The organism is Pseudomonas sp. xss_4, assembly GCF_043104125.1.
In the GTDB taxonomy this organism is placed as follows: domain Bacteria; phylum Pseudomonadota; class Gammaproteobacteria; order Pseudomonadales; family Pseudomonadaceae; genus Aquipseudomonas; species Aquipseudomonas parafulva_B.
Genome location: NZ_JBICKJ010000078.1, coordinates 1 through 57,671 on the forward strand (window position 1 = coordinate 1; position 57,671 = coordinate 57,671).

The 57,671-nt window shown below is 63.4% G+C and carries 44 protein-coding genes and 1 riboswitch (1 of these 45 running past the window's edge); of the genes, 27 read left to right on the forward strand and 17 right to left on the reverse strand.

Annotated features, from left to right (window positions below; translation table 11 throughout):
• Positions 1–159: 159 nt before the first annotated feature.
• From yccS to ACF8GB_RS16895, 7 genes are all read right to left on the reverse strand, one after another.
• Complete coding sequence (gene yccS, locus ACF8GB_RS16865; protein WP_100850665.1) at positions 160–2,358, reverse strand: YccS family putative transporter; 2,199 nt, start codon at positions 2,356–2,358, stop codon at positions 160–162.
• 124 nt (positions 2,359–2,482) lie between these two features.
• Positions 2,483–3,664 (reverse strand): NAD(P)/FAD-dependent oxidoreductase, encoded by a 1,182-nt coding sequence (locus ACF8GB_RS16870; protein WP_058638892.1) that lies wholly within the window; start codon positions 3,662–3,664, stop codon positions 2,483–2,485.
• A 147-nt stretch (positions 3,665–3,811) separates the two neighbouring features.
• On the reverse strand, positions 3,812–5,149 hold the full coding sequence (gene dbpA / locus ACF8GB_RS16875; protein WP_232105913.1) for an ATP-dependent RNA helicase DbpA: 1,338 nt from the start codon (positions 5,147–5,149) through the stop codon (positions 3,812–3,814).
• 112 nt (positions 5,150–5,261) lie between these two features.
• Positions 5,262–6,689, reverse strand: coding sequence for a multidrug transporter subunit MdtD (gene mdtD, locus ACF8GB_RS16880; RefSeq protein WP_058638894.1), 1,428 nt, complete (start codon positions 6,687–6,689; stop codon positions 5,262–5,264).
• Between the two features lie 100 nt (positions 6,690–6,789).
• Positions 6,790–8,109 carry a TldD/PmbA family protein gene (locus tag ACF8GB_RS16885; protein WP_392527342.1) on the reverse strand — a complete coding sequence of 440 codons (1,320 nt, stop codon included), beginning with the start codon at positions 8,107–8,109 and terminating at the stop codon, positions 6,790–6,792.
• Entirely contained in the window at positions 8,109–9,551 is a 1,443-nt protein-coding gene (locus tag ACF8GB_RS16890) for a TldD/PmbA family protein (protein WP_058638896.1), read from the reverse strand. Before ACF8GB_RS16890 ends, ACF8GB_RS16885 begins: the two co-directional genes overlap by 1 nt.
• A gap of 118 nt (positions 9,552–9,669) precedes the next feature.
• Positions 9,670–10,560: a LysR family transcriptional regulator gene (locus ACF8GB_RS16895; protein WP_392527343.1), complete on the reverse strand. Its 891-nt coding sequence runs from the start codon at positions 10,558–10,560 to the stop codon at positions 9,670–9,672.
• Between the two features lie 259 nt (positions 10,561–10,819).
• Between ACF8GB_RS16895 and ACF8GB_RS16900 the strand changes: the two genes are divergently transcribed.
• Complete coding sequence (locus tag ACF8GB_RS16900) at positions 10,820–11,743, forward strand: DMT family transporter (RefSeq protein WP_058638898.1); 924 nt, start codon at positions 10,820–10,822, stop codon at positions 11,741–11,743.
• A gap of 18 nt (positions 11,744–11,761) precedes the next feature.
• On the opposite strand, the gene ACF8GB_RS16905 is transcribed toward ACF8GB_RS16900, so the two are convergent.
• Positions 11,762–13,564: an acyl-CoA dehydrogenase gene (locus ACF8GB_RS16905; RefSeq protein ID WP_058638899.1), complete on the reverse strand. Its 1,803-nt coding sequence runs from the start codon at positions 13,562–13,564 to the stop codon at positions 11,762–11,764.
• 350 nt (positions 13,565–13,914) lie between these two features.
• Between ACF8GB_RS16905 and ACF8GB_RS16910 the strand changes: the two genes are divergently transcribed.
• Both ACF8GB_RS16910 and ACF8GB_RS16915 read left to right on the forward strand, forming a co-directional pair.
• Positions 13,915–14,646 (forward strand): hypothetical protein, encoded by a 732-nt coding sequence (locus tag ACF8GB_RS16910; protein WP_145253693.1) that lies wholly within the window; start codon positions 13,915–13,917, stop codon positions 14,644–14,646.
• Positions 14,647–14,657: 11 nt separating this feature from the next.
• Positions 14,658–15,095 (forward strand): hypothetical protein, encoded by a 438-nt coding sequence (locus tag ACF8GB_RS16915; protein ID WP_392527344.1) that lies wholly within the window; start codon positions 14,658–14,660, stop codon positions 15,093–15,095.
• 140 nt (positions 15,096–15,235) lie between these two features.
• Here ACF8GB_RS16915 and putA read toward each other — a convergent pair whose 3' ends face one another.
• Positions 15,236–19,189: a trifunctional transcriptional regulator/proline dehydrogenase/L-glutamate gamma-semialdehyde dehydrogenase gene (putA, locus tag ACF8GB_RS16920; protein WP_197844729.1), complete on the reverse strand. Its 3,954-nt coding sequence runs from the start codon at positions 19,187–19,189 to the stop codon at positions 15,236–15,238.
• A gap of 359 nt (positions 19,190–19,548) precedes the next feature.
• Here putA and putP point away from each other — a divergent pair, with 359 nt between their 5' ends.
• The 9 genes from putP (at position 19,549) to ACF8GB_RS16965 (ending at position 30,126) form a co-directional block, all read left to right on the forward strand.
• Positions 19,549–21,027, forward strand: a complete 1,479-nt coding sequence (putP, locus tag ACF8GB_RS16925; protein WP_058638903.1) for a sodium/proline symporter PutP — start codon at positions 19,549–19,551, stop codon at positions 21,025–21,027.
• Between the two features lie 171 nt (positions 21,028–21,198).
• A complete protein-coding gene (locus tag ACF8GB_RS16930; protein WP_326384006.1) occupies positions 21,199–22,035 on the forward strand; it encodes a 23S rRNA (adenine(2030)-N(6))-methyltransferase RlmJ in 837 nt (278 codons plus the stop codon).
• Between the two features lie 232 nt (positions 22,036–22,267).
• Complete coding sequence (locus ACF8GB_RS16935; RefSeq protein ID WP_058604017.1) at positions 22,268–24,025, forward strand: carbamoyltransferase; 1,758 nt, start codon at positions 22,268–22,270, stop codon at positions 24,023–24,025.
• Positions 24,009–25,136, forward strand: a complete 1,128-nt coding sequence (locus ACF8GB_RS16940; RefSeq protein WP_392516048.1) for a glycosyltransferase — start codon at positions 24,009–24,011, stop codon at positions 25,134–25,136. The genes ACF8GB_RS16935 and ACF8GB_RS16940 overlap by 17 nt, the downstream gene beginning before the upstream one ends.
• Positions 25,136–26,032: an antimicrobial resistance protein Mig-14 gene (locus ACF8GB_RS16945; protein WP_196142496.1), complete on the forward strand. Its 897-nt coding sequence runs from the start codon at positions 25,136–25,138 to the stop codon at positions 26,030–26,032. Before ACF8GB_RS16940 ends, ACF8GB_RS16945 begins: the two co-directional genes overlap by 1 nt.
• Positions 26,029–27,459, forward strand: a complete 1,431-nt coding sequence (locus ACF8GB_RS16950; RefSeq protein ID WP_392527345.1) for a PIG-L deacetylase family protein — start codon at positions 26,029–26,031, stop codon at positions 27,457–27,459. The genes ACF8GB_RS16945 and ACF8GB_RS16950 overlap by 4 nt, the downstream gene beginning before the upstream one ends.
• Positions 27,456–28,601, forward strand: a complete 1,146-nt coding sequence (locus tag ACF8GB_RS16955) for a glycosyltransferase (RefSeq protein WP_058604014.1) — start codon at positions 27,456–27,458, stop codon at positions 28,599–28,601. Before ACF8GB_RS16950 ends, ACF8GB_RS16955 begins: the two co-directional genes overlap by 4 nt.
• Positions 28,598–29,482, forward strand: coding sequence for a glycosyltransferase (locus ACF8GB_RS16960; RefSeq protein WP_058604013.1), 885 nt, complete (start codon positions 28,598–28,600; stop codon positions 29,480–29,482). The genes ACF8GB_RS16955 and ACF8GB_RS16960 overlap by 4 nt, the downstream gene beginning before the upstream one ends.
• Positions 29,483–29,487: 5 nt before the next feature.
• The gene (locus ACF8GB_RS16965) at positions 29,488–30,126 is read left to right on the forward strand and encodes a CatB-related O-acetyltransferase (protein ID WP_058638908.1); all 639 of its coding nucleotides are present in this window, start codon (positions 29,488–29,490) and stop codon (positions 30,124–30,126) included.
• Here the strand turns inward: ACF8GB_RS16965 and ACF8GB_RS16970 are convergent.
• Both ACF8GB_RS16970 and ACF8GB_RS16975 read right to left on the reverse strand, forming a co-directional pair.
• On the reverse strand, positions 30,103–31,311 hold the full coding sequence (locus ACF8GB_RS16970) for an acyltransferase family protein (RefSeq protein ID WP_392516046.1): 1,209 nt from the start codon (positions 31,309–31,311) through the stop codon (positions 30,103–30,105). The genes ACF8GB_RS16965 and ACF8GB_RS16970 overlap by 24 nt on opposite strands.
• Position 31,312: 1 nt before the next feature.
• On the reverse strand, positions 31,313–33,169 hold the full coding sequence (locus ACF8GB_RS16975; protein ID WP_392527346.1) for an O-antigen ligase family protein: 1,857 nt from the start codon (positions 33,167–33,169) through the stop codon (positions 31,313–31,315).
• 146 nt (positions 33,170–33,315) lie between these two features.
• Here ACF8GB_RS16975 and msbA point away from each other — a divergent pair, with 146 nt between their 5' ends.
• Entirely contained in the window at positions 33,316–35,121 is a 1,806-nt protein-coding gene (gene msbA, locus ACF8GB_RS16980; RefSeq protein ID WP_392516045.1) for a lipid A export permease/ATP-binding protein MsbA, read from the forward strand.
• 129 nt (positions 35,122–35,250) lie between these two features.
• A complete protein-coding gene (gene hldE / locus ACF8GB_RS16985; protein ID WP_023532960.1) occupies positions 35,251–36,672 on the forward strand; it encodes a bifunctional D-glycero-beta-D-manno-heptose-7-phosphate kinase/D-glycero-beta-D-manno-heptose 1-phosphate adenylyltransferase HldE in 1,422 nt (473 codons plus the stop codon).
• A 138-nt stretch (positions 36,673–36,810) separates the two neighbouring features.
• On the opposite strand, the gene ACF8GB_RS16990 is transcribed toward hldE, so the two are convergent.
• The 4 genes from ACF8GB_RS16990 to ACF8GB_RS17005 all read right to left on the reverse strand — a co-directional run bounded on the left by ACF8GB_RS16990 (position 36,811) and on the right by ACF8GB_RS17005 (position 40,250).
• A complete protein-coding gene (locus ACF8GB_RS16990; protein ID WP_058604008.1) occupies positions 36,811–37,782 on the reverse strand; it encodes a hypothetical protein in 972 nt (323 codons plus the stop codon).
• A 46-nt stretch (positions 37,783–37,828) separates the two neighbouring features.
• Positions 37,829–38,641: an aldo/keto reductase gene (locus ACF8GB_RS16995; RefSeq protein ID WP_058638911.1), complete on the reverse strand. Its 813-nt coding sequence runs from the start codon at positions 38,639–38,641 to the stop codon at positions 37,829–37,831.
• On the reverse strand, positions 38,638–39,813 hold the full coding sequence (locus tag ACF8GB_RS17000) for an FAD-binding oxidoreductase (protein WP_078477894.1): 1,176 nt from the start codon (positions 39,811–39,813) through the stop codon (positions 38,638–38,640). Before ACF8GB_RS17000 ends, ACF8GB_RS16995 begins: the two co-directional genes overlap by 4 nt.
• Before the next feature lie 104 nt (positions 39,814–39,917).
• Positions 39,918–40,250, reverse strand: coding sequence for a multidrug efflux SMR transporter (locus ACF8GB_RS17005; RefSeq protein WP_196186383.1), 333 nt, complete (start codon positions 40,248–40,250; stop codon positions 39,918–39,920).
• An 83-nt stretch (positions 40,251–40,333) separates the two neighbouring features.
• Here ACF8GB_RS17005 and ACF8GB_RS17010 point away from each other — a divergent pair, with 83 nt between their 5' ends.
• Together ACF8GB_RS17010 and waaA are read left to right on the forward strand one after the other, a co-directional pair.
• On the forward strand, positions 40,334–41,224 hold the full coding sequence (locus tag ACF8GB_RS17010) for a LysR family transcriptional regulator (protein WP_196186384.1): 891 nt from the start codon (positions 40,334–40,336) through the stop codon (positions 41,222–41,224).
• Positions 41,225–41,235: 11 nt separating this feature from the next.
• Positions 41,236–42,507 carry a lipid IV(A) 3-deoxy-D-manno-octulosonic acid transferase gene (gene waaA, locus ACF8GB_RS17015; protein WP_392527347.1) on the forward strand — a complete coding sequence of 424 codons (1,272 nt, stop codon included), beginning with the start codon at positions 41,236–41,238 and terminating at the stop codon, positions 42,505–42,507.
• An 84-nt stretch (positions 42,508–42,591) separates the two neighbouring features.
• On the opposite strand, the gene ACF8GB_RS17020 is transcribed toward waaA, so the two are convergent.
• Positions 42,592–44,025: a TolC family outer membrane protein gene (locus tag ACF8GB_RS17020; RefSeq protein WP_058638916.1), complete on the reverse strand. Its 1,434-nt coding sequence runs from the start codon at positions 44,023–44,025 to the stop codon at positions 42,592–42,594.
• A gap of 160 nt (positions 44,026–44,185) precedes the next feature.
• Positions 44,186–44,292: riboswitch (TPP riboswitch) on the forward strand.
• A 154-nt stretch (positions 44,293–44,446) separates the two neighbouring features.
• Between ACF8GB_RS17020 and thiC the strand changes: the two genes are divergently transcribed.
• Positions 44,447–46,327: a phosphomethylpyrimidine synthase ThiC gene (thiC, locus tag ACF8GB_RS17025; RefSeq protein ID WP_058638917.1), complete on the forward strand. Its 1,881-nt coding sequence runs from the start codon at positions 44,447–44,449 to the stop codon at positions 46,325–46,327.
• A 109-nt stretch (positions 46,328–46,436) separates the two neighbouring features.
• Positions 46,437–47,720: a putative hydroxymethylpyrimidine transporter CytX gene (gene cytX / locus ACF8GB_RS17030; protein ID WP_058638918.1), complete on the forward strand. Its 1,284-nt coding sequence runs from the start codon at positions 46,437–46,439 to the stop codon at positions 47,718–47,720.
• Here the strand turns inward: cytX and ACF8GB_RS17035 are convergent.
• Entirely contained in the window at positions 47,689–48,435 is a 747-nt protein-coding gene (locus tag ACF8GB_RS17035) for an RsiV family protein (RefSeq protein WP_058638919.1), read from the reverse strand. The two genes, cytX and ACF8GB_RS17035, sit on opposite strands and share 32 nt — an antisense overlap.
• A 185-nt stretch (positions 48,436–48,620) precedes the next feature.
• On the opposite strand from ACF8GB_RS17035, the gene ACF8GB_RS17040 reads away from it, so the two are divergent.
• The 9 genes from ACF8GB_RS17040 to ACF8GB_RS17080 form a co-directional block, all read left to right on the forward strand.
• Entirely contained in the window at positions 48,621–49,238 is a 618-nt protein-coding gene (locus tag ACF8GB_RS17040) for an NUDIX domain-containing protein (RefSeq protein ID WP_392527348.1), read from the forward strand.
• A complete protein-coding gene (locus tag ACF8GB_RS17045) occupies positions 49,193–49,681 on the forward strand; it encodes a DUF1249 domain-containing protein (protein WP_392527349.1) in 489 nt (162 codons plus the stop codon). The genes ACF8GB_RS17040 and ACF8GB_RS17045 overlap by 46 nt, the downstream gene beginning before the upstream one ends.
• Before the next feature lie 12 nt (positions 49,682–49,693).
• Positions 49,694–50,494 carry a 3',5'-cyclic-AMP phosphodiesterase gene (gene cpdA, locus ACF8GB_RS17050; protein WP_392516042.1) on the forward strand — a complete coding sequence of 267 codons (801 nt, stop codon included), beginning with the start codon at positions 49,694–49,696 and terminating at the stop codon, positions 50,492–50,494.
• Between the two features lie 254 nt (positions 50,495–50,748).
• A complete protein-coding gene (locus ACF8GB_RS17055; protein ID WP_196121423.1) occupies positions 50,749–51,357 on the forward strand; it encodes a YqiA/YcfP family alpha/beta fold hydrolase in 609 nt (202 codons plus the stop codon).
• Between the two features lie 35 nt (positions 51,358–51,392).
• Positions 51,393–53,297: a DNA topoisomerase IV subunit B gene (gene parE, locus ACF8GB_RS17060; RefSeq protein ID WP_058603996.1), complete on the forward strand. Its 1,905-nt coding sequence runs from the start codon at positions 51,393–51,395 to the stop codon at positions 53,295–53,297.
• Positions 53,294–54,280, forward strand: a complete 987-nt coding sequence (locus ACF8GB_RS17065) for an esterase-like activity of phytase family protein (protein WP_392527352.1) — start codon at positions 53,294–53,296, stop codon at positions 54,278–54,280. Before parE ends, ACF8GB_RS17065 begins: the two co-directional genes overlap by 4 nt.
• Positions 54,277–54,795, forward strand: coding sequence for a TIGR02281 family clan AA aspartic protease (locus ACF8GB_RS17070; RefSeq protein WP_058638923.1), 519 nt, complete (start codon positions 54,277–54,279; stop codon positions 54,793–54,795). Before ACF8GB_RS17065 ends, ACF8GB_RS17070 begins: the two co-directional genes overlap by 4 nt.
• 10 nt (positions 54,796–54,805) lie before the next feature.
• Complete coding sequence (parC, locus tag ACF8GB_RS17075; RefSeq protein WP_196121424.1) at positions 54,806–57,061, forward strand: DNA topoisomerase IV subunit A; 2,256 nt, start codon at positions 54,806–54,808, stop codon at positions 57,059–57,061.
• Positions 57,062–57,233: 172 nt separating this feature from the next.
• On the forward strand, positions 57,234–57,671 hold the 5' portion of the coding sequence (locus tag ACF8GB_RS17080) for a membrane integrity-associated transporter subunit PqiC (RefSeq protein ID WP_023532908.1). The gene runs 273 nt beyond the window's last position; only the first 438 of its 711 coding nucleotides appear in the window; its start codon is at positions 57,234–57,236; its stop codon lies beyond the right edge, outside the window.

Consider the following 57,671-nt stretch of genomic DNA (forward strand, 5'->3'; position numbering starts at 1 on the left):
GGGGCGCCGGACCGGCCGCGATGGGCCGCAAAGCGGCCCCGGCAGTATGCGCTGCGAAGCTGAAATATCAGGCTATTGCATAGCCCCTACCAATCCGCTGTCCCTGGAGATTCGCAAGCCTGCGAAGACTAATCAAAGCTATTCATCCTTGCTCCAGACCTAACGCGAAGCGCCACCTGCCGGAGCATCCTTCTTGATCAAATGCGCCGCCAACGTACGCAGCGGAGCCAATTGGCGGCAGATCAGTGCCAGTTGCGTCTGTACCAGGCGCTGATGTTCATCCACCTCTTCGGGCATCTGCTCCAAGGCGTTGGCAAGCGCTTCTTCGGCATCGCTGTGAATCGCTACCGGTGAGCGCGCCGCCAGGCCATTGGCTATTTCCTCAAGGCTGTTTGCCAGGCGGCTGCCTGCGTCTTCGATCAAGTGCTCCCGTGCCTCGGCCGGCAGAGCCGTGTCACGGTGGGCGCCCAGTCCCGACAGGTAGCTGAGCAGGGTGTGCGACAGCACCAGGAAGCGGAAGCCCACATCGGCCTCCTTGCGAAAGTGGCCAGGCTCCATGAGCATGTTAGCCAAGGTCGTCGACAGGGCCGCATCGGCATTGTGGGCATTGCGCCGCGCCAGGCGATAGGCCAGGTCGTCGCGCTTGCCGTAGGCATATTGCTGCATGATCTGGCGCAGGTACTCGCTGGCACAGATCAGCGTGTTGGCCAAGGCCTTGTTCAAGCGGCGGCCTTGCCAGTCGGGCAGGAACAGGAACACGGCAAGAATGGCGATCAGGCTCCCGACCAGGGTGTCGAACAGCCGCGGCAGGAACAGCCCGTAGCCGTCGCCGATCTGGTTGAAACAGAACAGCACCATCAGTGTGATCGCAGCTGTGGCCAGGGTGTAGCGCGTGGTTCGGTTGACGAAGAACACCACCCCCGCCACGACCGCGAACAGCGACTGGATGACCGGGTTGGGGAACAGGTCGAACAGCGCCCAGCCGACGGTCAGGCCCACGGCAGTGCCGATGATGCGCTGCACCAGTTTGCGCCGGGTTGCTCCGTAGTTGGGTTGGCACACGAACAGCGTGGTCAGGATGATCCAGTAGCCCTGGGTCGGGTGGATCAGGTGCACCATGCCGTAACCGATGGACAGGGCCAGCGGCAGGCGCAGGGCGTGGCGGAACAACAGCGAGGTGGGCGTCAATTGCGTACGCAGGCGCTTGCCCATGTCCTTGAGCGAGCGCGGCGAGCGGTCCAGCAAGCTGCTGTCGCTGGCATCGGCCAGGCTGTCAGGGTTGCTTGCGGCACCGAGCAGGCGATCGAGCGTGGCCAGGTTGGCCGCCAGTGCACGTAATGAACGCAGCAGCCCGCGCCAGGCCGGGTTGTTCTGGCCGCGCAGGTGTTCGAGCGAAGCGTTGAGGTCTTCGAGTGCCTCGGTAAAGCCGCTGGCCAACACGAAGGGTTGGCGCAACCGAATCGAGCGTGCAAGTTCCTGGCACGAGGCACCTTGCTTACGCAGCAGGCGCTGGCACCGGAACATCACATCGCTGTGGAAGAAAGCTTCGGCCAGTGCATTGTAGGGGTAGTGGGAGGCGCTGACCCGCTCATGGATGTCCTGGGCCAGGAAGTAGAGTTTCAGGTAACGGCTGACCTTGGAGTTGGGCTGGCTGTTGCCCACCCGGTGCAGGATGATTTCCTTCGCCGCGTTGAGGGCCGCCACCACCTTGCCATTTTGCTGGGCGAGTTCGAGCCGACGTGCTTCGACGTCCAGGGTGCGGACAGGCTCGAACAGGCTGGCCTTGAGCTTGAGATAGCTGCCCAGTTCGAAGAACAGCTTCGCCAGGCTCTGCTGCACCGGCTGGTTGGAGAACAACGCCTGCCACAGCACCGAGAGCAGCCCATACCAGGCCGCGCCTGCCACCAGCAGCATGGGTTCGTGCCAGAAGTCCGTCACCTGCCCGCCGCGCTGGTCCACGCCGATCATCGTGTAGACCGCCGTGATGAGTGTTGCCGATGCGATGGCGCCGTAGCGCTCGCCCAGGGCGCCCAGCATGGTCAAGGCAAACGCTGCCAGGGCCAGGGCGCAGACGAAGATCAGGGGGTAGGGGAACAGCAGTTCGACCGCGAGCGCCGCGATGGCAAAACAGACCAGGGTGACCGCCAGGGCGCTGAGGCGGCCTTGCCAGCTGTCGTCGGTTTCAGCCAGGGCACTGGCGATGATGCCCAGAAACAACGGGATCAGCAGGGCCATTTCGTTCTGGTGCCAGCACAGGGCAAGGCTGCCGGTAAGGGCAATGGTCACCCTGATGCTATAGCTGAACTTGTCCTGGCCCCACAGGCGACGCAGTGAATGACGTAACGAGCTCGATGACATGATGGCCTGCCGGGCAGTGATCGTAGAAATACCGTAGCGATGAGCGGGGCCGCCAGGCGCCCCGCCACCCGCTATTGAGCACGTGCCAGCAAGAAGCGTTCCGTGCTGCGCGGTGGATTCTACCCTAGACGAACTGCGCTGCGGCGTTGGCCGATGCCCAAGCCCACTGGAAGTTGAAGCCGCCCAGGTGCCCCGTGACGTCCAGCACTTCACCGATGAAGTAAAGCCCCGGGCTCTTGAGCGACTCCATGGTCTTGGACGAGACCTCACGGGTGTCCACACCGCCCAGGGTCACCTCGGCAGTGCGGTAACCCTCGGTGCCGGCAGGCACCAGTTGCCAGCGTGCCAGCTTGTCGGCGATCAGGGCCAGTTCAGCCGGTGTGTACTGCTTCATCGGCTTGGATTCGAACCACTGCTCGGCCAGCAAAGTGGCCAGCTTGCGCGTGAACACCTCACCCAGCACGGTCTTGAGTTCAGCATTGCCGCGCTCGGTTTGCTGGGTCTGCAACCAGTCCAGCGCATCGCGGTCAGGCAGCAGGTTGATCTCAAGCGTATCGCCGGCTTCCCAGAACGATGAGACCTGCAGGATCGCCGGGCCGCTCAGGCCCCGGTGGGTGAACAGCAGGTTTTCACGGAAGCTGGTGCCGTTGCAGCTGGCGGTGCAGTCCAGCGAGGTGCCGGACAGCTCGGTGCACATGGCCTTGAGCTGGGGCTCGGTGATGGTGAATGGCACCAGGCCCGCGCGGGTCGGCAGCAAGGTATGGCCGAACTGTCGGGCCACCTGGTAGCCGAAACCGGTCGCACCCAACGTCGGGATGGACAGACCACCCGTCGCGATCACCAGCGACTGGCAGGCGAATGGGCCGGCGCTGGTCTGCAGCAGGTAGCCGTTGTCGGTCTTGTCGATCTGCTCGATGCTGGTGTGCATGCGAATCTGGGCGCCGGCCTCGTCGCACTCGGCCAGGAGCATGTCGAGGATGTCGCTGGCCTTGTTGTCGCAGAACAGCTGGCCGAGCTTTTTTTCGTGGTAGGGCACGCCGTGCTTGCACACCAGCTCGATGAAGTCCCACTGGGTGTAGCGAGCCAGGGCCGACTTGCAGAAGTGCGCGTTGTGCGAAAGAAAGTTGCTCGGCTCGGTGTACAGGTTGGTGAAATTGCAGCGCCCGCCGCCGGACATCAGGATCTTCTTGCCTGGCTTGTTGGCGTGGTCGAGCAGCAGGACCCGGCGGCCTCGGCGGGCGCTGAGCTGGGCACACATCAGGCCGGCAGCGCCTGCGCCCAGGATGATCACGTCGGTGGAGTGCACGGTGTTACCTCATCAATAGCCGAGGCCGCGTTGCGGCCCACCGCAGGCACGCCAGCGCCTACAGGGACGGCAACTGGCTGGAGGCCTGTGATGATCCTGTAGGGGCTGGCTTGTCTGCGATAGGCTGCAACGCGGCCCGAAAAAATGTCAGACGATGCGGACTTTCAGGGAGCGGCCCTTGATCTTGCCGCTATTCAAGCGTTGCATGGCCTGCTTGGCCAGCGCCCGCTCCACCGCCACAAACGCCTGGAAATCAAAGATCGCAATCTTGCCCACCTGCTTGCCGGGGATACCGGCATCACCGGTCAGCGCACCGAGAATATCGCCCGGGCGCAGCTTGTCCTTGCGCCCGGCTGCGATGCACAGCGTACTCATGATCGGCAGCAGCGGCTCACCGCCCTTGTTCTTGAGACTGTCCAACAGGTCCCAGCGCAGCGGGCTCTTCTGCAAGGCTTCGATGGCCTGGGCGCGATGGCCTTCGGCAGGTGCGACCAGGCTGACCGCGATACCCTTCTCGCCAGCGCGGCCGGTGCGGCCCACGCGGTGCACGTGGATTTCGGCATCACGCGCCAGCTCTACGTTGATAACCATGTCCAGGCCGTCGATATCCAGGCCACGGGCGGCCACATCGGTGGCCACCAGCACCGAGCTGCTGCGGTTGGCGAACATGGTCAGCACCTGGTCGCGATCACGCTGCTCCAGGTCACCGTGCAGCGCCTGGGCCACGATGCCCTTGGCCGTAAGGTGGGCCACCACGTCTTCGCACTGCTGCTTGGTGAAGCAGAATGCCACGCAGGACTGCGGGCGATAATGGCCCAGCACCCGGGTAACCGCTTCAAGGCGCTGTTCGGGAGCGATTTCGATGAAGCGCTGCTCGATCTGGTTGTCGGTATGCAGGCTTTCGACTCTGACCTGCTGCGGGTCGCGCATGAAATCGGCCGCCAGCTGCTTGATGCCAGAGGGATAGGTGGCGGAGAACAGCAAGGTCTGACGGCGCGCTGGGGTCTTGGCGATGATGCTGGCGATGGCATCGAAGAAGCCCATGTCGAGCATGCGGTCGGCTTCGTCGAGGATCAGCGTGTTCAGGCCGCCCAAAACCAGCGTGCCCTTGTCCAGGTGCTGCTGGATGCGGCCCGGGGTGCCGACGATGATGTGCGCGCCGTGCTCCAGAGAGGCGATCTGCGGGCCCAGCGACACGCCGCCACACAGCGTCAGGATCTTGATGTTGTCTTCGGCACGGGCCAGGCGACGCAGTTCCTTGGCCACCTGGTCGGCGAGCTCGCGGGTAGGGCACAGCACCAGCGCCTGGCAGCCGAAGTACCGAGGGTTGATCGGGTTGAGCAAGCCGATACCGAAGGCGGCGGTCTTGCCGCTGCCGGTCTTGGCCTGGGCGATCAGGTCCTGGCCCTTGAGAATGACCGGCAGGCTCTGGGCCTGGATCGGCGTCATCGAGGTGTAGCCGAGAGCGTCCAGGTTGGCCAGCATGGCGGCGGACAACGGCAAGGTGGCAAAGGCGGTGGAATCGGTGGTCACGAGGCGGGCCTGCGGTGCGAAGCGAAAAATGCTGCACAGTCTACCAGCCCCGACGCCATTCGCCCTAAGACTCCACGTGCTCTTCCGGACGACGGGCACGCCTTCCGTCCGTCGGCGCCAGTTGCAGGAAGATGGCCGCCGCCAGCATGGCCATGATGCCGATGGTGAAGAACGTCAGCTGGAACGCACCCAGGGTGGTTTCCACGCCTTCGGCGCTGCCTGCTGCCGTGAAGCCGCCCAGCAGCGCGCCAGCACAAGCCACCCCCAGGCTCAGCGACAGCTGGGCGACCACCGACAACAAGCTGTTGCCGCTACTGGCGCTGGCATCGTCCAGGTCGATCAGCGTCACCGTGTTCATGGCGGTGAACTGCAGGGAGTTCACGGCGCCCAGCAGGCCCAGTTGCACCAGCAGCAACCAGTACGGGGTCTGCTCGTCCACCAGGCCCAGGCCAGCGAGCAGCACGCCCAGCAGCACCGTGTTGCCAGTCAGGATGATGCGGTAACCGAGCCGTTCGATCAGCGGCCTGGCGACGGACTTGGCGACCATGGCCGCCGCCGCCAAGGGGATCATGCTCATGCCCGCCTGGGCCGGTGAATACCCAAGCGCTACCTGAAGCAGCAGCGGTACCAGGAACGGCAGTGCACCGCTGCCCAGGCGGGCGAACAGGTTGCCCAGGATACCGATGGCGAAGGTACGTACGCGGAACAGGCTGGGAGAGAACAACGGCTCCGGGTCGCGCCCGGCTCGCAGCCAGTAGGCCGCCAGGCAGGCCATGCCGGCGAACAGCAGCAACATGACGCGCAAGTGCGGCAGGTGCAGCTCGCCCAGGCCTTCCATGGCGATGGTGATCAGCACCATCGCGGCGCCGAACAGCAAAAAGCCCGGCCCGTCGAACGTAGTGCGCTCGGCGCCGCGCAGGTCGGGTATGAACTTCCAGACGGCGTAACAGCCCAGCAGGCCGACCGGCAAGTTGAGCAGGAAGATCCAGTGCCAGCTCAGGATCTCCACCAGCCAGCCACCTACCGTCGGGCCCAGCAATGGCCCGAGCAGACCAGGGATGGTGATGAAGCTCATGATGCGCACCAGTTCGGTGCGAGGGTAGGCGCGCAGCACCACCAGCCGGCCGACCGGCAGCATCAGCGCCCCGCCGAGCCCCTGCACGATCCGCGCGAAGATCAGAAAGCCCAGGCTGTTGGCCACTGCGCACAGCAACGAGCCGAAACTGAACAGCAGGATGGCGCTGAAGAAGATGCGCTTGGTGCCGAAACGGTCGGCGATCCAGCCCGAGGCGGGGATCAGCAAGGCCACGGTGAGCATGTACGAAATGATCACACCCTGCATGCGCAAGGGGTCTTCGGCCAGGGAGCGGGCCATGGCGGGCAGCGCGGTGTTGAGAATGGTACCGTCCAGCGACTGCATGAAGAAGGCGATCGCCACCACCCATGGCAGCCAGCGGGCGGTGATGGGGTCGAGCGGGTTGCGTTCGGGCATGACGTCCTCGTCTGTCTGTACTGGCCTCTCGACGGCAAGCGCCGCGCCTACGGGGCGGGGCAGGCGTGGCTACCGCCGTGAGGTGGCCGGCAAAATCCAATCACAATGTCAGCGTCAGCGCTTTGACCAGCGCGCCGGGCAAATGACTCGATCCGGTACTGCGTTGCCCGTAAGTGCTGGTCGACAGAATCAGCTCCCGCTCGCACGTCAACGCCTCCAGTTGCTCGCCCAGCAGGTTGTACAGGCTGTCATCGAAGCGCATCGTGTTGACCGGCCCCTGGATCTGCCCGTCCTGCACCCAGAACGTGGCGAAGCGGGTCAGGCCGGTCATGCGCGCTGCGGGCAGGTCGGAGTAGTTCAAGTACCACAGGTTGCTGATGTACAGGCCGGTGCCTAGCCGCTCCAGAACCTGTTCACGGGGTAATTGGCCGGGTGCGAGGCTGAGCGCGCAGGGCGACTCGTGGCTGTCGGCCCCGTTGGCCAACACCCCGAACTCGGCCGCGCTGCGCGCGCAAACCAGGCGTCGTGCTGGCTTGCCCTGCTCGATCAGCGCCACGTCCAGGCGCGGTGAGCCCTCGTCGGAGAACGCTGGACTCAGTGAGCCGCTGACCTGCTCGGTGAAGCTGATCAGTGGGCTCAGGGTGGCGTCACCGCTGTACAACCGCTGCAGGGCACTGCTGCCGGTCGCCAGGGCCTGCGCCGAGAAGCCACCCCAGCACAGCATGCCGGCGATTTCGTCCATGGCCGCTGGCGCCAGGTAGGCGCGGTAGCTGCCCGGTTGCAGTACCACCGGCGCACGCCCCAGGTAGCCCAACTGCGCCCGAGCCTGACGCAGGCGGGCGGTGAAGTCGTCGGCACGCCATACCTGCCCGGCATAGTTGGCCTTGACCGCCTGGCCGCTCTCGTGGAACAGGCTCCAGTCGATGTTGAAGCTATTGGCCTGGTGCCAGCCAAAGGCGCCGAACGAGCTGGCGAAACCCCGCCAGATCGGGCCTGCGGCATAAATGCCGACCAGGTCCAGGTCACCGGTTTCCTGTTCCAGCAGGGCCAGCACCTCATTCAGGTCGGGCAGAGCATGCGTCTGTTGGCTATCACTGCGCCAGGCACTTTCATCCAGCCTCAGGTACGGGTCTGCCGCCAGTAGCGGCAGCATCTGGCGCAGTTGCGACAGGGCATCGAGCAGGCGCTGGCGGTCCAGGTGCGCATCACCGCTAAGGGTCACTTGTTGCTCAGCCTGACGACCAGCGTGGATCAAGCGCAGGTGAGCACTGGCCTGGCTCACCTCGCCCGCCTGACGGACCTTGGCATGGTTCAAGCGCACGAACTGCGAATGCTCGGCACTCAACCCCAGGGTGTAGTGTTCGCCTGCTTGCAGGGCAGCGCCCAGGGTGTCGATGAGGGATTGGAAGGCCTGTTTCATCATGCATCTCCTCCAAACACGTCGATGGCGCTGAACACGCAAGCTGGCGAGGCGTGCCCAACCCGGATCACCTGGTTGGGCTCGCCCTTGCCACAATTGGGCGTCCCCAGGACCTGGAAGGTGCTGCGGTCGCCGACGGCGGCCAGGTTGCGCCAGAACCGTGCGGAAATGCCGCGGTAGTTGGGGTTCTTCACGATGCCCTTGAGTTCGCCATTCTCGATCAGTTGGCCCCATTCGCAGCCGAACTGGAACTTGTTGCGCGCATCGTCGATGGACCAGGACCGGTTGGTGCGCATCAGGATGCCATGCTCGATACCTGCGATCAGCTGATCCAGGGACTGGTCGCCCGGCTCTATGTTCAGGTTCGCCATGCGGTCGATCGGCGCCCGGTTCCAGCCGCAGGCGCGGCTGTTGGCCACGCCGCCAAGACCAGAGCGGAACTGGGAAAGGGCACCGCCCAGCGGGCGCAGCAGCACGCCGTCCTGAATGAGAAATTGCTTGCTGGCCGGCGTGCCATCGTCGTCGTGGCTGTAGCTGGCCAGCTCTTCGTTCAAGGTCGGGTCGAAGGTTACGTTCAGCAGGGAAGAGCCGTACTGCAACTGGCCAAAGTCACTGGCTTTGACGAAGCTGGTACCGGCGTAGTTGCGCTCATCGCCCAGGATGCGGTCCATCTCCAAGGGGTGGCCGATGGATTCGTGGATCTGCAGCATCATCTGGTCAGGCATCAACAGCAGGTCGCGTACACCGCTGGGCGTGTTGGGCGCCTGCAGCAATTGCAGGGCCTGGTCGGCAACCTGCCGGGCCGAGCCCCTCAGGCCGCAGCGCTCGATGATTTCGAAGCCGCCCTGCTGACCGAAGTTCTCCCTGCCCAGGCTGCGGCTCTGGCTGTCCTGGCCATCGCTGGCCGTCACGGCCAGGCCAGGGAACAGAAAGCGCTGGGCCTGGCGCAGTTCGGCACCGGCCGAGTTCAGGTAAGTCTGCTCGACCAGGCTCATGCCAAGGCTTGCCTGCCAGTCCACCAGGCGCGAGTCCGACGGCACGCTGGCCGACTCTTCGGCGAGCAAGCCGAGGCAGTCGGCAAGGCCCGGCATCGGTTGGTCGAAATGAGGCGAAAGGTAATCGTGGCGCCCGGTCGGCACAGGCTGTTCGCGCAGGTCCAGCAGGCTGTAGCGGGCAATCTGTCGAGCGAGGGTTTCAGCCTGCTCCAATGCGCGCTGCAGGCCACTCTGGGACAGATCGGCCGTGGCGGCGTAGGCCTCCACACCGTTGATGCGCACGGTCAGCATGGCGCCCTCGTCCTGGCTCAAGGCAGGCGGTTCGGCGACGTTGCGGCGCACGGACAATGCCTGGTGCGACTGCCTGACATGGCGCAAGGAAAACAGATCGGCCGTGCTGCGCAGGGCGGCGAAGCGCTGGCGCAGCAGGGTGCTGGAATCGAACATGGACAAGCCTCCGGATACACGGTGGCTCCCTGGAACCACGCGCTGGGCAATGCCGAGACGGGCCGCGCTGCGGGCTCGGGCAATGCCGGGTCATTATGGCAGCCTACTGATGTGCTGGTCAGGCATTAACGGGCGTTTGCGTTGCGGCGAACTCTGAGTCGGCTTCTTTTTGAATCGCAGCCTTGAGCACTGCGTGCAAATGCACGGCCACAGGGTGCGCGGTGTCTGTCAACAGGTAGATGCCGTGCGCGGGAAGCGTCGGCAGGTCCTGGTCATGCAAAAAGACGAGCGAGTCGTCGGCTTCGAGTTCCTCGACGATGCCAACTGCCAGGCCACTTTTGACACAGGCCAGTACCGCATGCCAGTTGGCACTTTCCAGCAGGATACGGTACGCAATGCCTTCGGCTTTCAATGCCTGTACCGCTGCCTCCCGGTAGGGACAGCCCTTTAGCTGCAATGCCAGAGGTAGCGGGCGGCTGTGATCGCGGATGAAGCCCTTCGCGGCGGCCCAACGGGGTTTTGTGGGGCGCAGCCAGTCACCCTGTTGGATGTGCTCGCTGCTGACCGCCACGGCCAGGTCTAGTTGCTGCCTGGCAAACAGGTCCAGCAACTGCGCGCTGGAGCACGCCACAGCTTCCAGCTCCATCTTCGGATTACTGGCAACGAATACCGGCAGGCATTCACTCATGAGCGTGGCGGCATAGCCATCCGGTACCCCCAGACGGACTTTACCTGTCAGTTGCCGGGGGGACAGCGTCGCCAGCAGCTTGTCGTGGGCGATCAGAAAGCGTGTCGCCTCGCCCAGTAGATGCCGGCCTGCGGGGGTGAGCTCCACTGCCTGGTTGCTGCGCGCAAACAGCTGTTGGCCAACCTGCTCTTCGAGCTTCTGTATCTGCGTGGTCACCGCTGAAGGACTGCGATGGACATAGTCTGCCGCTGCGTTGAAACGACCGAGTCGAGCCACGGCCTTAAAAGTTCGCAACACATTGATATCTAGACCTTTGCCCATGAAAGCACCTGGTTTGGCTGGATCGAATCAGCACTTCGATTTAATCAACTGTACAGGCTTTATACCCCTTCCTAAGGTGAGGTCAACGAATGTCCAACTGCCGAAATGCCTAGGCAGCGGGCACCGGATAACAGCGTGCCTGCGCTCTGCGCCTAGCCAAGAGGCTGAGTTTGTTTAATGAGCGCTTGGCTGATCGGGTAGAGGTGGGTGGCCGTAAATCCACTCTTTACCATCGCCCGCGTCATTTGGAGGTGTAGAGATGCAACATAACTGGCCCTCCCACATTTTCCTGCAAACAACCTTTGTCCTGTCCTGGAGTTCCGGTTTCATTGGCGCCCGGCTCGGCACGCAGGATGCAGGCGCAGTGAACTTGCTGTTCTGGCGCTTCCTGTTGGTCAGTCTTTGTTTATTGCCGTTTGTTTTGCATCGATTACGTAACCTGTCCTGGGCGCAAGTTCGCTACAACGCGGTCATCGGCTTCCTGGCTCAGTTCGCTTACCTGATCAGTGTCTACATTGCCATACGCGGTGGCTTGCCTGCGGGGATAGCCGCCATCATCTGCGCGCTGCAGCCCCTGATCACGGCGGCGATGGGTAGTGCGGATCAGCAGGAGCGAAGCGGCAGGCAGGAGTGGCTTGGGCTGGTACTCGGGTTTGCCGGGGTCAGTGTGGTGATTCTTGGTGAGTACAGCCTGTCTTCCACTCGGCTCGAGCTATGGCTGTATGCGCTGCCGCTGATTGCCGCGATCACGTTATCGATCGCCACCCTTTACCAACGGCGACAGTCGGTCATGGGCACGGATCACAGTAAAGAGGGCTTGTTGATGCCGCTCTTCCTGCAATCGAGCGCGACGCTGGTACTGCTCAGTGTCACAGGAGTGCCGTTGCGCCTGATCGAGCTGCCCAGCAGTGCTCAGGTATGGGTGGCGGTGGCGTGGTTGACCTTGTTTTCGACCTTCATCGCCTACCTGAGCCTGTGGATACTCTTGACCAAACTGTCGGCAACACGGGTGTCCGCGTTGGTTTACCTGGAACCCCCTGTAACGCTCATTTGGGCGGCGTTGATGTTCGGCGATGCCATTCATTGGACGACCTACCTGGGTATCGCGATAGTCGCCACTGGCATTGCCATCACCCGCACCGCTCGACGTGTGCCGTCAGCAGGGGAGTGCCCGCAACGATGAGCGGGCCAAGGCCACTTTCTAGAACCACTCTTGTTGCATGTTCAAGCTGGTGTCATCGCGCGCTTCAAGCAAGGCCAGGTCTGCATGGCAGCCCGGTATTTCGCAGGTCAGGAAATACCGGGCTGCCTGCAGCTTGCCGAGGTAGAAGTCGCGGTCAGCCGCGGCGCGCTGAAGCAGACCGAGTTCGGCATGAATCGCCTGTTCCAGCCAGCGCCAGCCAATCACGCAATGGCCGAAGACCTTGAGGTAAAGGGCCGAGTTGGCCAGGGCGCCGGCGACCTTGCCCTGGGCCAGGTCGCCGAGCAGGGCAAGGGTGACACCTTGCAAGCGATTGACCAGCTGTTCCAGTGGCTGGCGCAGCGGGTCGAGGTTGGGGTGATGGCTGGCGCGCTCACCAGTGACAGCGATCAGGCGCATCAAGTGCTTGAGCCCGGCACCCCCGTTCTGGGCCAGCTTGCGGCCCAGCAAATCGAGCGACTGGATGCCCTCGGTCCCTTCGTGGATGGGGTTCAGGCGATTGTCACGGTAATACTGCTCGACCGGGTACTCCCGGGTGTAGCCGTGGCCGCCGAGAATCTGGATGGCCAGTTCGTTCGCTTTCAGGCAATACGCCGAGGGCCAGGATTTGACGATGGGCGTCAACAGGTCGAGCAGCGCCTGGGCCTGCTGGCGAGTGTCTTCATCGGGCGCCGTGTGGGTGTCGTCGAACAGGCGCGCCGCATACAAGCCCAGGTCGAAAGCGCCTTCCACATAGGCCTTTTGCGCAAGCAGCATCCTTTTGACATCGGTGTGCTCGATGATCGGGATGGCCGGGGTTTGCGGGTCCTTGTTTTCGGCTGATCGGCCCTGTGGGCGCTGCCGCGCATAGTCCAGCGAGTACAGGTAACCGGCGTAACCGAGCATGACCGCGCCCATGCCGACGCCGATGCGTGCTTCGTTCATCATCTGGAACATGCAGGCCAGGCCTTGATGTGGCTGGCCGACCAGATAGCCCACGCACTGGCCGTTGTCGCCGAAGTTCAGCGCCGTGGACGTGGTGCCGCGCCAGCCCATCTTGTGAAACAGCCCCGCCAGCACTACGTCATTGCGCGAGCCCCGGCTGCCGTCGGGCCCGACCAGGTACTTGGGCACGATGAACAGCGAGATGCCTTTGACCCCCGGTGGGGCATCCGGCAGTTTGGCCAGGACCATGTGCACGATGTTTTCCGACAGCTCATGGTCACCGCCGGAGATGAAAATCTTGTTGCCCCGGAGCCGGTAGCTGCCGTCACCGGCCGGTTCTGCGCGGGTGCGGATGTCAGCCAGCGATGAGCCGGCGTGGGGTTCGGTCAGGGCCATGGTGCCGAAGTAGCGGCCCTCGATCATCGGCTGCAGGTACAGGCGCTTTTGTTCTTCGCTGCCGAAGCTCTCGATCAGGTTGGCCGCGCCCATGGTCAGAAACGGGTAGGCGGTGGTGCCGGCGTTCGCCGCCTGAAAATGGGCAAAGCAGGCTTGTGACACCAGGCTGGGCAACTGCATGCCCCCGACCTCGAAGTCGCGATTGGCGTTGAGAAACCCGGCTTCAAGAAATGCATCCACTGCAGGCTTGACCTCAGGGATCAGCTCGGCGCGGCCGTCTACGTAGCGCGGTTCGTTTTCGTCAGCTTTGCGGTTGTGGGGGGCGAAATATTTCTCGGCGATGGTGCGCGCGGTGGTCAGCGCAGCGTCGAAGGTTTCACGGCTGTGCTCGGCAAAGCGCGGGCGTTGGGTCAGGGCTTCGGCGTCGAGGACTTCGTAGAGCTCGAAGGCCAGGTTGCGAGGGCTGAGCAGGGTCTCGGGCATGGGGCGGTCCTAGAGCGGGCTTGGTGCGAGTCTAGGATTGGCCGAACAGGGCTGGCTACCATGATTGATTCAGATGATGTTCAGTCACAGATTCTCGTATTTGGAACGTCTGATGTTGGTTGACGGGGCGAAGGGGCTGGGTTGAGTGAGCGTCAAGAGAAGCAGGTGTTCATAGTAATATTGCAGCACCTTTGAGATCAAAAGGCATGCATCTGTCAGCCTTGGCACCTTTCAAGCTCTGATGTTCCACTGACGGCATGAAGAATTTGAGGCATCAGAGACTTGTTCGTAGAAGACAGCATGAAGCTAGCTTCCTGCGTGCGTTGCAGAAACTTCCTACGACCGCGGTGATGGAAAATGAGATAGATATTGAATCTTCACTGTGGTGGAGGAATTTCATGGACAGGATTTGTGAGTGGCGAGACGTCTGGAAAGAAGAGTTAGAGAAGGTTGAAGATCCTTTTTTTGCTTGTTCGGTAGTTCAGAAAGCTTTGCTGGAAAATACCACCCTGAGTGGGCTGCGTGATTTCCAGAAGGCTTGTGATCTGCCGCCTGGGCGTCCTCTGCTGCAGGCTGATATCGAGCGAGCTTTGAAGCTGGTAGAGGACGGCAGGTGGTTTGTTATTCGGGAGAAACCAATTTCTCCGATTGATATAGCGCGTTACCCTCGCTTGAGATGGGCGGAATCAAAGCTGGACCTACTGCTATCTGAGAGCAAATACCCAGAGGTTAAAGGCCCTGGAAAGTGGAAAATATTCAGTATTGATACAAATTTACTGTGGTCGGGTGTGGCATTGGCCGCAAACTTTTTAACATCTCGAGGGGATGAGGGGCGTCTTTTTCCGAGCGAGGGGAAAGACTATGCCAATACCCGTAGGCTTGTAAGTCAGAGGTGGGTACCGTTGGGTGAAAATGAGCGGAGTTTCGTCAGGTTATCGGCTATACATCGATATGGCGATGTACGACGGATAACGCAGAACTATGTACAGGCTGACGATGCATGGGCGATCACGGGGCAGTCTTGGCACTGGCGTCCTGTGGTGCCTGACGAGGAGTATGAGTACAGAAGGGGCGCCTATTGATGGTCTCAAATATGAATAAGCCACGATCAATATACTTGTTTTGGGCAAGTATGGATGCTTTTTATATTGTTTTGTACATCTTGCGTAGTGCCGCCCGAGGCGCAATACCTTTTTGGTCAGATTTCAACAGTGGTCTTGAAGTGGTGCGGAGTTGGGGTGGTCCAGGGTTCGTGATTTGGGTCGGGCTGTTTTTACAGCTTTCAGTTATTGTTACGTGTGTGAGTTTTTTTAAGTATCAAAAATTCGCGGTGTTTTTGGCGGTAGTGCAGATGCCACTCAGATTGTTCTTCATTGTTCCGTCAATTTCGGTGGTTTTGCTCTTACCTATGGTAGTTGCTGGCATCAATAACTGGATGTGGGTTGGGTTGTTGATTGCCTCAGAGGCGATTAAGGGATGGAGTATCTGGCGGCTTTGGCGTACCTCTGGATCGCCCATCTTGGAAAGATAGTATGGCCGATGCCGCGGGCGGCGTTCGGTCTCCGGCGCTGCAAAGGGTGGAGACTGTCTGCCCATCCCCAGCCTCAAGTCATGCACTCCATAAAAAAGGGAGAGCCGAAGCTCTCCCTTTTTCTTCAACAACCCTCAGCCTCAGCCAATGGTCATCAAGCTGGCGTTACCCCCAGCCGCCGCAGTGTTCACACTCACCGCCCGCTCGATCACCAGGCGCTCCAGTGCAATCTGATGATCGCCGCTGGACAAGCCGTGTACCCCGACAATCGCCCCGGCACGCTTGGCCACCTGCTGGCAGACACTGCGCAGCTGGTCCGAATCGCCGTGATGGATCACGGCATCGAACGCCACTTCGTCCTTGCTCCAGTCCGGTACCAGCTTCACCTTGGCCTGCAGTTCGCGTGGCAGGCGGGCGCGCAGGGCCTTGCCGGGTTCGCCGTCGGCCCACACCGCTGAGCTTCCCACCGCCAGCACGGCGGCGAACTGCGCCAGCAGGTCGGTTTCGTTGTCCGCCAGGCACAGCACGTGTTCGCGTGGCAGGATGGTGTAAGTGTTGCGCTCGCCGGTCGGGCCAGGCAGCAGACGGGCGATACCGCTCTGCGACTGGCTGGCGAACTGGCTGCACAGCACGGCGAGGTCGGACAGCTGATTGCTCTCGGCCCAGGCCTTCAGGGCGTGGAGCGGCTTGACAAGCTGCTCGTGCAGCGCGCGGTCTGGCTTGGCTTCGCCGTCCTGGTGCTGGAAGTGGCTGCCGATGGCGTCCGCCGGGCGGGTCGACAGCAGGCGGTACAGGTACAGCGGGCCGCCGGCTTTGGGGCCAGTGCCCGACAGGCCTTCGCCACCGAACGGCTGTACGCCCACCACGGCACCGACAATGTTGCGGTTGACGTACATGTTGCCGGCATGGGCCGACTCGACCACCTTGGCGATGGTTTCGTCGATGCGTGTGTGCACACCCAGGGTCAGGCCATAGCCCGAATTGTTGATCTGCTCGATCAACTGGTCCAGGTTGCGGCGGTTGTAGCGCACCACGTGCAGTACTGGGCCGAAGATCTCGCGCTTGAGCTCGTCGAAGCTGTCCAGTTCGATCAAAGTTGGCATCACGAAGGTGCCACGCTTGATCTCGGCACTGTCGGCAATCGCCACCTGATAGACCGAGCGGCCTTTCTCGCGCATGCCCTGGATGTGCTTCTCGATGCCAGCCTTGGCTTCAGCGTCGATCACCGGGCCGATATCCACGGCCAGGCGATCCGGGCAACCGAGCCGGCTTTCGGCCATGGCGCCCTTGAGCATCTCGATCACGCGGTCGGCGGAGTCTTCCTGCAGGCACAGTACGCGCAGCGCGGAGCAACGCTGGCCGGCACTGTCGAAGGCTGAGGACACGACATCGATCACCACCTGCTCGGTCAGTGCCGAGGAGTCGACGATCATCGCGTTCTGGCCGCCGGTTTCGGCGATCAGTGGCACTGGGCGACCCTGGTTGTCCAGGCGGCCTGCCACGTTGCGTTGCAGCAGGCGAGCCACTTCGGTGGAACCGGTGAACATCACGCCCTTGACGCGCTCGTCACCCACCAGGCCAGCACCGACGGTTTCGCCGCGGCCCGGCAGCAGTTGCAGGACACCTTCCGGAATGCCGGCTTCCAGCAGCAGGCGCACGGCCTGGGCGGCGATCAGCGGGGTTTGCTCGGCAGGCTTGGCCAATACTGGGTTGCCGGCGGCCAAGGCTGCGGCTACCTGGCCGGTGAAGATCGCCAGCGGGAAGTTCCATGGGCTGATGCACACCACAGGGCCCAATGGGCGGTGGGCATCGTTGCTCAGGTCGTTGCGCGCCTGGACGGCGTAGTAGCGCAGGAAGTCGACGGCTTCGCGCACTTCGGCAATGGCGTTGGCAAAGGTTTTGCCGGCTTCGCGGATCAACAGACCCATCAGGGGCTGAATCTCGGCTTCCATCAGGTCGGCCGTGCGTTCCAGGATGGCGGCGCGCTCGGCTGGCGGGGTGGCCTGCCAGATGGGCGCTGCGTTGAGTGCGCACTGGATGGCATTGTCGACGTCTGCAACGGTCGCTTCCTGAACGTGGCCGACCACATCGCGGTGATCGGCAGGGTTCAGCACCGGCGTTGCCGCGCTGTCACTGGCGGTGCAGGCCAGCAGCGGACCGGCTTTCCAGTCGTTGTTGGCGGTGGCCAGCATGGCGCAGGACAGCGAAGCCAGGCGGTGTTCGTTGGCCATGTCGATGCCGGCGGAGTTGGCCCGCTCGGTGCCGTATAGGTCACGTGGCAGCGGAATGCGGGGGTGTGGCAAGCCGATGCGGCCTTCCTGGGTACCCATGCGCTCGATGCTGGTAACAGGGTCGGCGACCAGTTCCTGGATGGAAATGGACTGGTCGGCGATGCGGTTGACGAACGAGGTGTTCGCGCCGTTTTCCAGCAGGCGGCGAACCAGGTAGGCCAGCAGGGTTTCGTGGGTGCCGACCGGCGCATACACGCGGCAAGGGCGGTTCAGCTTGCCGTCGGCGATCTTGCCGACCACCTGTTCGTACAGCGGCTCACCCATGCCGTGCAGACACTGGAACTCGTACTGGCCGGGGTAGTAGTTCTGCCCGGCGATCTGGTAGATGGCCGACAGGGTGTGGGCGTTGTGCGTGGCGAACTGCGGGTAGATAGCCTCGGGCACAGCCAGCAGCTTGCGCGCGCAGGCCACGTACGACACGTCGGTGTAGACCTTGCGGGTGTAAACCGGGTAGCCCTCCAGGCCTTCGACCTGGGCGCGCTTGATCTCGCTGTCCCAGTAGGCACCTTTCACCAGGCGGATCATCAGGCGGTGGCGGCTGCGCTTGGCCAGGTCGATCACGTAGTCGATTACATACGGGCAGCGCTTCTGGTACGCCTGGATCACGAAGCCGATACCGTTCCAGCCGGCCAGCGCGGGCTCGAAGCACAGGCGCTCGAGCAGGTCCAGGGACAGCTCCAAGCGGTCGGCTTCCTCGGCATCGATGTTCAGGCCGATGTCGTATTGCTTGGCCAGCAGGGTCAGGGACAGCAGGCGCGGGTACAACTCTTCCATCACCCGCTCGTACTGGGCACGGCTGTAGCGTGGGTGCAGGGCCGAGAGCTTGATGGAGATGCCCGGGCCTTCATAGATGCCACGGCCGTTGGAAGCCTTGCCGATCGAGTGGATGGCTTGCTCATAGGATGCCAGGTACTTCTGGGCATCGTGCTCGGTGAGTGCTGCTTCGCCGAGCATGTCATAGGAATAGCGGAAGCCCTTGGACTCGAAGCGTGTGGCATTGGCCAGTGCTTCGGCGATGGTTTCGCCGGTGACGAACTGCTCGCCCATCAAGCGCATGGCCATGTCCACGCCCTTGCGGATCATCGGCTCGCCGCTCTTGCCGATGATCCGGGTCAGCGAGGAGGTCAGCCCGGACTCATTGTGGGTGCTTACCAGCCTGCCCGTCAGCAACAGGCCCCAGGTGGCGGCGTTGACGAACAGCGACGGGCTGTTGCCCAGGTGCGGCTGCCAGTTACCGGTGCTGATCTTGTCGCGGATCAGGGCGTCGCGGGTGCCTTTGTCGGGGATGCGCAGCAGCGCTTCGGCCAGGCACATCAGCGCCACACCTTCCTGCGAAGACAACGAGAATTCCTGCAGCAGGCCTTGAACGATGCCGGCCCGGCCACCGGTGCTCTTCTGGTTGCGCAGCTTCTCGGCGATGCCGGCAGCCATCTTGTTGGCCGCGTCGGCAAGCGGAGCGCTCAGGCGCGCCTGCTCCAGCAGCATCGGCACCATTTCCTGCTCGGGCCGACGGTAGGCGGCGGTAATGGCCGAGCGCAGGACCGACTGCGGCAGGATGCTTTCGGCGAATTCCATGAAACTCTGGTGACCTTGCTCGGGCTGTACATCGCCGGCTTCATCGCTCAGGCCCAGGGCCTGGCCACTGATTTCGGTCAGGGTCGCGCCACCCTCGAGCTTCTCCAGGTAGCTGAAGATCGCTTGCTTGATCAACCAATGCGGCGTGCGGTCCACGGACAGCGCAGCGGCCTTGAGTCGTTCACGGGTAGGGTCGTCGAGTTTGACCCCAAGGGTGGTCGTCGCCATTTCTTATCCTCATTATTGCCACGAGTGCGGCTTAAGCTGGCGACAAGATTATCTGTAGGAAAACGCGGGTGCAACCAGGTGCAACCCTAAAATGTCGCGAATAAGGTGCAACTCGTCAGGCTGTCGTTTTTAGTGAGGGTCAAAGCGTCAAGTCGACAAGATTTTGTTCTATAAAAGGGCAACGCCTGCCTCATTAGGGAGCAAAAACGGGGCTTTGTCTGAAAAAGCATACTTGGGTGCAACTTCACAGTGAAAAATGGTTGCACCGGATTTATGTTGTTGAATAGCATCTGCCGCCTGGGTGCAACCACCAACGATGTGGGTGCGCATGAGATAACAACAAACGCCAGGGCCAACACATGGGTAATCCGTTAACGATCACATTCGTGATCTACATCGCAGCAATGGTGCTGATCGGCTTCGCTGCCTACCGCGCCACCAAGAACCTTTCCGACTACATCCTTGGCGGTCGCAGCCTAGGCAGCGTGGTCACCGCATTGTCGGCCGGTGCTTCCGACATGAGTGGTTGGCTGCTGATGGGCCTGCCCGGCGCCATCTATTTCGCGGGGCTGTCGGAAGTCTGGATCGCCATCGGCCTTACCGTCGGCGCCTACCTGAACTGGCTGTTCGTCGCCGGCCGTCTGCGCGTGCAGACCGAGCACAACGGCGATGCGCTCACCCTGCCGGACTATTTCTCCAGTCGTTTCGAAGACAAGAGCGGCCTGCTGCGAATCATCTCTGCCATCGTCATTCTGGTGTTCTTCACTATCTATTGCGCCTCCGGCATCGTGGCCGGTGCTCGCCTGTTCGAAAGCACCTTCGGCATGTCGTACGAGACAGCGCTGTGGGCAGGTGCTGCCGCTACCATCATCTACACCTTCGTCGGTGGCTTCCTGGCCGTGAGCTGGACCGACACGGTCCAGGCATCGCTGATGATCTTCGCGCTGATCCTGACGCCGGTAATCGTGCTGATCTCCACCGGTGGCTTCGACCAGACCTTCGCCGCCATCGAAGCCGTCAACCCGGCGCACTTCGACCTGCTCAAGGGTGCGAGCTTCATCGGGATCATCTCGCTGATGGGCTGGGGCCTGGGCTACTTCGGTCAGCCCCATATTCTGGCGCGCTTCATGGCCGCCGACTCGGTGAAGTCCATCGCCAACGCACGCCGCATCTCCATGACCTGGATGATCCTGTGCCTGGCCGGTACCTGCGCCGTCGGTTTCTTCGGCATCGCCTATTTCTCGGCCCACCCTGAGGTGGCCGGGCCAGTGAATGAAAACCACGAGCGCGTGTTCATCGAGTTGGCGAAGATCCTGTTCAACCCGTGGGTCGCCGGCGTCCTGCTGTCGGCCATCCTGGCGGCGGTGATGAGTACCCTGAGTTGCCAGCTGCTGGTGTGCTCGAGTGCGCTGACCGAAGACTTTTACAAAGCCTTCCTGCGCAAGAACGCCTCCCAGCGAGAACTGGTGTGGGTCGGTCGTCTGATGGTACTGGCCGTGGCCTTGATCGCCATCGCCATGGCTGCCAATCCTGAAAACCGCGTGCTGGGCCTGGTGGCCTACGCCTGGGCCGGCTTCGGCGCTGCATTCGGCCCTGTCGTGCTGATCTCGGTGCTGTGGAAGGGCATGACGCGCAACGGCGCGCTGGCCGGTATCGTGGTGGGTGCGCTGACCGTGATCCTGTGGAAAAGCTTCGACACCATGGGCCTGTACGAAATCATCCCTGGCTTCCTGTTCGCCAGCATCGCCATCGTCCTGGTGAGCAAGCTGGGCCGCCCATCGCAGGCGATGGTCAGCCGCTTTGAAACGGCAGATGCGGCTTATCGCGCTGACAAGTGACAGCCACCAAGGCTCGCTGCTAGCTGAAAGCCGGACCCGCTCCAGCAGTGTCCGCACGGCCTTTGAGGGTTCGTGCAGCACTGCGGTGGCGGGTTCGTTGTTTTCTGGGGACCGTCAGGCCTGACGTCGTTTGCCAGGCAGGGTAAACTTGCGTCCTGCGCAGGAGTTTCCATGAACTATCGTCACGCCTTCCACGCCGGCAACCATGCCGACGTTCTCAAACATATCGTGCTGACCCGCCTCATCGCCCTGATGTCGCGCAAGGAGCAACCGTTCGCCTACCTCGACACCCATGCCGGGCTGGGGCTGTACGACCTCAAGGGTGATCAGGCGAGCCGAACCGGTGAGTACCTCGAGGGGGTCGCGCGGCTGTGGGACCGTGATGACCTGCCGGCCATGACCGCCGATTACCTGCGCGTCATCAAGCGCCTGAATGCCGATGGCGAGCTGCGCTACTACCCAGGCTCCCCTGAATTGGCGCGTCGCCTGATGCGCCAGCAGGACCGCGCCTTACTCAACGAGAAGCACCCCGAGGACGGGCCGCTGCTCAAGGAAAACATGAAGAAGGATCCACGCGTGTTCGTGCACCTGGGCGAGGGCTGGCACGTGCCGCGAGCCTTGTTGCCCGTGCAGGAAAAGCGCGCGGTCATGCTCATCGACCCGCCGTTCGAGCAGGCTGATGAGCTCAAGCGTTGCACGGCTGCGATGAAGGAAGCCATTGGTCGGATGCGCCAGACGGTGGTGGCCATCTGGTACCCGATCAAGGACCAGCGCTCGCTGACCCGTTTCTATCAGGACCTCACCAGCACTGGCGCGCCCAAGCTGTTGCGTGTCGAGCTGTATGTGCATCACCAGGACAGCCCGCAGGGCCTCAATGGATCCGGGCTGGCCATCGCCAACCCGCCTTGGGGGCTGGAAGATGAGCTCAAGGAACTGCTGCCTTGGCTCGCCCGGGAATTGGCGCAGACCGAGGGCAGCTACCGCATGGATTGGCTGATCGCCGAATGAGGCCTGGCGGTCGCTGACGGGCCCATTGCGGTCGCCCCGGCTAGGCCGCGCCAGTGACCGCGTGATGGGTGAGCTGCGGGATTGCCGTGTTTGTGGAGTTTGTGCCCTGGCCAAAGGCGTAGCCTTTGCAGAGGCATGCGCACGCTGCGCTTTGCGTTATAATCCCGCCTTTTAGCCGCCACCCGCCCACCAGGCCGCTGGCGCATCTTTATCGAATGAAGAGGCCTATCCCTTGGCATTGACGATTCTTGGCCTGTCCGGCGCCCTCAGCCATGACCCTTCCGCGGCCCTGTACATCGACGGCAAGCTGATTGCCGCCGCCGAAGAAGAGCGTTTCGTGCGCGACAAGCATGCAAAAAACCGCATGCCCTACGAATCGGCGAAGTTCTGCCTGGAACAAGCCGGTATCAAGCCCTCCGACGTCGATGTCATTGCCATCCCGTTCGCGCCCATCAGCCTGTTCGGCAAGGCGCGCTGGCACTACGCCAAACGCTACTGGTACGCACCGGACCGCGCCCTCGACGCGATTCTGATGGGCAACCGCCGCTACAAGCGCTACCGCAAGAAGATCGTCTGGTGCCTGGAACAGCTGGGCTTCGACCCGAAAAAGGTCAAGATCGAGCCCGTGGAACACCACCTGGCTCATGCCTCCAGCGCCTATCACTGCTCCGGCTTCAAGGAAAAGACCGCGATCCTGGGCATCGACGGCAAAGGCGAGTACGCCACCACTTTCTTCGGCTACGGCGAGAACGGCAAGATCCACAAGATCAAGGAGTTCTTCGATCCGGATTCGCTGGGGGGCCTGTACGGTGCCATCACCGAATTCCTCGGGTTCGAAATGCTCGACGGCGAATTCAAGGTCATGGGCATGGCGCCCTATGGCGATGCCAGCAAATATGACTTCTCACGCCTGGCCAGTTTCGAAAACGGCGAGTTGGTGATCAACACCGACTACGCCAACGTCATTGGCTTGCGCCGCTACAAAGAGAAAGGCAAGGGCTTCTACTTCTCGCCCAAGTTGATCGAATGGCTGGGGCCCAAGCGCGAAGGCGACATCGCTGACGAGCCGTACATCCATTACGCAGCCAGCATGCAGGCACTGTTCGAGAAGATCGCCCTGCAGATGATCGACCACTACCTGGGCGACACCCTGCGCGAAACCGGCAAGCTGGCCTTCGCCGGCGGTTGTGCGCTGAACGTGAAGCTCAACCAGAAGATCATCGCCCGTCCCGACGTGAAGGAACTGTTCGTGCAGCCAGCCTCCGGCGATGCCGGCACGGCAGTGGGGGCGGCCGCCTACGTGTCCCACGCCCGCGGCGTGCCGGTCGAGAAGATGGAGCACGTCTACCTCGGCCCGTCCTACTCCAACGAAGATGTGATCGCAGCCTGCGCCCGTCACCCCAACGCGCCGAAATGGCGCAAGCTCGACGACATGCCGCAGCGCATCGCCAAGATCATGGTCGATGGCAACCCGGTGGCCTGGTTCCAGGGCCGCATGGAGTTCGGCCCGCGTGCCCTGGGTGGCCGCTCGATCATCGGTTGCCCGAGCGTGCCGGGCGTGGCCAACCGCATCAACGAGCAGATCAAGTTCCGCGAACGCTGGAGACCCTTCTGCCCGTCGATGCTCGATACGGTCGCCCCGCAGATGATCAAGGTCGACCACCCGGCGCCCTTCATGACCTTCACCTTCGAAGTGGCCGAGGAGTGGAAGAGCCGCGTGCCGGAGGTGGTCCATGAAGACGGCACGTCCCGTGCCCAGGTGCTCAAGCGCGAGTACAACCCGCGCTACTACGACATGATGAAGGCGCTGGAGACGTTGACCGGTAACGGCGTCTCGCTGAACACCTCGCTCAACCGCCGGGGTGAGCCGATGATCTGCTCGCCGACCGATGCCCTGAACATGTTCTTCGGCTCCGATCTGCAGTACCTGATCATGGAAGATATCCTTGTCGTCAAGGACGGCGCTGCCGCCTATGAACAGCCGCTCTGAACCGCGCATCCTGCAGTTCTGCCATGGTTATGACGGGCCTTTCCTCGATTGTGCCCGTCAATACGCCAGCCTGTTCGAGGGCAGCGGCTACAAGGTCACGACCGTGTTCCTGACCGGTGCAGCCGACCCGCAGGTGGCGGCCGGCTGTGGGTCGGATGAAGTGCTGTTTCTGGAGTTCAGTTCCAAGGCGGTCCGTGGCCTGAAGCTCGGCGCGATCCGGGCGTTGCGCAAGATCGCGGCCCAGCGCGACTTCGCGTTCTGCATCGCTCACCGCTTCAAGCCGATCTACGTCGCCTTGCTCGGGACCCGGTTACCGGTGATAGGCGTGCACCACGCCTTTGGCGACTATGAGCGCAAAGGCCGGCGCCTGTTCGCCAACCTGTTCAGCAAGCGCTTGAGCCTGTTGGGTGTATCCGACGCGGTGCGCGACGACATGCGCCGCTGCCTGGCGCAGTGGCCCGCCGACCGCATCCAGACGCTGTACAACCGCATCGACATCGCCACCCTTCAAGCCGCCCTGGTGCCGCGTGCCGAGGCACGCGAAGCCTTGGGGCTGGATGCGCAGGCCTGGGTGGTGGGCAATGTCGGTCGGTTGCACCCAGACAAGGACCAGGCCACCTTGCTGCGCGGCTTTGCCCAGGCGTTGCCGGCATTGCCGGTTGGTGCGCGCCTGGCCATCCTGGGCAAGGGCCGCCTGGAATCCAAGCTAAAGGCCCTGGCCCGCGAGCTGGGCATTGCCGATCAGGTCGACTTCCTGGGGCAGGTGCCCGATGCGCGTCGCTATTTCCAGGCCTTCGACGTGTTCGCCTTGAGTTCCGATCATGAGCCCTTCGGCATGGTCCTGCTCGAAGCTATGGTCGCTGGCGTCCCGGTGTTGGCCACGGCCTGTGGCGGTGCGCGGGAAGTGGTCGAGGGTGTCGGCATGCTGTTCCCCCTGGGCGATGCCAGCCAGCTGGCGCAAGGCTTCGAACGCATGGCTGCGCTGGACGACTCGCAGCGCCAGGTGTGCGCCGAGCATATGCTCGAACGCCTGCGCGAGCGTTTCTCGGACCAGGCGGTGCGCGAGACCTTCTGGCAACTGCCCCAGGTTCGCACGTTGGTGGGGGCCTGATGTTCAATCCTGTAAAAGCCCTGCGCGAGCGTGGCTGGCAAGTCATCGATGCGCAGACCTATGCCCAGGCCTGGGCGCGTTTCGGCGGTAGTGTCGCCACCCATCCCCTGGTGGTCTCCCAATTGGCGGACCTGGCGCAGATCCCCGTGCGTTACCTGGCCTGGCACCAGGCCGGCGAGCTCAAGGCGGCCATCCCCACCTGGGGGCGTCACCTGGCGCTGTCCAAGGACGTGCTCAAGCGCAGCGGCAAGAAGGCATTGTTCGACCTGGGCAATGCCGAAATCATCCTGCCTGCGGCAGCCAACGCCGCCGCGCCGCTGCGCCATGGCGCACGCTACCTGTCCGAACTGAACCAGGGCCGCTTTGTCGGCCTCAAGGCGCAGAAAGAACAGCTGGCGATGGCCCGTGCGCCAGAAGACCTGTCGAAGAAATTCCGTTACAACCAGCGCCGTGAACTGCGGTTGCTGGAAGAAGCCGGTGGCGTGGTGCGGCCGATCAGCGACTTCGATGCCGCTACTGTCGCCGCCATGTATTGCGACCTTTTCCAGCGTCGCTGGGGGTTCGCAGCCACTGGCGCCGAGCGCATGGGCGACGTGATCGAGCGCCTGCGGGACCTGCTGATCGGCTCAGTCTTGCTGCTCGATGACAAGCCTATCGCCATCCAGCTGGTGTACCGCGTCGAGGCGCCTGAATGGATCAGCGTCGAATACGTCAATGGCGGCGTCGATCCTGAGACCAAGGCGTTCAGCCCCGGCAGCGTGCTGAGCTTCCTTAATACCCAGGCCGCCTGGGAGGACGCCCGCGCGCGCAACAAGCCATTGCGGTTCTCGTTCGGCCGGGCCGACCGCGAGTACAAGGACCGCTGGTGCCACCCTGTGCCGGTGTACCAGGCGTGAGCCGCAAGCAGCAGTTGCTAAAGCGCCATCGGCGCAACAAGCGCTTCGGGCTGCTGATGGCCCTGGTGGCGTTGATTGCGCTGGGTGCGTTCATCTGGTGGCTGCCGTTGTTGTTCCTGCCGCTGCTGTGGGTAGCCCACGAGGCGTGGCTGGCCGACCACCTGTTTTACACCCCGGCCGGCGACTACACCTATGCCTTCGATGGGGCCGATGAAGTGATGGGCGTAAGCCTGCAGGGCGGCCGTTTGCAATTACCCGCAGCGCCCGTCGCTGAAGGTGCAACCTGGGTGCTGCAGGTTGAACTGCGTTGCGCCCTGCTGGGCAGGTTTTTCGACCCTGGGGTGTACATCGAAGGCGCAGGCGGCAAAGACCTGCAGGTGTTCGAGCGCGGTGTTCGCGGCAAGCGCTACCTCAACCTGACTGGGCTCGACACGGCGCTGCGTCAAGGCCAGATCACCTTGCGCGGGCGCTTCTGCCGGCTGGTGGGCCAGCCGCGCCTGTGGATGTTCCAGCAGCCAGACCTGCGTCGCAAGCGGGTGATGGTCATCGCGCCCCATGCCGATGATGCCGAACTCGCCGCCTACGGCCTGTACAGCCAGGCAGACGAAGCCTGGATCGTGACCCTGACCGCTGGCGAAATCGAGGCCGAGCACTACCAGGCCATGGGCCTGTCATCTGCCGAGGCTGCGCGCCTCAAAGGGCGCTTGCGGGCCTGGGACAGTATCGCGGTGCCTCGCTGGGCGGGCGTTGCGCAAGAGCGCTGCGTGCAGTTGGGCTACTTCTGCCTGCAATTGCCCGCCATGCGGCAGGCACCCACCACCCCCTTCGGCTCGCGCGAGGCAGACATGACCGATACGCGCCCCTTCCGTACCCTCAACGCGCTGTCTTTGCCGGGCGACGACGGCGTTCCGACCTGGCAGAACCTGCTGGCCGACGTGCGCGCGTTGGTACTACAGGCGCGCCCGGAAGTGATCGTGATGCCGCACCCGGTGCTCGATCCGCATCCTGACCACGTGGCTGCCCAGCAAGCGCTGCACGAAGCGTTGCAGGGCCTGCAGTGGCAACCCGAAATCCTGCTGGGCTATGCCAATCACCTGCACGACAATGACCGCTGGCCCATGGGCGACAGCGGTGCAGGCGTGGCCTTGCCGCCGGTCACCAGTGAGTTGTCGGTCGGGCGCCCTTGCACCCTGGTGCTGGACCGCTCACTGCAACATGACAAGGCCATGGCACTGGGCATGATGCACGACCTGCAGCCCCGCCCGCCCTTCAAGCGCCGAGTACGCCGAGTGATCCAGCGCTGGTTGGCAGGCCGGCGCAGTTCGCCTTATGGCGAGAACGAATTTTTCCGCAAGGCCGTGCGTCGCCACGAGCTGTTCTGGGTTCTGACGGACCGCCACCAGGGTGTACATCGGGAAAACGTATGAAGCGTTTCAAAGTCCTGCAACTGCAACCGGACTACAACATCAAGCAGCACGATTTTGCCGACCTGGCCGAACAGATCTTCAAGGCGCTGCCAGCGGATCGGTTCGAAACGACCATGGCCTTTCTCAAGGGCCGGCCTGCGCCTGGCCAACCGGTCAGTCGCGCCGACCATTCGGTGTACTTCGACTTCAGCGACGGTGCGCTCAAGGGCATGCGCCTCAAGGCACTGTGGCAGCTCTACCGGTTTTGCCGGCGCGAACGCTTCGACGTGGTGATCTGCAACCGCTTCAAGCCTGTGAACATGCTGTTGCAACTCAACCGTTGGTTGAAGATCCCGTTGTGCATCGGCATTTCCCATGGCTTTGGCGAGTACGACCGCACCTATCGCCGTCGTCAGACCCAGCGCCTGATCGACGGGCATTGGCAGTTCGTGGGTGTGTCGCCGGCAGTCAAGCAATACCTGCTGGACTGCAAGTGCGGTTTCACCGATGCCAACACCCATGCCATCACCAATGCCATCGACACGGATCAGGCCCAGGCGTTGCAGCTGAACAAGGCCGAGGCCCGCACACAGCTTGGCCTGGCCCAGAACGTTCGCATGGTCGGGGCGCTGGGCCGCCTGGTGCCGGTCAAGGGCCATACCTACCTGATCCAGGCGTTTGCCGCCTTGAAGGACAAGTACCCCACCGCGCAACTGGCGATCATCGGGGCGGGTCGTGAGCAGGCGCGCCTGCAGGCCGAGATCGATCGCCTGGGCCTGACGGGCAGGGCGCACTTGCTGGGCTTTCGTGACAACGCCCTGCGCTATGTCCGTGCGTTCGACATCTGGGCCATGCCATCGCTGGCCGAAGGTCTGGGCCTTGCCCTGCTCGAAGGTATGAGCGGGCGTTTGCCGGTCATCGCCAGCGACGTGCCGGCCATGTTGCCGCTGATCACCGGCGCGGGCGGCGAGGTGGTCAAGCCTGCGGACGTTGCCAGCCTGACCACAGCACTGGACCGCTACCTGGCGCTGGATGACGCGGCGTTGCACGCCAAGGGCGAGCAGGCCTATCACTACCTCAATCAACACCACGACATCGACGTGTTCCGTCAGCAATACCTGGCGCTGATCGAGTCGGGCTTGGCTGCGAAGGAGCCGAAATGAGTGCGGACCCAACCCTGGTCACGGTGATCATCGCATCGTACAACCATGGCCCATACATCGAGCAGAGCATTCTCAGCGTGCTGAACCAGACCTACCCGCACATCGAGCTGCTGGTGGTGGACGACGGCTCTACCGATGACAGCGTCGAGCGTATCGAGCGCCTGCAGGCGCAGCACGGTTTCGATTTTCGCGTGCAGCGCAACAAAGGCCTGACCCACACGCTCAACGAGGCCATTGCGCGGGCCAAGGGCTCGCTGATTGCGCCGTTTGGTTCCGACGACATCATGATGCCGGACCGCATCGCGATCCAGGTCCAGTACATGGCCGACAAGCCCGAAGTGGGTATCTGCGCTGGCAACATCGAGCTCATCGATTCCCAGGGTGAGCTGTTCCCCGAAGCGCGGCAGCGCCGCGAAGTCCCATTCAGGCGCCTGGACTTCGAGGACATGTTCCTTGAGCGCAAACCCTACCCACCTGCGCCCACGCTGCTGATTCGCCGCGAGGCACTGGAGAAGGTGGGCGGCTTCGACCCGGATATCCGCCTGGAAGACCTGTTGATCGAACTGAAGGTGACCCATGCCGGGTACTTCATCGATGGCCTGAGCGTGGTCATGGCGCGCTACCGCAAACATGCCAGCAACTCGTACAAGAACCACCGTTTCATGATCGACAACATCCTGCGCACCTATGCCAAGTTCAAGGATCATCCGGCCTATGAGCAGGTCAAGTTCAAGGCGCTGAACTCGATGTTCCTCAAGGTGGCCAACCGTGATCGCAAGCTGGCCCGCGAACTGCTGGCGCAGATTCCACTGCGCGCCTATACGCGCAAGACCTGGCGCGGGCTGGGGCGATTGTTCTTCTCGCCATTGGAAAAGGGCTGAAGGGCATGGGCTGGCTCTCGCGCTACCGGGAAAAACGGGCCAAGCGGGCGATTCGCAAGCTGCCGGCCATCGAGCGCGGGCAAGCGCGATTTGCCGCGCGTTACCCCCAGTACGCTTTCGGCGTGGGTAGCTATGGCGTGCCCGAGGTGCACGACTGGCAGGAGGGGACGACGCTGCGCATCGGCGCCTATTGCTCGATTGCCGAAGGCGTGCAGATTTTCCTGGGCGGGCATCATCGGGCCGACTGGGTAACCACTTACCCATTCCCGGCCATGCTGCCCGAGGCATCGGCCATCGAGGGCTATGCCTTCAGCCGCGGTGACGTGACCATCGGCAACGACGTATGGCTGTGCTCCAACTGCACGATCCTGTCGGGGGTTAGCATTGGCAGCGGGGCCATCGTGGCCGCTGGGGCCGTGGTGACCCGGGATGTGCCTGCTTACGCGGTGGTCGGCGGCAACCCGGCCAGCATCGTGCGCTGGCGATTTCCGGAAGCGGTGCGAGAACAACTGCTGGCCAGCGCCTGGTGGGATTGGCCACCTGCCGAGATTGCCCATGTGGTGGGCAAGCTGTGCAGCGATGACATCCAGGCGTTTCTCGCCTATGCCGAGCGGCGCGCCTCAGGCCTGGTGGGTCGAGCCTGACTTCAGGTTCTCGGGCTTGGCCTGCGGGCGCTGGGCCAGGCGCTTGCCCAGGGCGATCCCCGGCTTTTCCAGTAAGAGGAACGTGGCGCTGCTCACGACCACCAGCACGGTGCAGGCGATGGCGATCACGGCCATGAACGCCCCGCGGTCGTCGTAGGTGAACCCGTAAGAGGGGTAGAGGCGATAGGCGAGCCACCACAGCACCAGCCCATGGAGCAGGTACAGGCTATAGCTGATTTCGCCTAGCCAGCGGGCACTGCGCAGGGCCAGGGCGCCCAGTAGGTCGTTGCCTGAGACGATGATGCAGAACACGAGGCTTAGCAGCAGCAGCGGGAACACCGCGAAGGTCTTGTGCAGCACCGTCATTACCAGCACCAGCAAGCCGATGGCCATCCAGGTGCCGTACCTGCCCTTGGCCCATTGCACCAGTGCCGGGCTGCGTACCCAGTAAACCGCCGCAATGCCGCCTGCAAAGCTCATCAGGTATTTCTTTTTCAGCGCATGTTCCCAGCCCACAAGCTTTGCCAGCAGGTACAGGGCGACCACGCAGGCAATGGCCCTCAAGAGCGTACCGCGGTAGACGAACATCAGGCCCAGCAACGGCAGGGCCAGGTAGAAGTAGATTTCGTAGTTAAGGGTCCAGGTCACGTTCGAGATCAGGTTGCCGGTGCCGGCCAACTGGTTGATGTCGGGGCGGTGGAACAGCAGCCAGCCTGAAAGCTGTTGTGCCAGGGCGGTTGGCGTGTCGAGCAGCTTCCAGCCTTGCAGGTAGAACACCGTCACAAGCACCGCAGCCAGCAGGCCGAAATACAGCGGGTACAGGCGCATGACCCGGGAAATGGCAAAGGCTCGCCAGTCGAAGGCGCGGCCCTGGCGCACCAGCCTGCTCCAGAACAGAAACCCGGTGATCATGAAGAACAGCGCGACGCTCGCTTGCCCGATCTGGGCGAAGAAGCGTTCGGGGGGCATGTTGATCTGGCCGGTGTGCTGGTAGTGCCAGGCAATGGCGGCATGGTGGATGAAGACCCCGAGTGCCAGGTAGCCCCTCAAGCCATCGAGAGTGGCCCAGCGCCCCGCCACCGGCTCAAGATGGCGCGCCACCCAAGGGCTGCGCAGCAGCAGCCCTGCCAGCAACAAGGCAAGGCCGAACACCAGGAAACTCAGCAGCGGCGCCAGATAGCCCATGTCAGCGTTCCGCTCCCGGGGCCAGTTCCAGCTTTTGGCGCAGGGCGTGGCTCATGGTCTGGCTGGCTGCTGCGCTGTAGCCTTCCAGCAGGGCCTGGACGTTTTCCTCGAACAGCCACTGCTTGTCTTCGGTGTAGCGCTGCATGTGGCGCAAATTGCGCTGGCGCAGCTCCGCCGAAAGCGGCGAAGGCAGCAAGCGCATGTCGGCAAGGTCGATCAGGCCGAATTCACCGTTGTCCATCAGCAGTACGTTGCCCAGATGCAAGGACCGGAAGTAGACGCCTTGCTGGTGCAGACGCCCCATGAACCGCCCCATACGCTGCACCAGGGCCCGGCGTTCTGCCAGCGATGGGCAGGCCTGCAGCGCCTGGCGCACGGTCTGGCCTGCCAGGGGGATGTAGCGCACGCCTTGGGTGCCATCGGCGTAGTTCAGCAGTTCCACGACGGGGGGCGTGGGAATGCCTTCGAGTGCCAGTTGCTGGCTGTTCCTGGCAAAGCGGCGCGCGTAAGGGTAGAAGGCGCCGGCGGTGTACCAGGCGCGCGGGCGGAACAACTTCAGGAAGCTGCCATCTTGCAGCAGCAGGACCTTGGGGCCCAGCCCGTCCTCTTCGATGACGCGAGCACCCTCATGCAGCTGCCTGGCCTGCGCCTCGCTCAAGCGGGCGCGGTTGGCCGCCACCAGCCTGCCACCCCGGCGGGCGATGTTCAGCCCGGCGACCAGCGCCAGCGGAATCCACAGCAGGAACCAATGCTCCTTGGGCCGCGACAGGATACCGCCGCCCTCGGTCAGACCCGCACCGATGCCAAACACCAGCAGCGCCGAGGCCATCTGCAAGGCAGGGTGGGTGCGGTACTTCCAGCCGCTGTAAAGCGCGTAGACGATCATGCCCAGCCACGGCAGCAAGCCCAGGATGCCCACGTAATACAGCACGCCCATGACGAAACTGTGGGGCTCGCTCAGCAGGTAGCCCACGCCGACATCGATGGACAGGGGCGCGTCGTAGCCATGGCCGATCAGCGGGTGCTGGAGGAACAGGTCCCACGTAATGCGCCAGATATCGAAACGGTACGAGTCGCCGCGCGCCATGATCAACTGCGGGTCCACCACCAGCACCGCGACGATGAACAGCGGGGCGGCCAGGAACAGGGGGATCGAGCGACGGTCCAGGCAGAGCAGGGCGATCCAGTTCACCGCCAGGGTCATGGCCACCAGGGGCGTGCGGGAACCGGTGGCCACCACCGCGGCGAACATGACCGCAAAGGCCGCCATGCACAGCGACACGGTCAACGCCCGCTTGCCGTTGACCGCCATCCACAGCCAGTAGGTCCCGAAGAAACCGTACAGGTGCGAGCTGAGCAGCGGGTTGTCCAGAGCGCCGGCCCCGATTAGCCGGCTGCCCGGGGTGTAGGTGAGCATGAACGTGGTCAGGTCCCGCAGCGTGGCCAGCAGCGCCAGCAGCGCAGCGCCCAGGAACAGCCCCTTGAGCGCCTCGGGTCGGTAACGCAGCATCAGCCCGGTGCCCAGGAACAGCATCAGGGTGTGCAGGGGCCGCTTGATCAGGTTGTCCGCCTGCGCCGGCGAGGGTGACCAGCTCAGGCTGAGGATGGCGTAGCCGGCGAAGGCCACGAACAGCCACAGCAGCGGTTCACGAAACAGGGTTTTCAGTTCACGAGGCCGGACGCACAGCGCCAGCAGGGTCGGAATGCTGAAAAGACCGTAGTACAGCTTGTGGTGCAGGCTGCGTTCGGGCAGGAAGAACAGGGCACCGAGCAGCGCCAGCATGCCGGCCGGCAGCAGCCACAGGCACACGAAATCGAAAAAGCGGTTGCCGGCGTTGCGTAGGCTGCTTGGGAACATGGAGAAAGAGGGCCCAGGTCGAAAGAACGGGCAATGTTAACCCAGCTTTGCGCGCATTGCTGCTGGTAAGCGGCGGGGCCGAGTGGTCCGACGCCGCTGCCAACGTGTGGTAAAGTCAGCACCCCATTTTCAGCATGTTCCGTGATATGACAGACGCCAACGGCTCCCAGAGCCCATCGAGCATGAAGATCTATTTCCGTCTACTTGGTTATGTCCGACCCTACATCGGCGTGTTCCTGCTGAGTATCCTGGGCTTTCTGATCTTTGCATCGACCCAGCCAATGCTGGGCTACATCCTCAAGTATTTCGTCGACGGCCTGTCCAACCCGGATGCCTCGCTGTTTCCCAACGTCCCGCACCTGCGTGACCTGAACCTGCTGCACACGGTGCCGGCGCTGATCATCATCATCGCTGCCTGGCAGGGCCTGGGGTCGTTTCTGGGCAACTACTTCCTGGCCAAGGTCTCGCTGGGCCTGGTCCATGACCTGCGGGTGCAACTGTTCAATAACCTGCTGAGCCTGCCCAACCGCTACTTCGACCAGAACAACTCCGGGCACCTGATCTCGCGCATCACCTTCAACGTGACCATGGTCACCGGGGCGGCTACCGATGCCATCAAGGTGGTCATTCGCGAAGGCATGACGGTGGTGTTCCTGTTCGGCTCGCTGCTGCTGATGAACTGGCGCCTGACGCTGGTGATGCTGGCCATCCTGCCGCTGATCGCCTTCATGGTGGGCCGTGCCAGCAAGAAATTCCGCAAGCAGAGCAAGAAGATCCAGGTTGCCATGGGCGACGTCACCCACGTGGCGTCCGAGACCATTCAGGGCTACCGCGTGGTGCGCAGCTTCGGCGGTGAAGCCTACGAGCGCCAGCGCTTCCTCAAGGCCAGCCAGAGCAACACCGACAAGCAGCTGCGCATGACCCGCACCAGCGCCATCTATACGCCCCTGCTGCAACTGGTGATCTATGTTGCCATGGCCGTTCTGATGTTCCTGGTGCTGTACCTTCGTGGGGACGCCTCGGCAGGTGACATGGTGGCCTATATCACCCTGGCCGGCCTGCTGCCCAAGCCGATTCGCCAGCTGTCTGAAGTCAGTTCGACCATCCAGAAGGGTGTGGCCGGTGCCGAGAGTATCTTCGAGCAGCTCGACGAGCAGCGGGAAGTGGACAGGGGCACCGTCGAGCGCGATGCAGTCAGCGGGCGCCTGGAAGTTCGCAACCTCAGCTTCACCTACCCCGGTACCGATCGCCAGGTGCTGAGCGACATCAACTTCACCGTCGAGCCTGGGCAGATGGTCGCGCTGGTGGGCCGCTCCGGGAGCGGCAAGTCCACCCTGGCCGGCCTGATTCCACGTTTCTACCACCACAGCAGCGGCGAGATACTGCTCGATGGCGTGGAAATCGAAGACTTCAAGTTGCTCAACCTGCGTCGACACATCGCCCAGGTCAACCAGCATGTGACCTTGTTCAGCGACACCATCGCCAACAACATTGCCTACGGTGACCTGGCCGGCGCGCCGCGTGCCGACATCGAAGCGGCGGCCGAGGCGGCGTTTGCCAAGGATTTCGTCGATCAGTTGCCCAAGGGCTTCGATACCCAGATCGGCGAAAACGGCGTGTTGCTCTCCGGTGGCCAGCGCCAACGCCTGGCCATCGCCCGTGCGCTGTTGAAGAACTCGCCGTTGCTGATCCTGGACGAAGCGACTTCGGCTCTGGATACCGAATCCGAGCGGCACATCCAGGCTGCGCTGGACCGCGTGATGCAGGGGCGCACCACGTTGGTGATCGCGCATCGCCTGTCGACCATCGAGAAGGCCGACCAGATCCTGGTCATGGATCAGGGCCGCCTGGTGGAGCGGGGCACCCATGCCGAACTGCTGGCTGCCAACGGCTACTATGCCCGCCTGCACGCCATGGGCCTGGATGAGCCGGCCAAGGCCGATATCACCTGACCCTGCCCGCAAAGGGGGCCCAGCGCCCCTTCTGTTTCGGGGTATTCCTCAGCGCGAACTGGCCCTAAAGCCGCCAGCCACGCTGTGCTAATATCCCGTCCCTGTTCACTATTGTCATATGGGTTGCCCATGAAGTTGTCCATGCCGCGTTTCGATCAAGCCCCGGTACTGGTGGTCGGCGATGTCATGCTCGACCGCTACTGGCATGGCGGTACGTCGCGTATTTCGCCGGAAGCGCCAGTGCCGGTGGTCAAGGTCGATCAGATCGAGGATCGCCCAGGCGGTGCGGCCAACGTGGCCTTGAACATCGCCGCACTCGGCGCGCCGGCTTCCCTGGTGGGCGTCACCGGGCAGGACGAAGCTGCCGACAGCCTTTCCAACAGCCTGCAGGCGGCAGGCGTGCGTTCTGTGTTCCAGCGCATTGCGCACCAGCCGACCATCGTCAAGCTGCGGGTCATGAGCCGGCACCAGCAACTGCTGCGCATCGATTTCGAAGAATCCTTCGCCACCGACCCGGTGTCGCTCAGCGCAGAAGTCGACGGTTTGCTCGAAGGCGTCAAGGTTCTGGTGCTGTCGGACTACGGCAAAGGCGCGCTGAAAAACCATCAGGCGTTGATCCAGGCTGCACGGGCCAAGGGCATCCCGGTGCTGGCCGACCCCAAGGGCAAGGATTTCTCCGTCTACCGCGGGGCCAGCCTGATCACCCCCAACCTCAGCGAGTTCGAGAACATCGTCGGCCGTTGTGCCGACGAGGCGGAGCTGGTTGCCAAGGGTTTGCAGCTGCTGCAGGAACTGGACATGGGCGCCTTGCTGGTGACCCGTGGCGAGCACGGCATGACCTTGCTGCGCGAGGGCCATCCGCCCCTGCACCTGCCAGCCCGTGCGCGTGAAGTGTTCGATGTGACCGGCGCAGGCGATACCGTGATCTCCACCCTTGCCGCCGCCATTGCCGCCGGTGAGGAACTGCCCCAGGCAGTGGCCCTGGCCAACCTGGCAGCGGGCATTGTCGTCGGCAAGCTCGGTACTGCGGCGATCAGCGCGCCGGAGCTGCGCCGCGCCATCCAGCGCGAAGAGGGCTCCGAGCGCGGGGTGCTGGGCCTTGAGCAATTGCTGGTGGCAATCGACGATGCCAGGGCGCACAACGAGCGCATCGTGTTCACCAACGGCTGCTTCGACATCTTGCATGCGGGCCATGTGACCTACCTGGAGCAGGCACGCGCGCAAGGCGATCGTCTGATCGTCGCGGTCAATGACGATGCATCGGTCAGCCGCCTGAAGGGCCCGGGCCGGCCGATCAACAGCGTCGACCGCCGCATGGCCGTGCTGGCAGGCCTGGGCGCGGTAGACTGGGTGATCAGTTTCTCCGAGGGCACCCCGGAAAACCTGCTGAGCCAGGTCAAGCCGGATGTGCTGGTCAAAGGCGGCGACTACGGCATCGACCAAGTGGTTGGCGCCGACATCGTCAACGCCTATGGCGGCACCGTGAAAGTGCTGGGGCTGGTGGAAAACAGCTCTACCACCGCCATCGTCGAGAAAATCCGCAAGCACTGACAGGGCAGGGCCGCACGTCGGCCCTTGTTCAGCCGGTCCTGCGAGAGAAGCGTTATATGCCCGCTTCGGCCGTAATGCTGTTCACTTAGGGCCGCAGAGCGGCCCCATCTATCTCAAATGAACAGCGTTACGCTTCGGTCAGGGCTTGTGCAGTGAGGTACGCGCCCGCTTGAGCAGCGCTCGGGCCTTGGCACCGAACCGTTGCAGGTGAGAGGCGCGGGCTGGCTTGGGCTCCACCAGGCCTTGCTGGCGCACCCAGTCCTTCCAGCGTATGCGTTCCTCGTTGACCACCCAGCCCTCCTGCCGCGCGAAGCTTTCGGCCAGGTACAACCCGCGTGTGCTGGCTGGCACCAGTTCGTCTTTCTTCAAGGTATACAGCTCGGCCAGGGGCTGGCCGTCCTGTAGCGGCATCAGGTACAGGTCCGGGCGCTTGCGGTTCAGCCGCGCCACCAACTGGTCACCCTCCAGGCGTTCGTCCACATGGAACAGGCTGAGTTTCTTGATCTCCCTGGGCACTTGCAGGCGCATGTCGTAGATCAGTTGCAGGGAAGCGGTCGGCAGGTGCACGTAGGCCCGGGGCCGTTCCAGCAGGACCAGGTTACCGCAGTAGACCGGGCGGGCGGCACCGGACTGCGGGGCCAGTTGAAAATGCGGCGTCTCACGGTAGTGCAAGGCTGCTGCATAGGGCACCGGTAGCCAGGTGTCGTTGAAACGGCCGCCCAGCCAACCCTCGGTGGTTTCCAGCAGGCATTCCTCGGCCACTTCCTGCACGGCGGTGTGCAATGGCAGGTTAAGTTCCTGGGCGGGCACGTAGCCTGAGATCAGTTTCAGCACCACGTCGCCACGGTCTTGCCGCCGTTGACGGACCAGCACCCAGTAGTCACGGTTTTGCCAGCTCAGCGTCAGGCGCACCGACACACCCAGGTTGGCAAGCTCAACCGCGAACCGCTGCGGGTCTGCCACCGCCACCGGTTTACGACGTTGCTGGGTCTGGGCGAAATTGAGGGGCATGCCGGTGCCCTGGTAGAGAAGGCTTTCGGCCGTGGCCTCGACATGCAGCGGCAGCGTCTTGAAGTTGCTCGGGTTCTTGCGTATCAGCGTTCGCGCCACGTTGCTCCTCCTTGCGACGGCTCACCTGGCGCGTGGCCAGGCAGACTCAATGCTGGCCCAGGATTCGGGCGACGGTGGCCGCGTTATGGGCCAGGTGCAACGGGTTGATGGTGCCCACGATAGCACTGCTGACGCCTGGGTGGGCGAACAGCAGCTCGAAGCTGGCACGGACCGGGTCGACGCCGGGTGCCAGGCAGGCATGGCCGCTGGCCAGGGCCTTTTTAACCAAGATGGCCTTGCCGTGCTGCGCAGCGTAGTCGAGTACCGGTCGCTCCGCCTGTTCGTTCAGGTTGAAGGTCACCATGGCGCAGTCGCCTTGCTCCAACGCCTTCAAGCCTCCGGCCGCAGTCTTGCCTGAAAAGCCGAAACCCAGGAGCTTGCCTTCACGCTTGAGCGCGGCCAAGGTCTCATACACTTCCTGCTGCTCGAGGATGGCCAGGTCATTACCGTCGGAGTGCACCAGCACCAAGTCGATACGGTCGGTTTCCAGCCGGCGCAGGCTGCGTTCTACCGAGCGGCGGGTGTGGGCTGCGCTGAAATCGAAGCGCGATTGACCGCCGTCGTATTCCTCGCCCACCTTGCTCACCAGCACCCAGGCATCGCGCTGACCCCGCAGCAGCGGGCCAAGGCGCTCTTCACTACGGCCATAGGCGGGGGCGGTGTCGAGCAGGTTGATGCCCAGGTCGCGGGCCTGGCCAAGCAGCAGTCTGGCTTCATCGTCGCCGGGGATGGTGAAGCCTGAAGGGTATTTGACGCCCTGGTCCCGGCCAAGCTTGACCGTGCCCAGCCCCAGGGGCGAAACCTGCAAACCCGTGCTGCCCAGGGGGCGATGCAGGCCGTGGAGAGTTGGCAGGCTCATGGCAGCAGGGTCTCCCACGCAGGCTGGCCCAGCGGCGGGCGCGGCAAGTCGGTCAGGTCGGCCTGGGCCTGGGGCTGCACGGCGTCGCGTTGCAACTGGCGGATAACCCGATCGCTGAAATCAGGTGCCAGGGCCAGCTTGGTAGGCCAGCCCACCAGCAGCCGTTGCTGTTCGGCAAGAAACGCATTGTCCGGGCGCACCAGGCCGGACTGGGCAGGCTCGGCACGGTCCACCCGCAAGGTGGCCCAGTGCAGCTGGCTTTGATCCACCCAGGGCAACAGGCTGGCCACTTCTTTCTGTGCCGCGGCGATCTGCTCGGCCGGCTCACGGGCCACCCCATCGGCTTCGGCCAGCTCGCCGCCCAGGTACCATACCCACTGTCCGTCGGCGGCTGGGTGGGTGGTCACCGTCATGCGCGGCTTGGGGCCTGCGCCCAGGCAATGGGCATAGAGTGGCTTGAGGTTGGCCCCCTTAACCATCACCATGTGCAGGGGGCGGGTTTGCATGGCGGGCTGCTCGAGCCCCAGTGCCTGCAACAGGTCCGCGATGCCGGCGCCGGCGCTGAGCACGATGCGCTGGGCGCGGATGTCACGCCCATCCACACGCAGGCCCACCAGCTCGCCATTGTCGCGCAGCGGCTCGATGCGCTCGCCTGCCAAGAGGCTGTCACCGGCCAGTTCGGCCAGGTTGGCCAGCAGGCTAGGCACGTCGATCACCAGTTCGGCCAAGCGATAGACCTTGCCCTTGAAGGCGCGGTCTTGCAGCGCCGCAGGCAATTGGTCGCCTTTGACCTGATCCACCCGGCCACGCACCGCCTTGCTGGCGAAGAAGCTGGTGAGGTTGCCGGCCAGGGTGCCTGGAGACCACAGGTAATGCGCATCGGACAGCAAGCGCGTGTGGCGCAGGTCCAGTTCGCCGTTGCCCGCCAAGGCTTCGCGCCAGCGGCGCGGCATGTCGGCAATCGCTTCCGAGGCGCCGGTCAAGGCCCCATGCAGCGCGTACTTGGTCCCGCCATGGATGATGCCCTGGGACTTGAGCGTCTGTGCGCCGCCTACCGTGGCGCGCTCCACCAGCACTGTCGAATAACCCAAGCGGCGCAAGCGGGCATTGAGCCAGAGGCCTGCGACCCCGGCGCCGACGATCAGCACGTCAGTGGAAATGGCAGATGGCATGGCGATACCTCGAAAACTGGGACAGCTGGCAAGTATACAGGCTCAGGATCGGATGCACGGGGTGGCGTGCGTCACGCATCCAGAGGCTGCTGCCAAGGCCCGGCTCAATGCCCCGTGGTCTTGGAGAACAACTGGATCACCACCACGCCGCCGACGATCATCGCCATGCCGAGTATCGCCGGGATGTCCAGCTTCTGCCCATAGATCACCAGTGCTGCCACGCTGATCAGGACGATACCGAGCCCAGACCAGATCGCGTAGGCGATGCCCACCGGAATGCTGCGCACCACCAGCGTCAGCATCCAGAACGCGATGCCGTAACCCGCCACCATCAGCAGCAAAGGCAATGGCGTGCTAAGGCCTTTGACGGCCTTCATGGAAGCGGTGGCGACGACTTCGGCGCAGATGGCAATCGCAAGGTAGGTGTAGGCATTCATGACGGTTCTCCATTCGATGGGCGCATTCTAGGCCGTACTCGGATGCGGTAAAGTCATTACCTATCTGGCAAGGAGATAGGTGGATGGCCGAGCAATGGAGTCTGGATCAGCTGCGCACGTTCCTGCGGGTGGCTGAGCTGCGTTCGTTTTCGGCGGTTGCACGCGAACAGCACAAGGCTCAGTCAGCGATCAGCAGCGCCATCGCCCTGCTCGAAGCGGACCTTGGGGTCACCTTGTTCGAACGCAGCAGTGGGCGCCAACCGAAGCTCACCGCAAACGGCGAAGCGCTGCTTGCCGATGCCCGTGAGCTGCTGCGCCAATGCGAGCGCCTGGACGGGCGGGCCCTGGCACTGATGCGTGGCCAGGAAGCACTGCTGCGGGTGGCGCAGGATGAGGCGATGCCGTATCAGCCTGTCATCGACAGCCTGGATGAGCTGGCAACCTGTTACCCCTTTCTGCAAGTGCAACTGGCCAGCGGCGCGCAGGGCGATGTCGCGCGCAAGCTGGTGGAGCGGCGCGCCGACTTGGGGTTGTTCTTTCACCACGAGCGCATACCGGCGTCGCTTGAACGGCGGGCCTTGGGTAGCGTGGAAATGGTCACGGTCTGCGCCGTCGGCCACCCTTTGGCGCAGGCCGGACGGGTGGACCGACAGCAACTGGCACGCCATCGACAGCTGCTGATTACGCCCCAGCAGAGCGGTTACCCGGGGGGTGAGGCGATCAGCCCGCAGGTATGGCGGGCCGACAGCTTCTATGCCATGGCCGAACTGCTGATGCGTGGGCTGGGCTGGGCCTGGCTGCCGCGCCATGTGGTGCAGTACCCCACCTACCAGGCGCACATGGTAGAGCTGGCCAGCGACTGGCGGCCACCGGCGCTGGTGGTGGAGCTTGCCTGGCGTCGGGACGAACCGCTGGGGCCTGCTGCGCAGTGGCTGGCCGAGCGCTTTGCGGTGCATTTGCGTGCGATCGGGTAAACTGCGTCGCCATGAACAGAACCCTCTACACTTTGCTGTTTCACCTGGGCCTGCCCTTGCTGGCGCTGCGCCTGTACTTGCGCGCGCGCAAGGCCCCTGCCTACGGCCGCCGCCTCGGTGAGCGGTTCGCCTTCAGGCTACCGGCCATGCGCAAAGGCGGCATCTGGGTGCATGCCGTCTCGGTGGGCGAAAGCATTGCAGCCGCGCCCATGGTGCGCGCCCTGCTCAAGGCCTACCCTGAGCTGCCGATGACACTGACGTGCATGACGCCCACCGGGTCGGAGCGTATTCGCGCCCTGTTCGGCGATGAACCCCGGGTCCAGCATTGCTACTTGCCATATGACCTGCCGTGGGCGGCAGGGCGCTTTCTCGACCATGTGCAGCCAAGGCTGGGCGTGATCATGGAAACCGAACTCTGGCCCAATCACATCCATCAGTGCGCCAGGCGTGGCATTCCCGTGGCGCTGGCCAACGCGCGCTTGTCAGAACGCTCGGCCCGTGGCTACGGGCGGTTTGCCAGGCTGACCCGGCCCATGCTGGCCGAAATGAGCCTGATTGCTGCGCAGACCGAAGTCGAGGCCCAGCGCTTTCTTGCACTCGGAGCGCGTACTGGCTGCGTGCAGGTGACCGGCTCGATCAAGTTCGACCTGAAGATCGATGAGCACCTGGTGCCGCGGGCCCAGGCCTTGCGCCAGCAATGGGCCGCCGCTTCGCGCCCGGTGTGGATCGCCGCCAGCACCCACGATGGCGAAGATGCCCTGGTCCTGCAGGCGCACCGGCAGTTGCTGCAGGTGCATGGGGATGCGCTGTTGATCCTGGTGCCCCGGCATCCGGAGCGCTTTGAGGCGGTCCATGCCTTGTGCAGCCAGCAGTTTGCCACGGTGCGTCGCTCTACCGGGCTGCCGGTGCTTGCACAGACGCAAGTGCTGCTGGGCGACACCATGGGTGAGTTGCTGTTCTTGTATGCCCTTGCCGACATGGCGTTCGTCGGCGGCAGCCTGGTGCCGACTGGCGGGCACAACCCGTTGGAACCGGCAGCCCTGGCGCTACCGGTGCTGATGGGGCCACACGTGTTCAATTTTCTCGAGATCAGTGCCATGTTGCACGAGGCGGGCGGGTTGCAGCAGGTCGATGACGCCCAGGGGCTGGCCGGTGCCGTGCAGCGGCTGGTCGAATTACCGCAAGATGCCCGGCGCATGGGTGAGGCGGGCAGGGCGGTGATGAGGGCCAATCAGGGGGCGTTGCAGCGCTTGCTCGAGGGGTTGGAAAAGTTGATGCCCTGAGCTCACCACGGGGGCGATGGCTGCGGTTGCCGTGATCAGGGGGGCCGCTTTTGCGGCCCATCTTGCAGTTCGGACAGCCCGCCCTCAGGGCCTGCGCTCGAAATTCTTCGCCGCCGCTGCCGCCAGGTCCGGAGGCAGGAAATCCTTGTCCGGGTTGTAGTCGGGTTTCAGGTAGCGCTTGAGGTCCTGCAGGTCTTGCGGGCTCAGCGTACCGGCTGCCTGTTTCAGGCTCAGGTTGTCGAGGATGTAGGCGTACCGGCTGTTGTTGTAGTCGCGCACCGAGGTGTACAGCTGGCGCTGGGCGTCGAGCACATCGACGATGTTGCGGGTGCCCACCTGATAGCCGATTTCGGTAGCCTCAAGTGCGCTCTGGTTGGAAATGATCGACTGCTTGCGCGCCTGCACCTGTTCGACGTCGGTGTTCACCGCGCGGTGCAGGTTGCGGGTATTCTCCACCACCTGGCGGCGCAGGCTTTCGCGCTGCTGCTCGCTCTGGCTCAGGCGTTGGTAGGCTTCGCGTACCTGTGAACTGGTCAGCCCGCCGCTGTAGATGGGGATGTTCAACTGCAAGCCAACGGTGGTCTGCTCCACGTCGCCGCCATAGCGAACACCCAGCGGTGAAGGGTTGCTAAAGCCCAGGTTGTCGTTGTCACCCTTCTGGTATTTGGCCACGGCATCCACGGTCGGGGCGTGACCGGCCTTGCGCTGACGCAGCGTTTCTTGCGCCGCGGACACTGCGTAGTTGGTCGCCAGCAGGTTGAGGTTCTGCCGGCCTGCAGTTTCGACCCAGGCCTTGGCGTCGTTGGGCACGGGCACCTGCACCGGCAGGCTGTGCACCACGCCCTGGATAGCGGTGTATTCCCGGTTGGTCAGGGTGACCAACGCCTCGAAGGCGTCCTGCACCTGACGGTCGGCGATGATGCGGTTGGCGCGGGCCGTGTCGTAACTGGCCTGGGACTGCAGCACGTCGGTCTTGTCCGAAAGCCCCACGTCGAAACGCTCGTTGGACTGGTCGAGCTGACGCTTGAGGGCCGCTTCCTCGGCCTTGCTGGCCGCCAGGTTGTCCTGGGCGCGCAGCACCGCGAAGTAGCTTTGCGCCGTCTGCAGGATCAGGTTCTGCTCGGTGGCAGACAGCTCCAGCGCGGCCTGTTCGTTGAACGCTTCGGCAGCCTGCAACTGGAACCAGCGGTCGGCGCGGAAGATGGGCTGGGCCAGGGTCGCGCTCCAGGCATTGCCGCTGCGGTTGGATGTGATCGAAGGTTCGTCGAGCTTGGTGCGGGTGCTTTGCATTTCGGCACCGGCCGACAGGTTGGGCAGCAAGCCGGCACGGGCCTGGGGCACGATTTCGCGACGCGCGCCGTAGTCGGCGCGAGCGGCGGCCAGATCGGCGTTGTTCTGTACCGCTTCCTGGTAAACGCTCACCAGATCGGTCTTCACCGTAGCCGGCACGTCCGCTGCCCAGGCCATCGTCTGGGACGCACAAGACACGGCCAGGGCCAGTGAGAGTTTGCGCAGCATAGGGGCAATCCTTGTACGAAATGTAATTACTGAACTGTTGAGTTTCGTGTGATGACGCAGTGTAGTGCCACGCGCACCGGGCAACAATCACCCCGGATGCCGTTGATCATTCCCGGGATTGCTCGCTTGGCTTTGCCGGCAACTCCAGTCTAGACTGCGCATGTTCTTGTCGGGGTGCCTTGAAGCAAAGGCTGAGATCGCATAGGTGCGGATCCCGTTGAACCTGATCAGGTTAGCGCCTGCGTAGGGAACAAGATTGCTCGCCTTCCCGGGGAGCCTCTTGTGCCAGGTCCGGGAAAGCATCGGCTGCTTGCAGCCCATGACACCCCGTCTTTGGCACCGCACCCGTCTAGGAGTGCGTCCGCGTCCTTCAGGTTCACCCCGACATTCCACTGCTAGGAAGCCGTCTGGAGAGCCTGTGATGACCCAACAAGAAAAAGCGATGAACCTCAGCGAATCGGCGCAAGTCGATCAGCAGTCCGTGCAGCCGTTTCCGCGCTCGCGCAAGGTTTATGTCCAGGGCTCGCGCCCGGATATTCGCGTGCCGATGCGCGCGATCAGCCTGGCCGACACGCCCACCGATTTTGGGGGTGAGAGCAATGCGCCGGTGCTGGTCTACGACACTTCCGGCCCTTACACCGACCCAGAGGTATTGATCGACGTGCGCAAGGGCCTGGCCGACGTGCGTTCGGCCTGGATCGACGCACGGGGTGACACCGAGCGCCTGAGCGGGCTGAGCTCCCACTTCGGCCAGCAGCGGCTGAACGACGCCGAACTGGCCAAGCTGCGCTTCGCCCATGTCCGCAACCCGCGTCGTGCCAAGCCAGGCGCCAATGTGTCGCAGATGCATTACGCCCGCCAGGGCATCATCACCGCCGAGATGGAATACGTGGCCATCCGCGAGAACATGAAGCTGCAGGAGGCCCGGGCGGCAGGCCTGCTCGATACGCAGCATGCCGGTCACAGCTTCGGCGCCAGCATTCCCAAGGAAATCACCCCCGAGTTCGTACGTGAGGAAGTGGCCCGTGGCCGCGCCATCATCCCGGCCAACATCAACCATACCGAGCTGGAGCCGATGATCATCGGCCGCAACTTCCTGGTGAAAATCAACGGCAACATCGGCAACAGTGCGTTGGGTTCGTCCATCGAAGAAGAAGTGGCCAAGCTCACCTGGGGCATTCGCTGGGGCTCGGACACCGTCATGGACTTGTCCACCGGCAAGCACATCCATGAAACCCGCGAATGGATCATTCGCAACTCACCCGTGCCCATCGGCACCGTTCCCATCTACCAGGCATTGGAAAAGGTTGGCGGTGTGGCCGAGGACCTAACCTGGGAGCTGTTTCGCGACACGCTGATCGAACAGGCCGAGCAGGGCGTGGACTACTTCACCATCCATGCCGGGGTGCTGCTGCGCTATGTCCCGCTGACCGCCAAGCGCGTCACCGGCATCGTCAGCCGGGGTGGCTCGATCATGGCCAAGTGGTGCTTGGCGCATCACCAGGAGAACTTCCTGTACACCCACTTCGAAGAAATCTGCGAAATCATGAAGGCCTACGACGTCAGCTTCTCGCTGGGCGATGGCCTGCGTCCTGGCTCGATCGCCGACGCCAACGATGCGGCGCAGTTCGGCGAGCTGGAAACCCTGGGCGAACTGACCAAGATCGCCTGGAAGCACGATGTGCAATGCATGATCGAAGGCCCTGGCCATGTGCCGATGCAGTTGATCAAGGAGAACATGGACAAGCAGCTAGAGTGCTGTGACGAAGCGCCGTTCTACACCCTCGGCCCGCTGACCACCGACATCGCCCCTGGCTACGACCACATCACCTCCGGCATCGGGGCGGCCATGATCGGCTGGTTTGGCTGCGCCATGCTCTGCTATGTGACGCCCAAGGAACACCTGGGGCTGCCTGACAAGGACGACGTCAAGACCGGCATCATCACCTACAAGATTGCAGCCCATGCAGCCGACCTGGCCAAAGGTCACCCAGGGGCCCAGATTCGCGATAACGCGTTGTCGAAGGCGCGCTTCGAGTTTCGCTGGGAAGATCAGTTCAACCTGGGGTTGGACCCTGACACGGCGCGTGCCTTCCACGACGAAACCCTGCCCAAGGAGTCGGCCAAGGTGGCACATTTCTGCTCCATGTGCGGGCCGAAGTTCTGCTCCATGAAGATCACCCAGGAAGTGCGTGAATACGCTGCCCGGATCGAAACCGTGGATGTCTCGGTGGAGCAGGGCATGCGCGAGCAGGCCGAGCGCTTCCGCCAGGCCGGCAGCCAGCTGTACCACAAGGTCTGAGGCGCAGCCTTTGGGCCAAGGTGGGCGCAAGCAGGTCGCGAAGCAGGTACCTGGTTAGCCGCCTGCCTTGCGCCCACCCCTACAATCACATTGCCGAGTGCGAGCAAGCATGACCACGTCCAGTCAATTCTCCCCCGATCATCCCATCCCCAACGGCCAACGCGTGTTCGGCGGCCGCGACCTGTTTTCACTATGGTTTTCCCTAGGCATCGGCCTGATGGTGCTGCAAGTCGGTGCCATGCTGGCGCCAGGCCTTGGCCTGTCCGGGGCTATCCTGGCCATCGCCCTGGGCACCGGGGTCGGTGTGTTGTTGTTGGGTGCTGCCGGTGTGATCGGCAGTGACACCGGTTTGTCCGCCATGGGTACGCTCAAGCTCAGCCTGGGGGCGCAAGGTGCGCGCTTGCCAGCGCTGCTCAACGTATTGCAGCTGATAGGCTGGGGCGCCTTCGAGATCATCGTCATGCGCGATGCCGCCAGCCTGCTGGGTGCACGAGCCTTCGGTGAGGCCAGCGTGTGGAACAGCCCGGTACTGTGGACGCTGTGTTTCGGCGCGCTGGCCACAGTGCTTGCGGTCAGCGGGCCGTTGGCCTTCGTGCGCAAGATCCTGCGGGCCTGGGGTATCTGGCTGCTGCTGGGCGCCTGTGCCTGGCTGACCTGGAACCTGTTCGCCAAGGCTGACCTGGCGACGCTGTGGCAACGCGGCGGGGATGGGTCGATGTCGCTGGCCGTGGGCTTTGACATCGTCATCGCCATGCCCCTGTCGTGGTTGCCGCTGATTGCCGACTATTCGCGGTTTGCCCGTGACGGCAGACAGGTGTTCGGTAGTACGGTGGTGGGGTACTTCATCGGCAACACCTGGCTGATGAGCCTAGGGGTGGCCTACACCCTGGCCTTCGCGGCGCAGGGCGAAGTCAATGCCCTGCTACTGGCGCTCGCCGGGGCTGGCATGGGTATTCCGTTGTTGCTGATTCTGCTCGACGAATCGGAAAAAGCCTTCGCCGATATTCATTCGGCAGCGGTCTCCGCCGGGGTGCTGGCACGCGTGAAGGTAGAACACCTGGCCCTGGCCATCGGTGTGTTATGCACGCTGATCGCCCTGTTGGCACCGCTTGCGCAGTACGAGAACTTCCTGCTGCTGATCGGCTCGGTGTTCGCCCCGCTGTTCGGCGTGGTGCTGATGGACCATTACTGGGTTCGCCGTCGCAGCGTTCCAGCCCATGTAGGGGCGCTGCACTGGCCGGCATTGCTGGCATGGGCGGCAGGGGTTACGGCGTATCACATCATTGCCGCCCAGGCGCCGGACCTGGGCGCGACCCTGCCGGCGTTGGTGCTGGCAGGGGTGTTGTATGGCGTGTTGAACCTCAGCCGCGGCCGGGGAACAGTTCGGGCTTGATCACACCATTGAGGCGTGGGTAAGGGATTTTCAGCTCCACATGGCCCATGGAATACGGCGCGATGGCGTACACCTCGTACTTCACCACCACCGCGCCGTAGGTCAGGGCGATATGGGGCGAGCGTTTGAATGGCCAGGTCTTGATGAACTCGGCATCCTTGTCCATGCCGACACTGATCAGCCAGGCGCGGTGCGATTCCTCCACCGTCTTCCAGAACGTTTCTTCCTGGCCCGGGACCAGCATGTCCTGCAGTGTCAGGACCTTGTCCAGCTTGCGTGAATAGTTGATGAAGGCACGACCTGGCATGCCATGGGCGCCACCGGTATCCAGGTAGCTGGACAGCTCGATGATCACCAGCCCGTCATGCTGTTCGCGTACCTTGGCCTGCAAGTAGCTGCTGTTGCGCTTCTCGGCGCTGGCCAGGTAGTGCTGTTCGTAGGCTTGCAACGTGGTCGGTGCTGCCGCGTGCTGGTTGTCCTCGGTCAGCTGCAGCAGGCGCTTTTCGACAATACCGTCGAGCTTGGGCAACGCCGGGAAATGCACGGTGTCAATATTCACCAACGGGCAATCACGCTCGCTGCAGCCTGGCTTGACGTGCTCCCAGGCTTCGCGCTTGACCTCGAGCGGTGCTCGGTAGTTGGGGGCGAACAGGCTCTGGCATGCGCCCAGCGCCAAGGCCAGCACAGCGATGGATGTCAGTTTGACGAGTGTCATGATGATCCTTGCAAGAACAGGGAAAAGTCGGCCTTTGACCGTCGGCATGGCCTTCAGTTCGCCACTAAGCTAACAGAGACCGGGCCCGCTGTGCCATGTACGCCAACGGTTGTCGCCGGGGGGTGAAACGTGCCAGCGTGCAGAGTAGGATGGCGCGATGCAGCAGCGATGCAACGAGGATTTTCATGTCGGATACGTTGAATTCAGTGCCCCAGGCGGTCGAGATCGTCAAGCGGGACAAGTGTTTCCAGGGCTTTTACAGGCTCGACAAGCTGCACCTTCGCCATGAGCTGTTCGCCGGTGGAATGGGCCGGGAAATCAGCCGTGAGCTGTTCGTGCGCCATGACGCGGTGTGCGTTTTGCCGTACGACCCGCAGCGCGATGAAGTGGTCCTGATCGAGCAGTTTCGTGTGGGCGCCCTGGACAAGGTCGCCAACCCCTGGTTGATCGAGATGGTCGCCGGGCTGATCGACAAGGACGAGCAGCCAGAAGAAGTGGCCCACCGTGAGGCCGAGGAAGAGGCCGGCCTGACGTTCAGCGCGCTGTGGCCGATGACGCGCTACTTCCCTTCGCCAGGCGGCAGTGACGAATACGTCCACCTGTTCCTTGGCCGCTGCAGCGCCGAGGGTGCCGGTGGCCTGCACGGGCTGGAGTCTGAAGGCGAGGATATCCGGGTGCGCGCGTGGTCGTTCGAAGATGCCTTGCAGGCGGTACGCGACGGGCGCATCTGCAATGCCGCGACCATCATCGGCTTGCAATGGCTCGCCCTGAACCGCGACGAAGTTCGAGGCATGTGGAAGTGAACCTGCTGCGCGAGCGCTACCGGGTCGACCTGGCCGGATTGCAGGCCGCCTGTGAGGCCAACTATGCCCGGCTGATGCGCCTGCTCCCGGACATGCGCACCACCCAGAGCTCGCGTAGCATCGGCATGACCCAGGGCGACCAGATGCTGGGCGTGCTAGTGCTCGACGTGGTCCTGGCCTGCCCCTACACCACCACGCTGCGCATACGCCAGGAGCACAGCCTGCCCTGGCTGCCGGTCCCGGTCATGGAGGTGCAGGTTTACCATGACGCCCGCATGGCCGAAGTGGTGAGCGCCGAGCACGCCAGGCGTCTGCGCAGCATCTATCCTTACCCCAACGCCGCCATGCACCAGCCGGACGAAAAAGCCCAGCTGAACCTGTTCCTGGGTGAATGGCTTTCTCACTGCCTGGCCTGCGGCCACGAACTGGTAAGCGCTCGCTGAAAGGAGACGGCCTTGCCGCACTCGAACCCTGCCGGCACCGTTAACGTGGTGCACCTGACCGACGCCCATCTGTTCGCCAGCCCCGAGGGCAGCATGCTAGGCCTCAATACCCGCGACAGCCTGCGCCATGTGGTGCGGCAGGCATTGCGCGAGCAGAGCGACACGCACCTGTTGTTGTGCACGGGGGACTTGTCCCAGGACGCCAGCGTTGCTTCCTACGCGGCCTTTGAGCAATTGACCGCAGGCTTTGCTGCGCCGGCGCGCTGGCTGCCGGGCAACCATGACGAAGCGCAGGTGATGGCGCAGGTGGCGCCTGAGTTAGTGCAGCCGGTTACCGACATCGGGGCCTGGCGCATCGTCATGCTCGACACGGCAGTGCCAGGAGCGGCCCATGGTTGGCTGCAGGATACCCAGCTCAGCCTGCTGGAAACTGCATTGCGCACGTCAGGGGAGCGCCACTGCCTGGTGTGCCTGCACCATCAACCGGTCGACATCGGCTGTGCATGGATCGCCCCCATCGGCCTGCGCAACGCCGATGCGCTGTTCGCCGTGATCGATCGTCACCCCCAGGTGCGTGCGCTGTTGTGGGGGCACGTGCATCAGGAATGGGATCAATGGCGCGGCGACCTGCGGCTGCTGGCCACGCCTTCGACCTGCATCCAGTTCGCCCCAGGCAGTGAAGATTTCGAGGTAAGCCAGCAGCATCCTGGCTATCGCTGGATCCGCTTGCAGACTGATGGGACGGTGGACACGGGGGTGGAGCGGGCGCTGGATTTCGAGGTCAGGCTCGATTTCGATAGCCCGGGGTATTGAACTGCGCGGGCTGTCCTGCACCCGCTCTCCAAAGAACCCAGTTCCGTGTGGGAACGGCCTCGCCGGGGCGCCGGACCGGCCGCTCCCATCCTAACCGTGTCACCATAGCTGCCAATAGTGTCAGTGACTCTCCACCTGCCCATAGCGGAATGTGTTTCAGAAAAACCAGCGCGGCGCCAAAACCTTGCGAACGCGATACACTGCGCGTCCCTGCGCCTGCCTACAGGCGCAACGCTACAGCTTCCGGGGGCAGCATGTCGGGTTCCATCCTCTATATACACGGCTTCAACAGCTCGCCGTTGTCAGCCAAGGCCAGGCAGCTTCAGGCCGTCATGCAGCACCTCGGGCTGATCGACCGGCTGCGCCTGCCAGCGCTGCATCATCATCCCCGCCAGGCCATCGAGCAGCTTGAAGGTTGCATTGCCGAACTGGGCGCGCCGTTGCTGGTGGGCAGTTCACTGGGCGGCTACTATGCCACCTTCCTGGCCGAGCGCCATGGCCTCAAGGCCTTGCTGGTCAACCCCGCCGTAGGGCCGCACCGCCTGTTCGACGGCTATTTGGGTACCCAGCACAACCATCACACAGGCCAGGCGTGGGAGTTGACCCTCGACCACGTCCAGGCGCTGGCCGAGCTGGAGGTCCCGCCCCCTACGGACCCAAGCCGCTACCAGGTATGGTTGCAGACCGGCGACGAAACCCTGGACTATCGCCACGCCGAGCGGTACTACCGCCACTGCGCGCTGCGTATCCAGGCCGGTGGCGACCACAGCTTCCAAGGCTTCGCCGAGCGCCTGCCGGCCCTACTGGCCTTCGCCGGTGTTGCCCCGACGCAGTACGCTGCACTCGATTTTTCTGTATTTTGATTTTTTTGCATTCACCAGACTGACGACGAGACCCCATGGCCAATCCCAGCGCTAGCGCCTATAACGCAGACGCCATCGAAGTCCTCTCGGGCCTTGACCCGGTTCGCAAGCGGCCGGGCATGTACACCGACACCAGCCGCCCCAACCACCTGGCCCAGGAAGTCATCGACAACAGTGTCGACGAAGCCCTCGCCGGCCACGCCCGTTCGGTGCAGGTCATCCTGCACGCCGACCATTCGCTGGAAGTCAGCGACGATGGTCGCGGCATGCCAGTGGACATCCACCCTGAAGAAGGCGTGTCGGGCGTCGAACTGATCCTCACCAAGCTGCATGCCGGCGGTAAGTTCTCCAACAAGAACTACCAATTCTCCGGCGGCCTCCATGGCGTCGGTATTTCGGTGGTCAACGCCTTGTCCACGCAGGTGCGCGTGCGGGTGAAGCGTGACGGCAACGAATACCAGATGACCTTTGCCGATGGCTTCAAGTCAAGCGAGCTGGAAGTGGTCGGCACGGTCGGCAAGCGCAACACTGGCACCAGCGTCTATTTCAGCCCCGACCCCAAGTACTTCGACTCCCCGCGGTTCTCCATCAGCCGGCTCAAGCACGTACTGAAGGCCAAGGCCGTGCTCTGCCCAGGCCTGCTGGTCAGTTTCGAGGACAAGGCCAGCGGCGAGAAGGTGGAGTGGCATTACGAAGACGGCCTGCGCTCCTACCTCGTGGATTCGGTCAGTGACTTCCAGCGCCTGCCCGACGAGCCGTTCTGCGGCAGCCTGGCCGGCAACAAGGAAGCGGTCGACTGGGCCCTGCTGTGGCTGCCCGAAGGGGGCGACAGCATTCAGGAAAGCTACGTCAACCTGATCCCCACGGCCCAGGGCGGCACCCATGTCAACGGCCTTCGCCAAGGCCTGCTGGACGCGATGCGTGAGTTCTGCGAATTCCGCAACCTGCTGCCCCGTGGCGTGAAGCTGGCCCCGGAAGACGTCTGGGAGCGCATCACCTTCGTGCTGTCGATGAAGATGCAGGACCCACAGTTCTCCGGGCAGACCAAGGAACGCCTTTCCTCGCGCGAAGCCGCCGCCTTCGTCTCAGGCGTGGTCAAGGATGCCTTCAGCCTGTGGCTCAACGCCCACCCGGAGCTGGGCATGCAGCTGGCCGAGTTGGCCATCAGCAACGCCGGTCGTCGCCTGAAGGCCAGCAAGAAGGTCGAGCGCAAGCGCATCACCCAGGGCCCCGCACTGCCGGGCAAGCTGGCCGATTGCGCGGGCCAGGACCCGATGCGCGCCGAGCTGTTCCTGGTCGAGGGCGACTCGGCCGGTGGTTCGGCCAAGCAGGCGCGTGACAAAGAGTTCCAGGCGATCCTGCCGCTGCGCGGCAAGATCCTCAACACCTGGGAAGTGGACGGCGGTGAAGTGCTCGCCAGTCAGGAAGTGCACAACATCGCTGTCGCCATTGGCGTGGACCCAGGCGCTACCGACCTGGCGCAGCTTCGTTACGGCAAGGTGTGCATCCTGGCCGACGCCGACTCCGACGGCCTGCACATCGCCACCCTGCTGTGCGCGCTGTTCGTGCAGCATTTCCGGGCACTGGTCGAAGCCGGTCATGTGTATGTGGCCATGCCGCCGCTGTACCGTATCGACTTGGGCAAGGAAATCTACTACGCCCTGGATGAAGCCGAACGAGACGGCATTCTCGACCGCCTGGTGGCAGAGAAAAAGCGCGGCAAGCCGCAGGTCACCCGCTTCAAGGGCCTGGGCGAGATGAACCCGCCCCAGTTGCGCGAAACCACCATGGACCCCAACACTCGGCGCCTGGTCCAGCTCACCCTGGACGACGTGCAGACCACATGCGAGCTGATGGACAAGCTGCTGGCCAAGAAGCGTGCCGGGGACCGCAAGGCCTGGCTGGAAACCAAGGGCAACCTGGCAGAGGTCATGGTTTGATTCGTTGGCTCCTGGCGGCTTGCCTGCCGCTGGTGGCCTTGCCGACCCTGGCAGACACCTGGCCTGAACTTGAACTGATCGGCGAGCATCCCGTCGATGGCATGCGTGCCGGTAACCTGTCGGGCCTTGCGCAATGCCGGGGTAGCTTATGGGGTGTCTCGGACCGGGACGACGATCGCCTCTACCGTTTCGAACTCAAGGACGGTGCGTGGCAGGCACAGGCAGTGGCGTTCGACCCACCACCGGTGCCGGAGAGCGGCTTGCCGTGGGGGCTGAAGATGCGGACCTGGCTGGCGTCGTGGCTGCGCGGTGGCGACCTTGATTTCGAGGGCATCACCTGTGACCAGGCCGGCAACCTGTACCTGGTCAGCGAGGCGCATGCCGCCGTGCTGCAACTGCCTGTTTCGGGCGCGCCGCACTGGCTGAAGATCGATTCGGCCATGGTGCGCCAGGCACGGGCCAGCGGCATGCTGCTGAACTTCAATGCGCTGTTCGAAGGCGTGGCCGTCAACCCTGCCGGCGATCGCCTGTGGCTGGCTGGCGAGCGTGAGCGCCGTGGGCTGGTGGCCATCGAGCGCCAACAGGCGGTGTGGGCCTGCGGGCGACGCTGCGTCCTGTTCAGCGAAGCCGGTGTAGAGATGCAGCCGCCGCAGCTACCCGATGCGCGACCGGTTTCGCGAGACTTTGCCGACCTGGCCTGGTTCGACGGCAAACTGTTCACGCTCGAGCGCAATGCCTATCGCATCTGTCGCCGCGATGCCGACAGCGGTCAGATCGAGCGCTGCTGGTCGTTTGCGGCCGACGCGTTGACCGAGCCACGCCGCTATGACCAGCTGTTCGGTGTGGCCGAGGCGCTAGTGGTCGACGCCGAGGGGGCGTGGATCGGCCTGGACAACAATGAAGGCGCGCGTGCCGATGGCGAGCGCCGGCCGATCGTCTGGCGCTTTGCTGCCCCTGCCGGCGGCTGGAGTGCCAAGCCGTGAGCCAGGCACCGGGCAAACGGGCGGGCAGGGTGCTGATGATCCTGGCCTGGGCGGCGGCGCTGTTCCTGGCCACGCGCTTCTTCGGGCAATGGGAAGACCGCCAGCGCAACCCCAATGCGCAGGTCCAGTCCTCCCATGGACAAGGGTTCGTCGAGGTGCGCCTGCTGGGCAATGGCCAGGGCCACTTCGTCGCCGATGGCGCCATCAATGGCCAGGTGGTGCATTTCATGCTCGACACCGGTGCCACGGATGTCGCCATACCCGAATCCCTGGCCGACGGCCTTGCGCTCAAGCGTGGCAGCCCGGTAACCGTCAGCACCGCCAACGGTCGCACGCAAGGCTATCGCACCCGGCTGGACAGCCTGCAATTGGGCGACATCCACCTGCGCGACATTCGCGCGATCGTGGTGCCGGGCCTGGATGGCACCACCGTGCTGTTGGGCATGAGCGCCTTGAAACAACTTGAATTTACCCAGCGCGGCGGCACCATGCTGCTGCGCCAGAACCTGAAATGACGAGGCTCGCATGAGCGAACTACAAGACAGTCTGGACGGCGTCGAACGCCGCTCGTTGGCTGACTTCACCGAACAGGCCTACCTCAACTACTCCATGTACGTGATCATGGACCGGGCCTTGCCGCATATCGGCGACGGCCTCAAGCCTGTGCAGCGGCGCATTGTCTACGCCATGAGCGAGCTGGGCCTGGACGCCGATGCCAAGCACAAGAAGTCGGCGCGCACCGTGGGCGATGTGCTCGGCAAGTTCCACCCCCACGGGGACTCGGCCTGCTACGAGGCCATGGTGCTGATGGCGCAGCCCTTCAGCTACCGCTACACACTGGTGGACGGCCAGGGCAACTGGGGCGCGCCGGACGATCCCAAGTCGTTTGCCGCCATGCGTTATACCGAAGCACGGCTGTCGCGGTATGCCGAGGTGCTGCTCGACGAAGTCGGCCAAGGTACCGTGGATTGGGTGCCCAACTTCGACGGCACCTTGCAGGAACCGGCGGTGTTGCCCGCGCGCCTGCCCAACATTCTGCTCAACGGCACCACCGGCATCGCCGTGGGCATGGCCACCGACGTGCCGCCGCACAACCTGCGCGAGGTGGCCAGTGCCTGCGTGCGCTTGCTCGACGAGCCAAAGGCCTCCATCGAGCAGTTGTGCGAGCACATCCAGGGGCCCGATTACCCGACCGAGGCAGAGATCGTCACGCCTCGGGCCGACATTCTCAAGATGTATGAAAGCGGGCGCGGTTCGATTCGCATGCGTGCAGTGTACCGGGTCGAGGATGGCGATATCGTCGTCACGGCGTTACCGCACCAGGTGTCCGGCGCCAAGGTATTGGAGCAGATCGCCGCACAGATGCAGGCCAAGAAGCTGCCAATGGTCGCTGACCTGCGCGATGAGTCCGATCACGAAAACCCCTGCCGCATCGTCATCATCCCGCGCTCCAATCGCGTGGATGCCGACGAGCTGATGCAGCACCTGTTCGCCACCACCGACCTTGAAAGCAGCTACCGGGTCAACGTCAACATCATCGGCCTGGACGGCCGCCCGCAACTGAAGAACCTGCGGGCGCTGCTGCTGGAATGGTTGGAGTTCCGTACCGGCACTGTCCGGCGGCGCTTGCAGCATCGCCTGGACAAGGTCGAAAAACGCCTGCACTTGCTGGACGGCTTGCTCACTGCCTTCCTCAATCTGGACGAAGTGATTCATATCATCCGTACCGAGGAACATCCCAAGCAGGCGTTGATCGCCCGCTTCAACCTCACCGAGATCCAGGCCGATTACATCCTGGAAACCCGCCTGCGCCAGCTCGCCCGGCTGGAAGAGATGAAAATCCGTGGCGAGCAGGACGAGCTGCTCAAGGAGCAGGCCAAGCTGCAGGCACTGCTGGGCAGCGAGGCGAAGTTGCGCAAGTTGGTGCGCAGCGAATTGATCAAGGATGCTCAGACCTATGGCGATGACCGACGCTCGCCCATCGTGGCGCGGGCAGAAGCCAAGGCGCTCTCGGAAAACGAGCTGATGCCGACCGAGCCCGTCACGGTGGTGCTGTCGGAGAAAGGCTGGGTAAGGTGTGCCAAGGGGCATGACATCGATGCCACTGGCCTGTCTTATAAAGCCGGGGATGGGTTCAAGGCCGCGGCCGCAGGGCGCTCGAACCAATTTGCCGTGCTCATCGACTCCACCGGACGAAGTTATTCGGTGGCCGCCCACAGCCTGCCGTCAGCCCGTGGCCAGGGCGAGCCCCTGACCGGGCGCCTGGCGCCGCCACCGGGCGCCACTTTCGAGTGCGTGCTGCTGCCCGAAGACGATGCGCTCTACGTGGTGGCTTCCGATGCCGGCTACGGGTTCGTGGTCAAGGGTGAAGACCTGCAGGCCAAGAACAAGGCTGGCAAAGGGCTGCTCAGCCTGCCCAACGGCGCCAAGGTGATGACGCCGCGACCGGTGGCCAACCGGGAGCAGGACTGGTTGGCAGCGGTAACCACCGAAGGCCGTCTACTGGTGTTCAAGGTCAGTGATCTGCCGCAGTTGGGCAAGGGCAAGGGCAACAAGATCATCGGCGTGCCCGGTGACCGGGTCGCCAGCCGGGAAGAGTACGTCACCGACCTTGCCGTGGTGGCCGAAGGGGCCACGCTGGTGCTACAAGCCGGCAAGCGGACCCTATCACTCAAGGGCGATGACCTGGAGCACTACAAGGGCGAACGTGGTAGGCGCGGCAGCAAGTTGCCCCGTGGCTTCCAGCGGGTCGATGGGCTGCAGGTCGAATTGCCCGGCTGAGCATCCGACAGGCCCGCAATGGCGATTTCACCGCCGTTGCGGGCAGAAATGCTGGAGTCGGGCACTTATTTCGCGGATGATATGCCCCCTGCGGTGCCGGCGTAGCCGTGTGCCCGTTTGAATCCATACGTATCACTGCGGCGTGCCTGAAGGCAGCCGCCTGGATGGGATGATGAAATTTCTGCGCCTTCCCTTTGCGCTGTTGATGACGGGTCTATTGGGCCTTGGCGGGTGCACCATGCACCAGCCGGTTGCCTTGTACCAGCTCGACAGCGGTGATCCTGGCCAGCCGTCGCAACATGCGGGCATGGCCGTCGTACTCGGCCCGGTTTCGGTGGCCGACTATCTGCAACGTGAGACGTTCCTGCAACGCCAGGCCGACGGCAGCCTCAGTGCTGCGACCGACGGGCGCTGGGCAGGCAGCCTGTCCTCGGATATTGACCAGTTGCTGGTGCGGCAGCTGGCCTGGCGTCTGGACAGCCAGCGCGTGGTGCTGGCGCCGGCGACGGCAGGTTTCAGCCCGGACGTGCAAGTGCTGCTATCGATCACGCGACTGGACTCTGGCAAGAACCAACCCGCGGTTCTGGATGCACAATGGCGTGTGCTCGAC

What these genes read in the sequence shown, in the direction of transcription:
- ACF8GB_RS16900 (WP_058638898.1), top strand. Translation starts at nt 10,820, where the DNA reads ATGCAACATAACTGGCCCTCCCACATTTTCCTGCAAACAACCTTTGTC.
- ACF8GB_RS16915 (WP_392527344.1), top strand. Translation starts at nt 14,658, where the DNA reads ATGAATAAGCCACGATCAATATACTTGTTTTGGGCAAGTATGGATGCT.
- ACF8GB_RS16995 (WP_058638911.1), bottom strand. Translation starts at nt 38,641, where the DNA reads ATGAGCCTGCCAACTCTCCACGGCCTGCATCGCCCCCTGGGCAGCACG.
- ACF8GB_RS17045 (WP_392527349.1), top strand. Translation starts at nt 49,193, where the DNA reads ATGGCTCGCCCTGAACCGCGACGAAGTTCGAGGCATGTGGAAGTGAAC.
- ACF8GB_RS17035 (WP_058638919.1), bottom strand. Translation starts at nt 48,435, where the DNA reads ATGACACTCGTCAAACTGACATCCATCGCTGTGCTGGCCTTGGCGCTG.
- yccS (WP_100850665.1), bottom strand. Translation starts at nt 2,358, where the DNA reads ATGTCATCGAGCTCGTTACGTCATTCACTGCGTCGCCTGTGGGGCCAG.
- cytX (WP_058638918.1), top strand. Translation starts at nt 46,437, where the DNA reads ATGACCACGTCCAGTCAATTCTCCCCCGATCATCCCATCCCCAACGGC.
- ACF8GB_RS16895 (WP_392527343.1), bottom strand. Translation starts at nt 10,560, where the DNA reads ATGGGCAAAGGTCTAGATATCAATGTGTTGCGAACTTTTAAGGCCGTG.
- ACF8GB_RS16940 (WP_392516048.1), top strand. Translation starts at nt 24,009, where the DNA reads ATGAACAGCCGCTCTGAACCGCGCATCCTGCAGTTCTGCCATGGTTAT.
- parC (WP_196121424.1), top strand. Translation starts at nt 54,806, where the DNA reads ATGAGCGAACTACAAGACAGTCTGGACGGCGTCGAACGCCGCTCGTTG.
- ACF8GB_RS17005 (WP_196186383.1), bottom strand. Translation starts at nt 40,250, where the DNA reads ATGAATGCCTACACCTACCTTGCGATTGCCATCTGCGCCGAAGTCGTC.
- ACF8GB_RS16965 (WP_058638908.1), top strand. Translation starts at nt 29,488, where the DNA reads ATGGGCTGGCTCTCGCGCTACCGGGAAAAACGGGCCAAGCGGGCGATT.
- ACF8GB_RS16885 (WP_392527342.1), bottom strand. Translation starts at nt 8,109, where the DNA reads ATGAAACAGGCCTTCCAATCCCTCATCGACACCCTGGGCGCTGCCCTG.
- ACF8GB_RS16905 (WP_058638899.1), bottom strand. Translation starts at nt 13,564, where the DNA reads ATGCCCGAGACCCTGCTCAGCCCTCGCAACCTGGCCTTCGAGCTCTAC.
- ACF8GB_RS16910 (WP_145253693.1), top strand. Translation starts at nt 13,915, where the DNA reads ATGGAAAATGAGATAGATATTGAATCTTCACTGTGGTGGAGGAATTTC.
- msbA (WP_392516045.1), top strand. Translation starts at nt 33,316, where the DNA reads ATGACAGACGCCAACGGCTCCCAGAGCCCATCGAGCATGAAGATCTAT.
- ACF8GB_RS16960 (WP_058604013.1), top strand. Translation starts at nt 28,598, where the DNA reads ATGAGTGCGGACCCAACCCTGGTCACGGTGATCATCGCATCGTACAAC.
- ACF8GB_RS16955 (WP_058604014.1), top strand. Translation starts at nt 27,456, where the DNA reads ATGAAGCGTTTCAAAGTCCTGCAACTGCAACCGGACTACAACATCAAG.
- ACF8GB_RS17020 (WP_058638916.1), bottom strand. Translation starts at nt 44,025, where the DNA reads ATGCTGCGCAAACTCTCACTGGCCCTGGCCGTGTCTTGTGCGTCCCAG.
- ACF8GB_RS16975 (WP_392527346.1), bottom strand. Translation starts at nt 33,169, where the DNA reads ATGTTCCCAAGCAGCCTACGCAACGCCGGCAACCGCTTTTTCGATTTC.
- parE (WP_058603996.1), top strand. Translation starts at nt 51,393, where the DNA reads ATGGCCAATCCCAGCGCTAGCGCCTATAACGCAGACGCCATCGAAGTC.
- ACF8GB_RS17055 (WP_196121423.1), top strand. Translation starts at nt 50,749, where the DNA reads ATGTCGGGTTCCATCCTCTATATACACGGCTTCAACAGCTCGCCGTTG.
- hldE (WP_023532960.1), top strand. Translation starts at nt 35,251, where the DNA reads ATGAAGTTGTCCATGCCGCGTTTCGATCAAGCCCCGGTACTGGTGGTC.
- ACF8GB_RS17000 (WP_078477894.1), bottom strand. Translation starts at nt 39,813, where the DNA reads ATGCCATCTGCCATTTCCACTGACGTGCTGATCGTCGGCGCCGGGGTC.
- ACF8GB_RS17040 (WP_392527348.1), top strand. Translation starts at nt 48,621, where the DNA reads ATGTCGGATACGTTGAATTCAGTGCCCCAGGCGGTCGAGATCGTCAAG.
- putP (WP_058638903.1), top strand. Translation starts at nt 19,549, where the DNA reads ATGGGTAATCCGTTAACGATCACATTCGTGATCTACATCGCAGCAATG.
- ACF8GB_RS16970 (WP_392516046.1), bottom strand. Translation starts at nt 31,311, where the DNA reads ATGGGCTATCTGGCGCCGCTGCTGAGTTTCCTGGTGTTCGGCCTTGCC.
- ACF8GB_RS16945 (WP_196142496.1), top strand. Translation starts at nt 25,136, where the DNA reads ATGTTCAATCCTGTAAAAGCCCTGCGCGAGCGTGGCTGGCAAGTCATC.
- ACF8GB_RS16890 (WP_058638896.1), bottom strand. Translation starts at nt 9,551, where the DNA reads ATGTTCGATTCCAGCACCCTGCTGCGCCAGCGCTTCGCCGCCCTGCGC.
- putA (WP_197844729.1), bottom strand. Translation starts at nt 19,189, where the DNA reads ATGGCGACGACCACCCTTGGGGTCAAACTCGACGACCCTACCCGTGAA.
- dbpA (WP_232105913.1), bottom strand. Translation starts at nt 5,149, where the DNA reads ATGCTGGCCAACCTGGACGCTCTCGGCTACACCTCGATGACGCCGATC.
- mdtD (WP_058638894.1), bottom strand. Translation starts at nt 6,689, where the DNA reads ATGCCCGAACGCAACCCGCTCGACCCCATCACCGCCCGCTGGCTGCCA.
- ACF8GB_RS17010 (WP_196186384.1), top strand. Translation starts at nt 40,334, where the DNA reads ATGGCCGAGCAATGGAGTCTGGATCAGCTGCGCACGTTCCTGCGGGTG.
- thiC (WP_058638917.1), top strand. Translation starts at nt 44,447, where the DNA reads ATGACCCAACAAGAAAAAGCGATGAACCTCAGCGAATCGGCGCAAGTC.
- ACF8GB_RS16930 (WP_326384006.1), top strand. Translation starts at nt 21,199, where the DNA reads ATGAACTATCGTCACGCCTTCCACGCCGGCAACCATGCCGACGTTCTC.
- waaA (WP_392527347.1), top strand. Translation starts at nt 41,236, where the DNA reads ATGAACAGAACCCTCTACACTTTGCTGTTTCACCTGGGCCTGCCCTTG.